The organism is Anaerolineae bacterium, assembly GCA_013178165.1.
GTDB lineage: Bacteria > Chloroflexota > Anaerolineae > Aggregatilineales > Ch27 > Ch27.
Map to the genome: position 1 here is coordinate 1 of JABLXG010000012.1, position 48624 is coordinate 48624.

Consider the following 48624-nt stretch of genomic DNA (forward strand, 5'->3'; position numbering starts at 1 on the left):
CCCTGGGGCTCATCCGGTTGTTGAAGTTCGACTTCATTCCCCAAGCACGCCGCTTCTTCAATGCTCGGCTCGACCTGGCGCTTGACCTGCTTCTGGCTCCTCCCTGACAACTTTGCAACAGCCGTGTTTCCGCCGGCTGCTCCGTTCCCGGCCAGCCGCCGGTGTGGTATGCTTGGAATGCCGGGCAGCTTCCGGATTAGCGTCAGGGAGGCAAGGGGATGGACTTTCTCAAGCGATTGTTTGGCGGCGGCGCGTCGCGCGACACCAGCGGTATGTACTTCTACATCCGCAGCCGGCGCAGCGGCGAGATCATCCGCCTGCGCCTGGACCTCAACCAGCTTTCGCCAGAATACGAGGGCGAACGCATCTCCGGCTATTACACTCACAAGACACTCGTCGGGCAGCGTAGCTTCGAGCGGCTGGAGGCCGACTTCACCTTTGACGCCAGCAAGCGCCTGCTGGAGAAATCGGTTACCGGCGGCGAATTCGTCACCCGTGAGGACTGGCTGGCCCAGCAAGAAGGAGGCCACGAGTCGTGAGTCGCCTTCCCGACCCTGAGCAGTGAGAAGCATCCGACCGATCCGCTTGCAAAGCCATGCGGCTTCGTCATATCGCCGGTATCGCCGGGCCGACTATACTGCACTGAGCGATTTGACAATCTGGCGTCCTCATGCTACATCTTAACCATCAACACCGGATAAATTAACTCACAATACTCTGTTGGTTGTTGTGCAGGGCGGCGGTTGTGCCGCTACCGAGAGTTCTTTCTTGTTGATGGGTGCCTTCCCTCCCATACCGGGCGGGATTGTTCAATATTCTTCATGGAGGATCCAATGCTTCGTCACACACGCTTCTTGTTTCTCACCATCGTGACCCTGGCCCTGCTGGCCGGGGCGGTTTCCGTCCTGGCACAGGAGGGCGGCACGCTCCAGCTTGTGCGTGATCGCGGCAAGTTGATCTGCGGTGTCAACCAGGAACTGCTCGGCTTCGGGTATCTTGACCCCAACACTAGCGAAATTGTCGGCTTCGACATCGACTTCTGTAGGGCATACGCCGCTGCTATTTTCGGTGAGGCCAGCGCCGCCACCCTGGAACTGAACGTCGTCAGCACGCAAAACCGGCTCACAGCGCTGGCCGCTGGCGAGATCGATGTGCTGGTTCGGAATACCACCTGGACGCTCACCCGTGACACGGAGAACGCCCTGGACTTTGGCCCGACCAACTTCTACGACGGTCAGACGCTGATGGTCCGCGTGGGCGAAGGCCTGGAAGATAACTGGGACGCCCTCAACGGTGTGACGATCTGCTCCACCGCTGGGACAACCACCGAGAAGAACATCACCGACGCTATGAATGCCCGCGGCCTACAGTTCGAGCTGCTGACCTTCGAGAGCACGGCTGACACCATGTCAGCTTTTGTCGATGGCCGTTGCGATGTGGAGACTTCTGACCGTTCGCAGTTGGTTGCCTTGCGTGCGGCTCAGGCCGACCCTGCTGCCTATTACATCTGGCGGGAGAATATCTCCAAAGAACCGTTGGGGCCGGTTTACCGGCAAAACGACTCGCAGTTCGCCGACATCATCAACTGGACAACCTACGGCCTGATCCAGGCAGAGGAATTCGGTATTACCTCGGCCAACCTCGATCAGTTCCTCCGCCAGGATGGTGAGAATGACGAAGCCTACACCGCCCGTGTCGGCGCGCAGATTGCCCGCTTCCTGGATGGCTCGTTGGGCATCGGCGGCAAACTGGGTTTGGCCAATGACTTTATGGCCAACGTCATCCGCGCAGTAGGTAACTACGGCGAGATTTTCGAGCGTCATCTGGGGGCGGACGGCCTGGGCATGGCGCGCGGCTACAACGCCCTGTGGAGCCAGGGCGGCCTGCAGTACGCGCCTGCCTGGCGCTAACCCATCAGTCGTCATAGAGCAGCACTTCCGGCAGGGGCAGCCCGCAACGCTGCCTCTGCCGTATTCCCCCCCTGGGCCTTCCTCTGCCGATGACCGGGGAGCTTCTTCATGACAAGGATAACAACGTATGGAGAGACGCCCGCGCACATTTGACGTGACCGTCCACCAGGTTATTCCCTTCTGGCGGGACATCCGGGTCATTCAGATCGCAGCCCAGTTTATCTTCGCGCTCGTGACGATCCTGATCATCCTGACTCTGGTCAACAACATCTTGACCGCCCTTGCCGCCATCGGCCAGCGTCCCAGCCTGGACTTCTGGCAGTCGCCAGCCGGTTTTGACTTCGCCGAGGGGCCGGGCGTCCGTGCTACCGACACGACCCTACGGGCCTTCACTGTCGGCCTGATCAACACATTGCGGGCGGTCGGCGTCGGGCTGGTCGCTGCCACCATCCTGGGTATACTGGTCGGGGTTGCCCTGCTTTCCCGCAACTGGCTGCTGCGCACCCTGACCCAGGCTTACGTGGAAATCTTCCGCAACACGCCCCTGCTGGTGCAATTGCTCTTCTTCTACCAGGGCGTCTTCCGCGCTCTACCCCAGATTCAGGAAGCAACGGTGTTGCCCGGTCCGGTCTACCTCAGCAACCGGGGATTGGTCATCCCGGCAGTTTTCACAACGGAGACTTTCCCACTGTGGTTGACCTATGTCCTGGTCGGGATGGTAGCGGGGATGGTGGTCTGGTATGTACGAGCGCGCTACCAGCGGGACACCGGCCAGCCTGGCCACCAGTGGTTGCTTGGTCTGCTGGCGGTCATCCCCTTTGCCGTAGTAGGCTGGCTGGTGATTGGCCCACCTCCATTCGGGATCAACCTGCCCCAGCCCACTCTGTTCGAACGGCCCGACGGCGTGACCGTAATTCGGCGCATTGAAGGCGGGGAGATGATCACGCCGGAATACGCCTCGCTGGTGGTCGGGCTGGTGCTCTATACAGCGGTGTTCATTGGCGAGATCGTACGGGCGGGAATCCAGGCCGTCCCTTACGGGCAGATCGAGGCCGCCCGAGCCCTGGGTCTGACTTATGGCCAGACGCTCCAGCTCGTGGTGTTGCCGCAGGCGCTGCGCGTGATCATACCGCCGCTGGGTAACCAATACCTGAACCTGGCCAAGAATTCCAGCCTGGCCACGGCCATCGCCTACGCCGATGTCTTCCAGATTTCCAAGACCCTGATGAGCCAGACCGGCCAGGTGGTGACATTATTCGCCTCGGTCATGCTTGCCTACCTGACCATGAGTCTGTCGATCTCGGCGGTCATGAACTGGATCAATGCGCGACTCAAGCTGAAGGAGCGCTAACGTGGCCGGGATAGATTACTACGTTGAAACCGCCCCCCCGCCCACGCGCAAGCCACCCGTGGTGGAGACGGGCGTGCTGGGCTGGCTGCGGGAGAACCTGTTCAGTTCATGGGGCAACAGTGTGCTCAGCATCCTGACTGCCGCTTTTCTAGTCTGGTCGCTCGCGGCGGTGCTGCGCTGGGCCATCCAGCAGGCCAACTGGGCCGTGATCACCAGCAACCTGCAACTCTTTGCTCTAGGTCGCTACCCACAGGATCAGGCCTGGCGCCCGCTGATCGGCGCGGCAGTGCTGATGTTCCTGATTGGGCTGGCCTGGCGGCTATGGGGCCGCGCCGGGTGGGTGGTGGTGGCGGTGGCGGTCGTGAGCCTGGCCCTGTTGTTCATCTTCCCGGTGGTGGCTGCCAGCTTACCGATCCCCGACGTGCATCTGCTGATCGGCGGCCCTACCACCGAGCCGCTGCCAGTCCTGGCCTATACCGCGCAGGCAGGCCAGACAGTCACCTTCACCTTGCAGCCCACCTCTTTTGAGACGCCACCGCCAAAAGGCTTCATCGATTCTGCTTCGCTGACGGTCTACGGCCTGGGGCGGCAGAACATGCGCGCAGCACAACTTCAGGCGGAGCGCGCCCGCGCCGCAGGGGAGGAACCGCCAGCGGAGATACCGCCAGATCTGGTGGCGACAGTCATCCTGCGCAACGCGGCGGGCGAGACGCTGGTCTCCCTGGCCGCCGGCCCTGCCCCGCGGTCGGCAACGCTGACCTGGACCTTTCCGGAAGGCGGCTGGTACCTGTTGGAGCTGGCAGGAGAGGGAGAAGCCGGCGCCTTCTGGCTGGACATTTCGGCTATCATGCCGCTTTCCACGGCTGGCGGGGAAATCACGGCACGTGAGGCGCTCTACGGGCTACCGCCGACGCTGGAAGGCCGCCGTGTCCGAGTGATGGATACGTCCTTGCTGGGCTTTCAGGGCTTGGCCACCCTGAGCGATTACGTCAAGCTGCACCTGGGGCCGATCAGCCTGGCCCTGCGCGACTTCGTGCTGGTCATGATCATAGTCACTGCGGCAGGCTATGGACTGGGCGCCCTGATCCGGGGGCAGTGGTGGGCCAAACGTGTTGCTTTGGCCGCCTGGACAATCTCATCGGTGCTGATCTTCATCCTGATCCTGGGCGTGGAAGGCGCGCCCTCCCTGCCGGTCGTGAGCATGGAGCGCTGGGGCGGGCTGCTACTGACGGTGACACTGACCGTGGTGGGCATTGTCGCTGCTTTCCCGATCGGCGTACTGCTGGCGCTGGGCCGTCGCAGCGAGCTACCGGTGGTACGCATCTTCTGCACGCTGGCCATCGAGCTGGTGCGTGGCGTGCCGCTGGTCACGATTCTGTTCATGGCCTCGTTGCTGGTCCCGCTGCTCGATCCCCGCCTGTCCAGCGTGGACAACGTGATCCGGGCGATGTTCGGCATCACCTTCTTCAGCGCGGCCTACCTGGCGGAGATTGTACGCGGCGGGCTGCAGGCCGTGCCTTACGGCCAGACGGAAGCGGCCAAGGCGCTGGGGATGCCCGGTTGGCAGATCATCGCCTTGATCGTGCTGCCACAGGCACTGCGGGCCGTGATCCCGGCGATCATGGGCCAGTTTGTCAGCCTGTTCAAAGATACATCGCTGGTGCTGATCATCGGCCTGCTCGACCTGCTGGGCATCGCCCGCTCGGTGATCAACCAAGCCGAATACATTGGTCTGCAGCGGGAGACACTGGTCTTCATCTCTGTGATCTATTTCGTCATGAGCTACCTGATGTCGTGGGTTAGCCGCCGCCTGGAGGCGACCGGCAGCGGAGTGGTGCGGCGCGGATAAGGCCCGCCGCCTGCCCATCAGTAAGTGGGGAGTTGAGGCAATGGTCAGCACATCACTACAGGACGACTTCCGGGACGAGCCAATCATCATCTGCCGCCAGGTCAATAAATGGTTCGGCGATTTCCATGTCCTCAAGGACATTTCCGTGGAGATTCTGCCGAAGGAAGTGGTAGTCATTATCGGGCCATCCGGCTCCGGCAAGTCTACCTTCATCCGTTGTATCAACCGTCTGGAGGAGCACCAGACCGGCCAGATCATCGTCGACGGGATGGAACTGAGCAACGACATCCGTAACATCGCCGCCATCCGCCGTGAGATCGGTATGGTCTTCCAGCAGTTCAACCTGTTCCCCCACCTGACCGTGCTGGATAACATCACCCTGGCCCAGCGCTGGAGTCGGCGGCGGCCCAAAGCGGAAGCCGAACAGCGGGCGATGCAGCTTCTGGAGCGGGTGGGCATCCCGGAGCAGGCGGCCAAGTACCCCGGCCAGCTTTCCGGCGGGCAGCAGCAGCGGGTAGCGATCGCCCGCGCCCTGGCCATGGACCCCAAGATCATGCTCTTTGACGAGCCGACCAGCGCGCTTGATCCGGAAATGATCAAAGAGGTGCTGGATGTGATGAAAGAACTGGCCCTGAGCGGAATGACCATGATCGTTGTCACCCATGAGATGGGCTTCGCCCGCGAGGTGGCTGACCGTGTCCTGTTTATGGATCAGGGGCGCATCGTGGAAGCGGGGACGCCACAGCACTTCTTTGAGAACGCGCAGCACGAACGCACCAGGCTCTTCCTGAGCCAGATCCTCTAACCGCCAGGGCGGCGCAAACGACAGGGGCGCAGCCAGTGCTCTGGCCGCGCCCCCTGGATGATTGGCCCGCTCAGAGCGTCTCCTCCAACGGCCATTTGAAGACGAGCAGCACCACCAGAATCGCCACATTGATCAGGACGCCCAGCAGCCCTTTTTCCACCAGTTGCTGCATTCCCCCATCCCAGAAAAGCACAAGGCTGGCGGTGGAGATCACCGCTGCGCCCACCAATACCGGGCGCCACCAGCCTGCCTTCACCAGGATACCTACCCCGCCCAATACAAATACCAGGGTCGCCACGATGAAGGCAACGCTGGCAAGAGCGCGCGTGGCCGGTTCTCCCAGCAAACCGGTGAACAACCACGAGTTGCCTGACCAGCCCATCTCCGGCTTGAACTCGGTCAGTCCCAGGCTCAACGTGACCGGCCACAGGTGAACCAGCCCATGCAACACCATGAAAGCGCCAAGTGCAATTCTGAGCATTCTGAATTACCTCCTTATAGAACCGAGTGACGGCGAAGTAATACGCAAGCGGCACACGCCGGGTTTCAGACCATGGCACGCTGTAGGAGATCAAACGGGGCGCAGCCAGTGCTCTGGCCGCACCCCTTCATCTTCCCCCGCTCTACTCGCCGAAGTACAGGCTGGTCCAGGCATGGCGCGGCGGCAACTCGCCAGCGGCCACCATCGCCCGCCAGTCGTCATCGGTCAGGCGGTTATCGATCGGCTGGATGAACTCGTACTGGCTGTAGACCGCGCCGCGCGTCAGGTGCAGGCCGTGCGGGCCATTCGCCACCACGTAGATCAGGTCGACTTCTCCGATCGCCTCCTCCAGCACCGTGCCGGCGGACGGGTTGCTGGCCACGTCAGCCACCAGCGCTACTGTCTCCGGCGGCTCCGGGATCCACTGCTCGACCTCATAGCGGATGTACCACAGCGTCTGCCCGAACTGCTCCTGCAGGAAGTAAAGCTCGTCGTAGGTCAGTTCCTCGCCGGCGATCTCCTTGCGGGCCATCTCGGCCAGGCGGGCGGCCAGCACGGCCAGGTTGCGCAGGGCGCCGTTCACAGCGTCGATCGGGCGGCCTGACCAGCCTTCCTGCAGGTAGCCGCGCTGATCCAGGCCCTGGCTGAGCGCCGCCGCTACAATCGCGATCCGGGCGAAGACCTCCGGATTCGGCTCCACGATGCTGGTGCTGGTCACGGGTGGCGTCCAGCCGCCCCCGCCCAGCCCGCCGTACGGCTGCTCGGCGTAGAGCAGTGTGGCATGCTTCAGTTCCGTCCAGCTGCCCAGCGTGGTGAGGATGTCCTTGTACTTCCAGGCGTCGGTCTGCATCAACGGCGGGACGAGCACTGGATCGCGGGCGAGCAGCGGTTGCAGCGCCCACAGCCAGCCGCCGTACAGATTCTCCAGCCAGGCCTCCGCCGCCATGCCGTTGACCTCACTGCGCAACGCGGCCAGATTCTCCGTATAGTTCTGGAAAGCGGTCGCGCCGGCCTGGTCGGCCAGGACATAGGCATGGTCAGAACCGAGCGCGGCGGCGACATCCAGGCCGAGCGGCAGCGCCCGCGACTGCTGCGCCGTGCCAACCTCCGGGTAGATCAACTGCTGCATGATGTAGCCATCCAGCGTGAAGCGCTGCCCGAACAGGCGAAAGCCCCGGGTGAACTCGTCCACCTGCTCGGCGGTGATGCCGATCGGCAGCGGCAGACTGTTGACCCGCGGGCCAGGCAGCGCCGCCACCCCCGCCAGGAAAGTGTCCAGGCGGGCCGGATCGGCCAGCGTGTCCAGCGGCAGCCCGGCGCCAAAGATTTGCGCCGCCAGCGGCTCATACTCAGCCGGGCTGAGATCGTCCATCGGCCCGACCATGAAGGCCAGCGTCTCGGCCATCGCCTGCCAGCGGTCGTAAGCGCCGCTGTTGAGCAGGGCGCGCAGTGCCAGCAGGCCGGTCAGGGTGTCGACCTCGCTGCGGGCCTTGAATGTGATCCGCCCCAGCCACATCATCGCCCGGAAGTACGATTCCAGCACCGGATTACCGGCATAGTAGCCACGTACCTTGTACTGGCTGAAATCCTCTTCCAGATCATCCAGAATCGGCACATCCAGCCGACCCTCCGCCGCCCGGATCAGAGCCACGATCGGCTCCGCCTCAGCGCGGATGGCTGGATTCATCACCCTGAGACGGGCTGAAGGGATGACATCTCCCTCGCTGAAAAGCGTCTCCTGGTTCAACGCGTTGACGTAGCTCGACTCGCCATCGGCCAGCAGGATCAACGGCACGGCGTAGTAGATTGCTGCACGGCGAGCATTCTCCTCCAGGGGCGTGCCGGTGGTCTGCGCCCACTGCTGCTCAGCCGCCGCATAGCCACCGCCCACAAAAGCAGCGACCTGCCCATAAAAGCCGCCCTGTTCCAGGAACATCAGCGCGTTCTGATAGGTCAGGAACAGCGCGTGCAGCAGGGCATCGGTGGTGACGAAATCGCCTTTGCCCTCTTCTTGCGGCCAGGTGCCGTCGGTGTAGACCTGATCAAACTGCGCGTAGCCGCCCGGCACAACCACAAACCCGTTCTGCGCCAGCAGGGCCAGCTGGGTGTTGCTCAGCCCGGCATCCACCACAAAACGCACCTCGCTCAGGTTCACCGGAGGGACGGGGAAATCGCCCGCGTAAACGTCCGGGAGCTGCAGGGCCAGCGGGTCTGGGCCGGTGTCATAGCGATCCGCCAGGAAAGCTTCCCAGTCCCAGCGAGCAAAGCCACCGCTCAGCACAGCAGGCCGTCCTGCCGGGACAGCGGCGGGCAGCGGCACCTGCGGCGTCGTGATCACTGGCGGGGTCAGCGGCACATTCAACACAACGGGTGGCTCCGGTACGAAAGCGTACGGCTCCACCCAGTACTCGCCGTTCGCGCCCTCAGCGACCCAGACAGCGCCCGCCATCATCGTGTTGACCTGCCACCAGTTAAGACCGGCGATACAGCGCGGGCCATCCAGCACTTCCAGCAAATCCCCCTCTTTCAGCTGCCCGACCAGGGTGGACTCCGTACCAGGCTCCTGCCGCGCATTGAGCAACGCCCCCTGTGGAGTCACCACTGCATAACGTCCAATAGTCAGGCGCGCTGGCAGCGCGCAGCTGCCTTCCTGCGCCCCAACCGGCAGGGCCGCCAGCAATATCCCCACAACCACCAGCAACGAAAGATAACGCATTCCCCTCAGCTCCTTCTACGATGACCACAAGCGACATTCGTGCATGCTTCATTGTAGCCGAATCCGCACCGGGCGATTTGACGCCTGCCCACCCTATGGCCGTCGCGATCCCGACGCAGGCACCGGCGCAACAAAAAGCGCCGCCGGAATATCCAGCGGCGCCCGGTTACCTGGCGGTTGCCATACCGCAGACGGCGATGAAACGACCTACTCCTGTTTCTCCTCCGGCTCCTGCGGGATTTCCATATCGTTGCCCTTGTCGGAGCGCTCGATCACCACGGTGACCTTGCTGACGGCCGCCGCCAGCGCGGCGACCGCGGCTAGCAGCACCGCCGGGAACGGGGCGAAGATTGCCAGTGCGCCAGCGCCGACCACGCCCAGCGTCAACGAGACTTCCAGCAGAATCTTATCATCCTGCTTGATGATCAGGCGGCGGACGTTGCCCTCACTGATCAGACGCTCAACTTCGCGGACAAGCTGGCTGCCCGCAACCGTCAACTCCTCAATGAAACCGCCTTCTTCCTTGGCCGGTGTGCCGCTGGTTTCCTCTTCCATCTCTTCGGTGGGAACCGGGTTTTCCATATCCGACATTGCTTATTCCTCCCCTGCTTTTTGATCTGCCAACGAATGGGCAGGCTCTATAGCGCTTGCTTTACATCATTGTATACGCAAGCTGTAGAGGAAGGTTGCGGCAACCCGGCCAGTCAGTCCCTCAACGAGAATCAGGCTGTGCTACAATGCCGATGGGGAAACAAACACGGAGTCTCCGCAGCGTGGAAACACAGCCAATCTCCTATGTCAACGTCCGGCGGCTACAGGCCCGCCATGATATCGACGGCCTCATCGACGCCCTGCGCCACAACGATCCGATCGTCCGCAAAGAAGCTGCCAGCGCCCTCCGCCAGCTGGGGGCCGTAAGCGCCGTCCCCGCTCTGATGGCTGCCCTGGCGCTGGAACACAACTGGCAGGTGGTGGCCAGCCTGTCGATCGCCCTGAATAGCCTGCAACAGGCCAGCACTCCCGACGACCTGGCGGCGCGGCGGGATGTAGCGGGTCTGATCGCCCTGCTGGACAGCCCCAACGATGCGGATGTTCGCGCCGCGGCCCGGCTGCTGGGCGAACTAGGCGACAGGCGCGCGGTGGAACCGCTGCTGGCGGCCTTTTCCCGCGCCACCACCCCCGATGACGTGCGTTATGTGATTGTGGAAGCGCTGCTGGCCCTCAAAAGCGCGCCGGATGTGCTGGCTCTGGCCGGGGCGTTGCGCCATCACGATTGGCAGGTACGTCGCCGGGCCGCCGCTGTGCTGGGCCAGATTGAGGCGCGCTGGGCCGTGCCGGGGCTGGCCGCCGCGCTGGAAGACGACGATCCCCGCGTGCGCCAGGTAGCAGAGGCTGCCTTGCGCCGCATCAACAGCCCGCTGGCCCGCCAGGTGCTGATCGGCGACGGGGCCACCCGCCGCCTGATTCCGGGCGCTCCTCGCCCTGCGCCGGATGAGGACGATCTGCTCACTCTCGACTGAGCAGGCCCTACCCGTCCCCCTGTGGCTCGTTGGTGCACGCCCCCAGACAGATGTAGCGGATGGTATAGGTGCCGCCCCCGCCATCGGCGTCGCGGATGGTGATCCGCCAGTCGCCGCCGCTGCCCGCCAGCGAGGCCCGGTAGCGCTCTGTCCGGTCGGCCATGCTATCGTACTCCGGCACGTAGACGCCCCACGTGGCTGACTCGATGGTCAGGATCGGGTCCCAGTCACTGAGCGCCGTCACTTCAAAGGAATCCACTGCCGCGGGCGCCAGCCCGCGCGGGGTAAATACCCAGCTGTCGCTTCCGCCAGGGGGAACCGTCCCGGTTGCCGTCGTGCCTGGCTCCAGGCGCTTACCGCTGAAGGTCAGGTAGATTCCGCCGGGCGGAGTTCCCACGAACGGCACCAGCGGCGTGGCGGTCGGGATGGGCGTGCGTGTTGGCGGACGGACAAAGCGTATCTCCGTCGCCTGCACTGGCTGCGGCGTCTGCAACACTGGCAGGCTGACAGCCACCGCACGCGGCAACGCCGCCAGCGGCAGGGCAGCCCGGTTCTCCTCGCTCAGCGGCTGGAGCGTCAGCGGACCGACTGGCTCAAAGCCGCTGGCCCCGCCCAACGTCGTGTAGACCTGCGTCCCGGCGGGCATCTCGATCCCGCCGTCAGCCGTGCTGACCTCCGCCCGTCCGCTGAGCAGGGCCAGCACCATGGCAGCGCGAGCCGGGGCGCGAATCAGCAGTGTCCCCTGCAGGCGCACCAGCACGCCGTTGATCAGATGGTCAGATGTCGCTCCCGGCGGTGTCTGCAGGATCACGGCGGGCAAAGGCCCCCCGGTGCAGTAGGGATCGGGCAGGCCGGTCAGGACGACCATGTTCTGGAAGAAGCCGTTCCCGCCGCCGATGTCAACCACCGTGGCGTCGCCATAGAGCAACACCCCCACAGCCTGATCAGGCCTGATGCCGGGTCGCGTGGCGACAGAAAGCAGGGCCATCCCCCATGAGTTGGTCGCCGACTCATAGGGAAAGGTGCGAATCTGGCTGAACAGCGTCTGCATGATGCGATCGCCTGGCGCGCTGAAGACCGGCTGGCCGGTGACCGGGCGGAGAATCACCTCAACACGCGGGCTGATGTAGCAGGCCTCACCGGGGGATAGACCGGCGCATAACGTCTGGACTTCCCGCGCCGTCGCCGCGATTACCTCCCCGCAGGAAAGCACTCGCTGCGGCGCGGGCGTCCAGGTGGGGGGCGGCGTGATCGTCGGCGTCACCGGCAGCGGCGTTGGCGTGACCGTCGGCAAAGAGGCCACCGTCGGGATGGCCGCGCTGCCACCAGTACAGCCGATTGCCACCAGCAGCACAAGCAGTCCGGGGATAAGAGCAAGCCTCCGGGGGGTCATGACGGCCTCCTGCGCAGCACAATAACGGGTGCAGATGTGTTCACCCCCAAGTGTACGTCACATCCCGGCGCTGCGAAAACCACTATACTTTGTGTAAGCATCCAGGGGGAAAAACATGAAGAAACTGGACTTCAAAAAAGACCTCAAGCACCTTTACCAGCCGGGCAGCAGGGATTTCGCCATCGTGGATGTACCGCCCATGAACTTCCTGATGATCGACGGGCAGGGCAACCCCAACACCGCCCCCGCCTACACACAGGCGCTGGAAGCGCTGTATGCTGTTGCCTACGCCCTCAAGTTCATCTGCAAACGCGAGTACAGCGTAGATTTCACGGTCGGGCCACCGGAAGGGCTGTGGTGGACAGCAGACATGGGCGCCTTTTCCCTGGCGGACAAAGACGCCTGGCTCTGGACGATGATGATCATGCAGCCGGAGCCGGTCACGGCGGCGCTGGCAGCGCGAGCAATAGAGGAGACACGCCGCAAGAAGGCGTTGCCCGCGCTGGACAGACTGCGCTTTGAGACGTACCACGAGGGGCTTTCCGTGCAGATCATGCACATCGGCCCGTACGAGGCCGAAGCGCCGACGCTGGCCCGCTTACACGATGAATATTTACCGGCTCACGGGCTGGCCCCGGCTGGCAAGCATCACGAGATCTACCTGAGCGATCCGCGCCGCACCGCCCCGGAGAAAATGCGCACCATCCTGCGCCAGCCCGTGCAGCGGATAGCAGAAGACCAGCCGGGGAATGTGGCCTAGCCGGTCAGCGCCTCGGCTTCTGTCTCCGGCTGCGGGCATTCTTCCGGCAGGACATGCCCCTTGCAACGCGCCCATTCTTCATCGGTGCGCAGGGTGATCACCCGGAACGATTCCGCGTAGGCGATCTCCAGCCCTCTGGCGCGTTCGGCAGCCCACTGCTTGATCCGTTCGGTAGGGTCCCAGCCGCCCATCTGGCTGACATGCTGTTTGAGCGCCGCGATCTTGAGGTCGATCGTCTCGGTGATATCAACGAATGTATCGGCGTGCTGCCAGGTACTGACATAGACCTTGCGCGTCTCGTGAGCGGTCAGGCCTTCGGCCTCCAGTTCGCGGAAAAGCGCCGGCATCCCTGCCGCCGGGAAGACGGCATCCAGGGCCGCGCTGCCCGCCGCGCGGTGATCGGGATGGTTGATGTAACTCTCGCCCACAAACAGCGCCGTCGGGTCCTGGGTGATCAACACCTCCGGACGGAAGCGCCGGATCTCGCGCACCAGCTCGCGGCGCAAAGCGATGGTGTTCTCCAGCAGACCATCCGGATGGCGCAGGAAGACCACTTCCTCCACGCCGACAACGCGGGCGGCAGCGGTCTGTTCCGCCTCGCGGATGGCCGCCGCTTCCTCCGGCGTGACGGCGGGGTCTTTGATGCCCACCTGACCGCTGGTGCAGAGGATATAGCGTGCCCTGGCCCCGTCCCGCACCCAGCGGGCGATCGTCCCGGCCACACTGAACTCGATGTCATCCGGATGCGCCACAATGACCAGCACACGCTCCGGGGTATACCGCCTGTTGTTGGTGCCCATTCGCCAACCTCGCCTTGCCTTCTGCTATGGATAGCCGATGTGCCCGGCGATTGTAGCACAGGCGACTCGCCCCGGCAGCGAATTCCCGGCAGTGGACAGACAAAGGGGGAAAAATGTACGGCTAAATAATTTATGAAAAATATAGGAAGATTGTAGCATAAGCTGAACCTCACTTTATTCTCGTGCTAAACTAAAAGTGATTGAGATCCGCCGCAAGCCTGATGGCGGGAGAGATGGCATCATGGGCAAAGTGCTGGTAATCGAGGACAACAGCGCGAATCGCACCCTGGTTCGCCGCATCCTGGAAGCTGAGGGCCTGGAAGTCATCGAAGCGGAAAACGCCGGAACCGGGATCGCCCTGGCCAAAGAGCTGACGCCCGACCTGATTCTGATGGATCTGAGCATGCCGGAACTGGATGGCCTGGCGGCCACCCGTACCCTGCGTCAGATTCCGGCGTTACAGGCTGTGCCGATTGTCGCCCTGACCGCCAATGTTATGCCTGAGGAACGCACCCGCGCCCTGCAGGTTTGCGACGGGTACATCCCCAAGCCTATCGATGTTGACAGGTTCCCACTTGAAGTGCAACATTACCTGCGGAGGGGTGGATGAATCCTGGCCTGCCTGTGCTTGACCAGAATCTGAGCGATGCCTGGATTCTGGTCGTAGAAGACAACGTCCCCAATTTCGTGCTCCTGGCCCGCCTGCTGGCGGCGATGGGCATCCGCAACTGCGAATGGAAGACCAGTGGCTGGCAGGTAGTGCAGTATGCGGATACCCTGCCGCGCATTGACCTGATCCTGATGGATCTGCGGCTGCCCTATGAAGATGGCTACCAGGCGCTCCTCAAACTGCGCAGCAGCCCGCGCCTGGTCAAGACGCCGATCGTCGCCATGACCGCTGAGGCCAGCGAAATACAGATGCTCAAGGCCCGGCGTGCCGGTTTTAACGGCTTTCTGGGCAAGCCGCTCGACCCCGACCGTTTCCCGGACCAGATCCGGCGCATCCTTAATGGTGAACCGGTCTGGGAGTGGCGCTAGCTGGCCGCCCCCCCCGGACCCAAGGAGTTGCCGCTATGACCGCACCGCCTTCCCCTGCATTGATCCCTGCGCTGACAACCGCGCTGGCTGCCGCCGCCCGCCGCTATGCCTTCACTCCTGCGCTGGCGTCGGGGTTGCTGGACACGCTGCTGGCCAACCTGCCGCCGCTGGATAGCACGGCGCTGGTTGACTGGGACGGCCAGCACATCACCCGCCGGGCCTGGCGCGGGGTGGAACCGCTGGCGCCCGCCGTCCTGACGGCCGCCGAACACCCCGCTCTGGCGGAAGCGCTTCAGCGTAAGGCGCCGGCGATCCTGGCTGGGGAACGCGAAAACATCGGCATCTATCCCGTACTGATCAGCGACGCGCCCAACGTCGCTCATGCCCTGCTGGTACGCCTGCCTGCCGGGCTGACCATGCCCGCCGCGGTCGATGAGGCGCTGCAGACGGCCGCCAGCGTGATCGGCCTGGCCCTCAGCCAGGACCTCCTGAAGCCGGGCGCCGCTGGCCTGCCGCTGAGCGCGTTGCCAGCAACGCCAACTCGCCAGATTCTCTGGCAGACCGAGCGGCTCTACAGCGCCAGCCAGGCCCTGCGCGACGCCGGTTCCGTTGAGGAAACGCTAGCCGTGCTGCAAAGCCTGCTGGCCGCCGACTACGCGCCATCCCACCTGGATATCTACCTGTTGGTTGAGGACACTTTCCAGCATCTCCACCACTGGCATGCTGACGGCGCTGACTGGCCGGGCGATTCCGCGCTGGCTGAGATCGATCTGGCGCAGGCCTTTGACCATCCGGCTTGCTACGTGGAAAACGCTACCAGCGCCCCCGAAACAGACGCCCTGCCTGCCGTTGAGCGCCTCTACCTGGCCGCAACCGACGGGCAGGCGCTGATCTCCCTGCCGCTTTACCTGCGCGACAAAGTCATCGGTCGCCTGCTGATGGCCCTGCCCGTGGCACGGCACTTCCTGCCGGATGAGCGCAACTATCTGGTGACACTGGCCGACCAGGCCACCATGATCATCAACAACTGGACGCTGCTACGCCAGACCCAGGGTTCGCTGGAAGAGGCCCGTATCCTCTATGAGGCCGCCAGCCGGATTGCCGATGTCAGCAGTGTGCAGGATATGCTTACTACGCTGGCCCGCGCCGCTGCCGCCTCGGAGGTCAGCGCAGCGCAGTTGTTCCTGCTGCATGGCCGAGGCTGGGACCGACCGGAAGCCGAGGTCGAGATCGCGGCGGTCTGGTCGCAGGATGGAAGCCTGCCCGACCTGAGCGGGATGCGTTTCACCGCCGCTCAGTACCCGCACTGGCCGGAACTGGCCACGCCGACCCTGCTGGCGATCGATGATATCGCAACGGATGCCCGGCTATCCGAGGAAAGCCGGCTATCGTACCTGGCGCTGGGAATCGCCGCGCTGGTGGTCGCCCCGCTGGAAATGGGCGGCACGCCAGCGGGCGCGCTGCTGTTCGGCGCGCCGCACCCCCGTCGCTATAGCCCGCGTGAACTGCGCATTTACCAGAACCTGGCGGAGATGGCGACCATCTCCCTGCAGAATCTGCGCCTGCTGCGCCAGACCCAGCATCGCGCCCGCCAGCTGCAGACTTCCGCCCAGGTCAGCCGCGACGCGATCTCCATCCTGGACGTCAACGTCCTGCTGCCCCGCATCGTCAACCTGATCCGCGATTCGTTCCAGTACGACCACGTCCAGATCTTCCTGCTGGACGACGCGCGGGAAAACGCCGTGCTCAAAGCCAGCACGGGCGAAGCCGGGCAGATTCTGCTGAGCATCAACTGGTCGCTGCCGGTCGGCTCCAACTCCGTGATCGGGCAGGTTACTGCCCGTGCGGAGCCGGTCATCGCACTGGATACGTCCGATGCCCGCGTGATCCACCGCCCCAACCCCTACCTGCCGGATACGCGCTCGGAAATGGCCCTCCCGCTGATCTCGCGGGGGCAGGTGCTCGGCGCGCTGGACGTGCAGTCGCGCCAGCCGGGCGCCTTCACTGACGAAGATGTGGCCATCCTGACCTCGCTGGCCGACCAGATCGCCATCGCTCTGGCCAACGCCCGCCTGTTCGAGCAAACCCAGCGTTACACGGAAGCGCTCTCCCGGCAGGTGCTCAGCCTGCAGAGCCTGCTGGAAGCCAGCCAGGGGCTGGCCACCCTGCTCGATGCGGACGAGATTCTCAATGCTGCGGCCCGTTACCTGGCGGCCGAATTCAAAGTCGACCATGTTGGCATCGCCACAGCTATGGAGCAGAACCCTGAACTGGGCATCGTGCGCGCCGAGTACCCTGACACCGGCACGCGGGGCATCGTCCTGCCGCTGGAAGGCACCTGGTGGACCGAAGTCTACCGTTCCACCCGCCAGCCGGTCGTTGTGCCCGATGTCCGCAGCAGCCCGTTGCTGGACGAAGCGACCCGCGGGGCGCTGCTGGGCGTCGGGATCAACGAGCTGGTGCTGGTGCCCTTCCTCACCCACGACGAGCACGTCCTGGGGTCGATCGGGCTGGACATCTACGCGGGCGGGCGGGAATTCACCACCGAGGAACTGACGCTGATCCAGCTTTTCGCTACCCAGGTCACCACCGCATACCGCAATGCCCAGCTCTTCGCCCGCACACAGCAACAGGCCGAGGATATGGCCTTCCTGTTCAACGTCACCACCCTCGCTGCAGAGACGCCCGGCCTGGAAGCCAGCATGGAAACCGTGGTCAATCAGCTACGCGGCGTGCTTCCGGCAGATGCGGTTGGCGTCTACCTGGCTTCTCCCGGCGGTGATAGCCTGCAGCGGGTAGCGGCGCACTGCAATCCCGGCTATGCCATTTCGGAGCGAATCCCGCTGACCGGCTGGATCGCCCGCCAGGCGCTCCGCGAGCGCCGGCCTTTCCTCCTGCCCGACCTGCATGACCTGGTCGATGGCCCCGGCATCATCGCCACCAACCTGCGCAGCCTGATCGCCGCGCCACTCCTGAGCGGCAACACCATGCTGGGCTTGATCGTGCTCTTCAAGGAAGAGACAGGTGTTTACCACGAAGGCAACCTGCGCTTGCTCCAGGCGCTGGCCGGGTCGATCAGCGCCGTGGTGCAGAACATCCGCCTGCTGGAAGAAGTGCAGGCGGCCAATGTGCGGCTGCGCGAACTGGACAAAGTCAAGAGCCAGTTCCTGGCCAATATGTCGCACGAACTGCGCACACCGCTCAACTCGATCATCGGCTTCAGCCGGGTGATCCTCAAGGGCATCGACGGCCCGCTGACTGACCTGCAACGCCAGGACCTGGAGACCATCCACGCCAGCGGCCAGCACCTGCTCAACCTGATCAACGACATCCTCGACCAGGCCAAGATCGAGGCTGATAAACTGGCCCTGACGATCAGCGAATTCGACCTGCGCCCGGTGATCGAAGCAGCCCGTTCGATGAGCGTTGGCCTGCTCAAGGACAAAGCCGTCCGCCTGCATGTCGAACTGGAAGACAACCTGCCCCGCGTCTGGGGTGATGAAATCCGCACCCGCCAGGTGCTGCTTAACCTGCTTTCCAACGCTGCCAAGTTCACCCACGAAGGCTCAATCACCATCTCGGCCTTCAATGTCCAGCGGGAGGATGGCCCGTACATCCAGGTCAGCGTGACCGATACCGGCATCGGCATCCCGGAAGACAAGCAGGAGACGATCTTCATCGCCTTCGAGCAGGTTGACGGCTCCCTGACCCGCGCCAGCGGCGGCACAGGGCTGGGCTTGCCGATCTCCCGCAGCCTGATCGAGATGATGGGCGGCGAGTTATGGGTGGAAAGTACGCTCAACGTTGGCTCCACCTTCAGCTTTGTTATCCCGGCCTTCCCCAAGCAGGCGGCAGCCAGCCAGCCCGCCGGGCAGACCGGCGCCACCCCGCGCCCGGAGGCTGCCCTTTTGACCGGCCCGGCAGCCGCCGCCGCGCCCGCTGAACCGGCGCCTCCGCCCCGGCCACTCGCACCGCCCCGGCGTAAGATCGTGCTGGTGGTGGACAGCGAACTGGCCATGCATCAGGCCTACCGCCGCCACCTGAATAAGCACGGCTACACCGTTGAAGCCACTGCCGCCCACGACCGAGTCGGCGACCTGCTTCAGGCCGTCCAGCCGGATATCATCCTGCTCGATGTGCGGACACCCGCCGGGGCCAACTGGTCGCTGCTGGAGCGGCTGCGCAGCAGTGCGGATAGCGCCCACATCCCGGTGATCGTCTGCACGCTGGAGCCAGATCGGGCGCGCGCGCTGGCGCTGGGCGCAGCAGCTTACGTGGCCAAGCCCTTCCTGGAAGAAACCCTGCTCGCCGCCGTGCGCCAGGTCGATACACTCCCTGCCCGCCGCAATGTACTGCTCATCGACGGCCAGCCGGAATCAGCCAGCGCCATCGCCGATCTGCTGCGAACCAAGGGCCGCTGCCTGGTGGAAATCGCCGATGATGTCGAGCGCGGCCTGGATACAATCGTCCGCCAGCAGCCCGACCTGCTCCTGCTCAACCTGACCGCGCCTGAAACTGGCTCGCGGATCGACAGCAGCGAGATTCACAGCCGCCTGCGGGCAGACCCGTTGACGCACCAGCTGCCCATCCTGATCATCGCCGGCGGGCACACCCCGGCCGCCGATGACGCCCGGCCCGATGGCCTGACCCTCATCCGGCGGAGCGACAGCTTCGACGAGGCAGAACTGCTAGCTGACATTCAGGCGTTGCTCGGCGATAATAGGGGTGGTCAACATTCCAGCAACGGAGAGACTGCCGCGTGAGTAGCAAGCACATCGAACTGGTCTGCGTGCACTGCGGGCACCGCATGGCTTACAACCGTCCCATGCCAGCGTGCCCGCAGTGCGGTGAAGATATCCTGCGCGCCGAGTACGATCTTGAACCGCTCAAGTATGGCAACTGGCTGCGCCGCCTAGACGGCCGCTGGCATGATATCTGGCGGTACCACGAACTGCTGCCGCTGCACGATACCGCCAACATTGTCACCATGGGCGAGGGCGGCACACCGCTGATCCCTGCCCCGCAGCTTGGCGCCATGCTGGGCCTGCGCCATCTTTACCTGAAAGACGAACGTCAGGGGCCGACCAACAGCTTTAAGGACCGCCAGGCGTCGGTTGCCATCAGTGTCATGCGCGAGATGGGCATCACCGAAGCTGTCGTCGCCAGCACCGGCAATGTGGCCATGGCCTACGCCGCCTATGCCGCCCGCGCCGGGATCAAGCTCTGGGTCTTCCTGACCAGCCTGGCTTCCAGCGAGAAAATGCGGGAGGTCGCCCTGTATGGCGCGGAAGTGGTCAAGGTCACCGGCACCTACGACCAGACCAAACTGGTCGCCAACCGCTTCGCCCGGCAGAAGGGCCTGTATGAAGATCGGGGGATCAAGTCCATCGCCGCGGTGGAAAGCATGAAGACGCTGGCCTTTGAGCTGGCCGAGCAACTTGATGGCCGGGCGCCGGACTGGTATATCCAGGGCGTTAGTGGGGGGATGGGGCCGATCGGGGTTGTCAAGGGCTTTGAGGAACTAAAGGCCCTGGGCCTGATCGACCGTGTGCCGGCGATCGGCATCATCCAGAGCGCCGGCTGTGCGCCGATGGTCACCGCCTGGAAGGCCGGGCAGCCCATCGCCACCCCGGTCGACGAGCCAGCAACCATTATCGCCACCCTCAGCACCGGCAATCCGGGCCGCGCTTACCAGCTCCTGTGGGAGATCATGCAGCGTTATGGCGGGGCCGCCGAGAGCGCCACCGATGAAGAAGCCTTCAACGCCATGCGCATCCTGGCCCGCACGGAAGGCATCAGCGTGGAACCGGCCACCGCCGTGACCTTCGCCGGGTTGTTCAAGCTGGCTCAGAGCGGCCAGATCCGCCCCGACGATGTGGTGGTCGTCAACTGCTCCGGCCACGCGATGCCGGTGGAAAAGCACATCCTGGGCGAACAGTGGCAGCGCGAACTGGACATCGCTTCCGCCAGCGGGCGGATCAACCTGCCAACAGAGGGCCTGCTCAGCGCACTGGAGGGGGTGCATAGCGACCTCAACCGGGTGCTGATCATCGAAGACAACCCGGATGCCGCCCGCCTGATCCAGCGCATCCTGCAAACCCGCGGCAATTTCGCCGTCGAAATCGCCCGCGATGGGGCCGAAGGACTGCGCCGCATCCAGCAGGAACACCCCGATCTGGTGATCACCGACATCATGATGCCCCGCATCGATGGCTTCCAGGTGATCGAAGCTGTCCACAACGACGAATCCCTGCGTCACATCCCGATCATCGTACTGACCGCCAAGGAACTGACCGCCTGCGAACGGGAACGCCTGAACGGTCAAATCGCCGCCTTGCTGCAAAAAGGCTCGTCCATGGACGAAAAGCTGCTTCAGAACATCCTGGCGGCGCTGAACTGAGCGCCGGGGAGCGTGCGCGATGGCCGCAGGCAAACGCCCGACTATCCTCTACATCGAAGATGACGCCGGTAGCCAGCTGCTGGTGTTGCGCACGTTGCAGCATGCCGGTTACGAGGTGTACATCGCGCCTAACGGCCTATCCGGAATCGACATGGCCCGCATCCACCAGCCGGACCTGATCCTGATGGACATCAACCTGCCCGATCTTTCCGGTCGGGAGGTCACTACCCGTCTGCGGGCGCTACCCGACTTCAAGCACACCCCGATCGTCGCGCTGACGGCCCTGTCCCATACCGGTGAACGCGAGAAGGCCATCGCCGCCGGGCTAACCGGTTACATCGCCAAGCCGCTGGATATCGACGCGCTCCCTGCCCAGATCGCCGAATACCTGGCCGGGAAACGGGATCAGGTGGATCCGCAGGCCCTGGCGGAGGCCCGCACCGCCTATTCCCAGGAAGTTGTCGAGCGGTTGGAGAGCAAGATCCGCCAGCTGGAGCGCGCCTATAGCGACCTCAAGCGGCTGGACAGGATGAAGGAAGCATTCATCCAGCTGACCTCCCACGAGTTGCGCACCCCGCTGACGGTGATCTACGGCTACGGGCGCCTGTTGCAGGAAAGCCCGGTGGTGGCCCGCCTGGCCCAGGAAGACAGCGAGTTCGCCGCTCTGGTCGATACGCTGCTGGAAGGCATCGAGCGCATGGCCGCCGTGATCAACGAAATCCTGCTGGTCAGCCGGATTGCCTCCGGGCGCATCGAACTGGTCGTCAACCCGGTGCAGGTGGGAGCGCTGATCGAGAAGGTGGTGGCCGATTACGCCCGCGCCATCGAGCAACGCCGCCAGCGGGTGATCGTGGACACCACCCAGGCCCGCGTGCGCATCTACGCCGACCGCGACCTGCTGGCGCTGGCCCTGGCTAACCTGCTCAGCAACGCGATCAAGTACACGCCCGACGGTGGCACGATCACGTTGCGGGCCATGCTGCATGGCGATCATGTCCTGATCACCGTGCAGGATACCGGCATCGGCATCGACAAGGCGGAACAGGCCCTGATCTTCGAGCGATTCTACACGGCGGGCGATACCCAGCTCCACGCCTCCAGCAAGGTAGCCTTCCGGGGCGGCGGGCTGGGGCTGGGACTGGCCATCTGCGCTGAGATCGTCAAGGCCCACGACGGGCGCATCTGGGTTGATAGCCCTGGCCGGGATGAGCAGCGCCTGCCCGGCAGTGTGTTTTCCATCGCCCTGCCCACGCGCAGCAAGCTCAGCGAGCCATACCTGGAAGAAGCCTGATCCTCTGAGGCCGGTCTACCTGCTGGCCGTCCGCCGCAGCAGCGCGTACAGGTTGGAGTCGCCGCTGCGCCCATCGGCACGGTAGATCGCGGCGACTTCCAGGTCGGTCGCGGCGATCAACGCGGCGTGCTCGGCGTCATCCACGTAGTGGCAGTAGCGTAGAGCGGAAGCACCCTGCCGCCAGTCCAGCAGGTAATCGCCCGCCTCCACCTGCCCCGCCAGGTCATCCGGCCAGGGGACGATCCGTGCCCGGAAGCGGGCGTACTCGTAAAAGCGCCAGCAGGTGAAGGCCAGTAGCCCCCCCGGCGCGACGCGCTCCGCCAGCGCCCGCAGCAGAGCCAGACGCGTAGCGCGCCCCGGTACATGATGCAGCACGCCGAACAGCGCTACCAGATCATAAATTCCTGCCTCAGGTGGGCAAGCGATGATGTCGCGCTGCTCCAGAATCGGCGCGACCCCGTGCCCGGCCAGCGCCTGTGCCGCCCGATCCAGCAGCGAAGCATCCGTATCCAGCCCGTGATAGTGCAGCGCCACACCTGCCGGCAGCCGTTCCGCCAGGAAAAGCCCCAGCCGCCCGTTACCGCAACCGACATCCAGCACGGAAAAAACGCCCGGCGCAGCCGGTACAGCCAGATGTGCCCACAGGATCAGCCAGCCGGGCCAGGGTTGGCCGCGTGTCCGGTCGAATTCCTCTCCGACCGTGCGGTAGAAGTCTCGGTTGAGCTGCGTCAGGCGGCGGATGGTGGTCTCGTCCATGGCGGTGATTGTAGCCTGTTCTGGAAAGGCGGCGGAAACACCCAGAACAGATAACAAGGGGCGATTTTCATTTGATCGCCTGTAGAGATATAATAATTAATTTAGCGAGAGCGTGAACATGACTCAATGAACCAACAATGGTGGCCAGATTGACTGGCCCCGAGTCTTCCGGTAGGTGCGGCAGGGGTGAATAGGCGCATACTACGCCGGCAAACGCTGCTCTGACTGCAAGGACTACCCCCATATGGTTCGACCATTGCCTTCCCGTTCACTGATGGTGATTCTGGTCCTGGTGTTGCTCGGTGTGCTGGCCGGGGGCGGCGTGCTGTACTACACCCAGTACCAGCACCTGCTGAATATGGCCAGACAGGAACTTCAAACCATTGCCCGGCTGAAGGTCGACCAGATTATGGCGTGGCGACAGGACCATCTGGCGGACGCCGCCGCGTTCAGCGAGACCCTCTTCAGCGAAGTCGTGCAGTATTGGATGAACAACCCTCAGGACTCGGCTATTGAGGCTCTCCTCACCCGCTTTCGTGCCCTGCAGGAGTACGACAGCTATGATGATGTGCTTCTGGTCGATGCAGCGGGTACCGTCCGCCTGAGCCTGAGCGGAGACCTGACCCCCCTCCCCGGGGAGAGCGCCCAGGCCCTGGCTACCGCCTGGCGTGAGCGGCGGCCGGCGTTGACCGACCTGCACGTCGATTCGGTGGGTTCGCCGCCCCACATTGATGTTATCGCCCCGCTGTTCGCCAGCAGAGCAACCAGTGCTGAACCGATAGGCGCGGTGATCCTCCGCAGCAACGCAGCTGATTACCTCTACCCCCTGATTCAATCCTGGCCCACGCTCAGCCAGAGCGCCGAAACCCTGCTCGTGCGGCGGGATGGCGACTCCGCGCTCTTCCTGAACGAGTTGCGCCACCGCTCCGGCACAGCGCTTACCCTGCGCATCCCCCTGACCGAGATGGACGTTCCGGCGGTCAGAGCGGTGCTGGGGGAAGAAGGCGCCTTCGAAGGGAAAGACTACCGCGGAGTCGACGTGATCGCCTACCTGCGGGCCATCCCGGGTTCATCCTGGCACATAGTCGCCAAGGTGGACAGGGCGGAAATCCTGGCCGAATGGGATACCCGTGCTGTCTTGATTCTGGGCCTGATTTTGGGGAGTGTGACGACGGCGATCATGCTGATTGGCATGATCTGGCAGCGCAACGAAAAAGCGCATTACCGCAATCTCTACCGGGCGGAAAAGGCGCGCCAGGAAAGTGAAGCCCGCTACAGGGCAGTGCTGCTGAGCATTGGCGACGCCGTGATCGTGACCGACCTCGAAGGGCGGGTGGAACTGCTCAACCCGGTTGCTGAGGCGCTCACCGGCTGGCGCCGGGACGAAGCCCAGGGCAGACCGCTGGAGGAGGTCTTCCGGATTGTCAGCGAAGAGACACGCCAGCCGGCCGCCAGCCCGGTACAGCGAGTCCTGCAGGAAGGGATCGTCGTCGGGCTGGCCAACCACACCCTGTTACTGGCCAGAGATGGCCGGGAAATCCCCATCGCCGACAGCGGCGCGCCTATCTTTGATATCGACGGCAACATCACCGGCGTGGTGCTGGTCTTCCGGGATCAAACGGAAGAGCGCGCAGCGCAAAAGGCGCTGGAGGAAAGCGAAGCATACATCAGGACCATTCTGGATAACCTCCCCATCGGCGTGGCCGTCAACTCCGCCACCCCCAACGTCACGTTTGACTACATCAACGACAACTTCGTCAGGTTGTACCGCACCACGCGGGAGGCGCTCAGCAAGCCTGACGCCTTCTGGGAAGCCGTTTACCAGGACGCCGCCTTCCGGGAAGCGATCCGGCAGCGCGTGCTGGAAGATATTGCCAGCGGCGATCCGGAACGCATGTACTGGGAAGATGTGCCGATCACCCGTGAGGGCGAAGAAACAACCTACATCAGCGCTGCCTACACCCCGATTCGCGGCACCGACCTGATGTTGTCGACAATCTGGGATACTACCGCCCGCAAACGGGCGGAGGAGGCGTTGCGCGAGAGCGAGGAGCGTTACAGAAGCCTCTTTGAGAACAACCATGCCGTGATGCTGATCATCGATCCGGCTACCGGGGCGATCATCGATGCCAACCCGGCGGCCAGCGCCTACTACGGCTGGACGCGGGATGAACTCCGCCAGATGCGAATCGACCAGATCAATACGCTCCCGCCGGACGAAATACGTGCTGAGATGCAACGCGCCAAAGCGCAGGAGCGCAACCATTTCCTGTTCAAGCATCGCCGCGCTGACGGCACGATCCGGAATGTGGAAGTCTACAGTGGGCCGATTGAGATTCACGGCCAGAAGATGCTCTATTCCATCGTTCACGACATCACCGACCGCGTGCTGGCCGAGGCTCAGGTGCGGCTCAACGAAGCGCGGCTGCAAAGCCTGGTCCATCTCTCCCAGAATGACATCGCCAGCATCCAGCAACTCCTGGAACATGCGTTGAATGAAGCTGCCCGGCTGATGGAGAGCCAGATCGGCTACCTGTGCCTTTATGACGAAGATAGCCAGACCTTCTCCCTGACCACCTGGTTCGGGGAAGCGCAGCAGGCAGCCGCTATGCCCGCAGCGCCGACCACCGGCATGCCGGATGTCACAGACCTCTGTCAGCAGGTCATCCGCCAGCGCGCGCCGGTCGTGGTCAACACGAATCCAGTATTGCTGCCGTTGGCCTCCCCGGCAGAAGGAGTCGTCCTGACCAGGCAGATGAGCGTCCCGGTCTTCAGCGGGGAGAAGATCGTCGCGGTCGCCGGGGTGGGTAATCGCGAACCGGACTATACCCCGGCCGACGCCACGCAACTTGCCCTGCTGATGGATTCGGTCTGGCGAATCGTCGAACGCAGGCAGGCGGAGGAGGCCGAGCGTGAACATCACCGGCTGACTGAGGCCCTGCGCGCCACTGCCGCAGCGCTGATCGGCACTTCCGACCTGCAAGATGTGATGGCCACCCTGTTGGAGAATATCGCGCAGGTCATCCCCCACGATGCCGCCGATATCATGCTGATCACGGAAGACCAGGCGCGGATCGTCTACTGGCGTGGCTACCCGCCGGAGATCGCCCCCGCCCTGCACAACATATGCTTCCCCGTGTCTCAGACCCGGAACCTGCAGCAGATGTCGGTTACCGGCCGGCCTGTCCTGATCGCGGACACCAGTCAATATGCTGACTGGAGGCCCGAACCGCTGACCGGCTGGATCAGGTCCCACATCGGTGCGCCCATCCACGCGCGCGGCAAACTGATCGGCTTCCTGAATCTGAATAGCCATACCCCCAACTTCTTCAACGAGAATCACGCTGACCACCTGAAGATGTTTGCCGATCTGGCATCAGTCGCCGTCGAGCGCGCCCGGCTCTTCGAACAGGTTCAGCGTTATGCAGACGAACTGGAACAACGGGTCATCGAACGCACCGCCCAGCTCAACCACGCTAAAGAGCGCACCGAGGCCATCCTCAACAGCAGCAGCGACGTGATCATCCTGTGCCGCCCGGAGGGCACCATCAGCCAGGCCAACCCGGCTTTTGAAGCGACCTTCGGATGTCAGGTGGAAGAGATGCTGAACCAGCCATTTGTTGCGCTGTTCCTGCCTGACCAGGCGCCGCAGGTGGAACAGGCCCTCGCCGCCGTCCTCGAGACCTGCCAGCCGGGGCGGTTGGAAGCCACCGCGGTATGCACCAGATCGGGCAATACCTTTGACGCCGACATCGCGCTTTCCCCCATCGTCGAACAGGGGGGACGCCTGGCGGGCATCATATGCACCCTGCGCGATATCAGCCTGCGCAAGCAACTGGAAGCGCAGCTCCGCCAGGCCATGGAACAGGCCATGAAGATGAATGAGATGAAATCGCGCTACCTGTCGATGGCTGCCCACGACCTGCGCAACCCCCTGGCCGTTATTCAGAGCGCGGTCACATTGCTGGAGCGTTACTGGGATCGCCTGTCCCAGGAGAAGAAGCAGGAAAAGTACGCCGCGATACGGGATAGCGTCAGACGTATGGTGGAGCTACTGGATGATATCCTCGTTCTCGGGCGGGCTGAATCTGGCAAGCTTACCTGCAACCCTGCCCCGGTAGACCTGGTTACCTGCTGCCAGGACATCATCACGGAAGTCAGCCAGGCAAGTGATGCGACGCACTTTATTGATTTTTCTTGCCGGGGTGCTGACGTTCTTCCATTGCTGGATGTCAAGCTGTTATGGCATATTCTCAGCAATCTCCTTTCCAACGCGATCAAGTATTCTCCCGCAGGGAGCACGATCACCTTCACTGTGGACTGTGAGCCGGACGTCGTGACATTCCGCATCCAGGATCGAGGCATCGGCATCCCGGAGGATGCCAAAGCGCATATGTTTGAATCGTTCTATCGCGCCCCCAATGTGGGCTTCACCCCCGGCACCGGTCTGGGCCTGGCGATCGTCAGGCAACTGGTCGAGTTGCATGGCGGCACCATCACCTTCGAGAGTCAGGAAGGAATCGGAACCACGTTCACTGTGAGTATTCCCCAACCAGCGAAAAGAAAAGCCTGACGGCATCAGCATGTATCTCTCACACGCTGAAAAGGGGGGATTATGAAAAAGATACTGGTCATCGATGACGACAAAAACCTGCAGTCCGATCTCCTGACCATCCTCAAGCTTGAGGGATATGAAGCGTTCGGAGCCGATAACGGGCGGGAAGGACTGCTTGCCGCAAAGCGCTATAAACCGGACCTGATTCTCTGCGATATCACCATGCCCATGTTGAACGGGTTTGATGTGATCGCCGGCTTACGGCAGGATGCACAGACTGCAGCCATCCCCGTGATCCTGCTGACTGCCCACAACAATCCGATCTTCGTCCGCCGCGGCAAGGAACTGGGGGCAGTTGATTATATCGCCAAGCCCTACGACCTGGACGAGCTGCTGGCGGCGATCAGGACTCAGCTTGGCGAATAAACACCCGGCTGGCGACACTGTATCCCCCTGCAGCGGTCAAATCTCCCGACCGCTCCTGACCACCTGACCTTCCGGCCCCCCCCGGTCTCCGCTGCTGCTCCCCCCCCTGCCAGAGTTGCCGCAGATTTTGCCGGGTTGTCATTTGCGTAAGTTGCTTATTCACAGTATAATGGATATATCTCATCTAAAATATGAGATTTCGCAGCCTTTGTTCTGCTGGCCAGGGTCAGCAAAGGGGGTGTCTGTTCCATCGTCGCAACATCGCAGCAAAGACAGTCTCTTCTCTTCAAAGACAAAGGAGCATAGTTTCATGTTTCGTAAGATCGTAGTTCTGGCGTCGGTGATCTTGTTAGTGGCTCTGGTAGCAGCGCAGGCATCGGCGCAGGGCGGCCCGCCCCTGCCTGGCGAAGTAGTGATAGCCAATCTGGGTGCGCCGCGCGGCCTGGCCTTTGACTCCAGCGGCAACCTGCTCATCGCCGACGCCGGTGAAGGTGGCACGGTAGAAGCCGTCCTGCCGGGTCCGGAAGGCGAATCGACCGTCAAGATGGGCCTCAGCGGGCGGGTGATCTCCGTCGCTGCCAACGGCACAGCGACAGACTTTGTCGCCGGCCTGCCAAGCTACAACACTGGAACCGAAACGCTCGGCGTCTACCGGGCTATTCCCCACGGGGATTCCCTGTGGGTCGTCTTCAGCGGCACCGGCGCCGGTGCGTTTGGCGCCTTCTGGACCGACTCGGTGGTTGAACTTGATGCAGCGACCCTGCGGGTCCGCCGCGTGATCAACCTGCAACCCTTTGAAATCGCCAATGATCCGGATGGCAACGGCTATGACACCAATGTCTCCGACATTGCCTGGGGGCCGGATGGCACGCTCTATATCACCGACGCCGGGGGCAATGATCTGCTGTCCTGGACGGAGGCGGATGGCCTGCAGCTGGTCGCTGTGTGGCCCGATAACCCCGTGCCCACCTCGGTTGAAGTCGCGGCGAACGGGGATCTGTACGTCGGTTTCCTGGGCGCTGGCCTGGCGCCAGGCGCGGCCAAGATCGAGCACTGGTCAGGCGGCCAGCTGGTGCACACCTACAGCGGCCTGAACGCCGTCAGCGACATCCTGCTTGATGGCGATACCCTGTACGCGGTCGAACTGGTGATCTTTGGTGAGGCCGGCCCCGGACCGGGCCGGGTTATCATGGTCGATTCATCCGGCGCCACACCTGTCGCTGAAGGGCTGCCAGCGCCGTTTGGCCTGGCCAAGGGGTCGGATGGCGCGCTGTACGTCAGCTTCGGCACCATCCCGCTCGGCCCCGGGATGACCGGCGGAGTCATCAAGTTGCCCATGTAGGTGCTCATATTTTTACGTAGCGCCGACTAGAAATGCAGGCGGATCAACCGGGGAGGGATGATCCGCCTGTATACCCATAAGATGACTACAATGATAACCAGACGCTTTGTCGCAACCGTGATACTGACTATGCTAGCTCTGATGGGCTGCTCCGGCGCAAACACCTTCCTGGCGCACCTGGCAGGTAGACCGGCCCCGGCGATGGAAGGCGATCCGGCGCATGGCGAGCAGGTATTCCGGATAGGCGTGGAAGGCGCGCCGCCCTGTTCGGCCTGTCACCAGGTGGCCGCAGGCAGCGCGGGCTTTAGCCTGGCGCCAAACCTGGCCGGGATCGCCTCCCGCGCCGCGGAGCGCATCCCCGGCATGACTGCGGCACAGTACCTTGAAGAAAGCATCCTCCATCCCGCCAGCCATGTCATCCCCGGCTATCACGTCAGCATGTTCACCGGGTACGCCGCCTATCTTTCCCCGCAGGACCTCAGCGACCTGATCGCTTACCTGATGACCCTGCGCGGGTAACGCCAGCCAGACGAATCACCCGTCTTCCCGTACCAAAGACAGAGCTGCCATCTGCCCCCCACAGGGACATGTGGCAGCCCGTGTCCTACCGCAGCGCCTGCAAGCGGGGGCGGTCTTTACGCCGCCAGCGTCCCGCCTATCCCTTCAGCCCGGTCATGACGATACCTTTGATAAAGTAACGCTGGGCAAAGAAGAACAGGATAATCACCGGGACAATCATGGCCGTGGAGGCCGCCATGAGCAGTTCCCAGCGGGTGGCCAGCACACTGCGGAAGGTGGCCAGACCGACCGCTACTGTGAACTTGTCCGGCGAATTGAGATAGATCAACGGGCCGAAGAAATCGTTCCACGATCCCAGGAAAGTGAAGATACCCACCGTAATCAGTGGCGGCTTGGCCAGCGGCAACATGATCCGCCAGAAGATCTCGAACTCGCCAGCCCCGTCGATACGGGCAGCATCGGAAAGCTCCTCCGGGATGGTGCGGAAGAACTGGCGCAGCAGGAAGATGTAGAACGATCCCCCACCAAAGAATTGCGGGACAGTCAGCGGCAGGAAGGTATCCACCCAGCCCAGGCGCGAAAACAGGATGAAGGTCGGCACGACCAGCACCACGTACGGCATGATCATCGTGCCGATGACAATAGCGAACCAGAAATCGCGGCCCGGAAAGCGCAGCCGGGCGAAGCCATAGGCGCACAGCGAGGCCGTCCCCAGCGTGGCAATCTCATTCAGGATAATGATCAGCAGGCTGTTGCGCAGGTAGAGGTGAAACGGCTTGTAGGTCAGCGCGTTGACGTAGTTGTCCCATTGCACCGGGTTAGGGATCCACTGGGGTGGGTACTGGAAAATCTGGTGCTGTTGCTTGAGCGAGCTGCTCACCAGCCAGACAAACGGCAAAAACATCACAATCGCAACCGCGATCAGGATCGCGATCGTGGCCAGCCGCCAGATAAAATCGACGCTGAGGTACTTCTCCCTGAAGTGTGCCTGCGCCGTCCGGGTGGAGATCGTTGTGCTCATGCTGTTTCCCATGTCATACATTCTCGTAGTAAACCTGACTGCCGTAGTACTTGAAAACCAGGAAGGTGAAGATGGCAATGATGCCAAACAGCACCCAGGACAGCACGGCAGCGTACCCCATATTGAGGTACTCAAAGGCGTTGCGGTAAATGTATAGCACCAGGAACAGCGTGCCGTTCTGCGGGCCGCCGTCCGTGATCAGGAAACCGGCGGTAAACACCTGGAATGAGCCGATGATGCCCATGATCAGGTTGAAGAAAATCACCGGCGACATCACCGGGATGGTGATGTAACGCAATTTCTGCCAGCGGCCAGCCCCATCGATCTCCGCAGCTTCGTAGTAGATATCCGGGATGCCCTGCAGGCCAGCCAGAAAGACGATCATGGCGCTGCCCACGCCCCACAGGCTCATGACGATCATCGCCACCAGCGCCCAGCCCGGCTCCTGTAGCCACTTGACCTTGTTCAGGCCGATCGCCCTGAGGACGACATTCAGCAGGCCGAACTCGGTATTGAAGATCCAGGCCCACAGCACGGCATTGGCTACCGCCGGCACAATACTGGGCAGGTAGTAGATCGTCCGGAAAAAAGCGATGCCGCGAATCTTGGTGTTGATCAGCAACGCCAGCAGAAAGCTCATTGTCAGCCCCAGCGGCACCGAGGCAAACGTATAAATCGAGGTGACCTTAAGCGACTGCCAGAACAAGGCGTCTTTGGCCAGATCCTCAAAATTCTTCAGCCCAACGAATTGCGGCTCCGCAATCATGTTCCAGCGGGTGAAAACCAGATACACCGCTGTCAGCGCCGGGAGGATGAAGAACAGGAAGAACCCCAGGATAAACGGCGAAATGAACAGGTAGCCGGTGATTGTCCGCCGCTGGGACAGCGTCAGGTTTTGTAACCAACCGAAACCACCTGCTGGCCTGCCTCCGGCTGTGGGTGCAGTAGAACTGGTCGCGGTCATGGTGGGTATTCCTGGCTGTAAGGCCAATAAGAGGGGGAAGAAGGGGCTAATCCTCAGGCCCGCTTCTTCCCCGTTGCTTCTTTTACACTGCCGCTAGGCGTTGATGTACTCTGCAGTCAGGATGGCGTTCGCTTCCGCAACGGCAGGCGGGATCAGCTCTGCAGCTGGGCCTTCGCCATTCATGACCCGCTCCAGCGCCGGGTAGAAGATCGACTGCGCGCGTGGGAAGCCCGCCGGAACCAGGGTCGGACTCATGTGCTTGGGGATGTACTCGGACACGAACTTGCGATAGTTGGCCGGGTGCATGCCCTCCGTGATCCACTCGTCCATGCCCTCTTCCGTCAGCATGGCAGTCTGGTTGGGGATCCACAGGCCCAGCTTGCAGAAATGGGTCTGGTAGAACGGCGTCGCCAGGAAGCGCAACCACTTCCAGGACGCTTCGACCTTCTGAGTGCCCTTCAGGATGCAGTGCAGGTGACCCTGGCCGGAGGCCTGCCCATTGGGGCTGAGCACCGGCACCGGCCCTACACCCAGCGACGGCACGACATACATGTAGGACAGCGCCCACGAGCCATCCAGCACCATAGCCAGACGCCGGGTATCGAGCATCTGCGTGGCGCTCATGCCCAGCTCGTTGAAGAACACCGCCTGCGGCATGACGTGATGGACATGAATCAGGTCGGCAAAGGCCTGGATGCCGGCCAGCGCCTCCGGGGTGTCCAGCGTCAGCAGCTGGCCATCCGAGAGCGCACCGCCGTTGACCTTGGCCAGCTGGTCGAAGGTCATCCACCAGCTCGTGTCGTAGTAGAAGCCCCACTGAACGACATTGTCGAGATCAAAGCCGGCATCGCCGGGGTGGCGGCCATTGGCATCCTTGGTCAGCAGGCGCGCGGCTTCCAGGAAGGTATCCCAGTCCCAGATCTTGTCATCATCAAAATCAGGGGGTTCGATGCCCGCTTCCTCAAAAAGGTCTTTGTTAATGAACAGGTGATTGGCCGTCCAGGTGGAGCCAATCCCGTGCCAGCGACCGTTTTCGTCGGTGCAGCGTTGCGTCTCCTGCGGCTGAACGAAGTAGTTTTCCTGGCTCAGCAGCGGATCGCTCATGACAAAGTCGGTGATGTCGGTAGTCAGGCCGTCATGCACCAGTGTCCTGAATTGCGACTGGCTGATGAAAGCAGTATCAGGCGGCGTCCCGGCGGCGACATTCGCCAGCAGCTTCTCATTGTAGTTATCTGGCGTATGCATCCAGGTGACGCGGACTTCATCCTGCTCGGCCTCAAACACCGCGATGGCGGCCCGCACCCCTTCATCTTCTGCCACGTCGCCCCACCCCATGAAGGTGATCGTGGTAGGGCCTTGTCGGTTGGGCGCCGCAAAGACCGGACCGCCCCTGAGGAATTGCGTCCCGGCCGCAGCCGACGCCGCCGAAACTCCCATCAGCTTGATGAAGTCGCGACGAGACAATCTTGTCCTGGCCATCCCTCTTCTCCTTAACTCATGCTAGGTGCGCTGAAACCGGACGGATGCGTGCCGGGCAGGGCACGCGCTCTGTGCATCACCGCGATGCACGTTTCACACCACACACCAGGGAAGTCACAAACGGGGACGCCCGGCCTGACTGCCAGCTGCCAGGCCGGAAAGCGTGCCGGTTGCTGCACGCGCCAGATTCGCCCCGGAAGGCTGCTTTGAAGCGGGACGCACTCTCCTGTGGCTGTCACTGCCGCTTTTCCCTTCACCATGGGGGCAGGCAGACGCCCCCGGAACCAACCAGGAGCCTATCCACAAACATCCTGCTCTGGCATGTAACAGTGCCGGATAGACGCCTGAACAGCCACCGACTGGGGGAAAAATCAGGGTCCTGACCGCAGAATCGCCGCCAGGGCGGACACTTATGCCCTGTCTGCACGAGCAGCAGGTATCACCCTCAATGTCAACTTCGACCTTCCCCCAATGATCATTCTAGGGAGCTTTCAATTGCTTGACTACAAGCGAATACGTATAATATCAGCACAAAACCGACTTTAGCCCCCGGAGGGGGGATATGCTGCGGCTGAGCAGGAATTGCCCCATCAGGGCGCAGAACGCTGGACTGTTCATTTCACGCGGCAATGGCAGGCACCCCACCCGCGTCATCTTCTCCCACGAATTGATCTTCATCAAGCGCGGCACGCTGGAGATGTGGGAAGATGACCATGTCTTTTCCCTCTCCGAAGGCCAGACCCTGCACCTGCAACCGCGGAAACGCCACGGCAGTGTCGGGGATATGCCGCCTAACCTGGAGTTTTACTGGATTCACTTCGAAATTACGCCGGATTTCCCCTGTCCGGAGACCGCTGACGCTGTCGTTGAGATTCCCCAGGTCAAACAGGTGGAGCGCCCGGATCGGCTGGAGTACCTCTTCCGGTACTTCCTGGACGAACAGGAAACCGGGCAGTTGCAGCAGAGCCAGGCGAACTGGCTGACCATGCTGATGCTGCTGGAAGTTGCCCGGCACACCAGCCCCGGCAAGGAGAATTCCGACTCGACCAGTCTGCTGGCCACCCGCGCCCATACCTTCGTCCGGCTCAACTACGACCAACCGATCACCGCCGGCGATGTGGCCAAAGCGTTAGGGTACAACGCCGACTACCTGGGGCGGGTTTACCGCAAAACCTACGGCTGTACGCTGACGGAAGCCATCCACCGCCGCCGGATCAAGGTCGCCTGTCGCTACCTGCTTGACACAGACATGATCGTCGAAGAGATCGCCAAGGCCTGCGGCTATACTGACACCAACTATTTCCGGCGCGTCTTCCAACGGTTGATGCACAGCACCCCGCGGGCTTACCGCAAGCAGTACGCCCACATGCACGTCAATACCCAGTAGGCGCGCCCCGGCGGCGCTTTCCCCCTATCCGGCAGCCGCCCGGCTGACCGGGCAATTCGTCTCGCCAGCCTTAAGTCGGATTAGTGCTGAAATTGTGCGCGGTTGCCCCGTAGTCATGGCTGCAATCTTGCCTGTATAGTAATCGTAGTTGCCTCTATTCGTGAAGGATGAGGTACATGGTCACCCTACCCGGTCATACGCATGTGAGTCATTTTGAGCGCCTGCACGCGCTGCCCCTGACCGCCGTGGATATCCAGGCCGGATTCTGGAAGGGCAAACAGGCCGTCAACCGCCACAATAGCCTGCCCCATGGCTTTGCCATGCTGGAGGAATCCGGAGCGCTGGACAATCTGCGCATCGCTGCTGGCATGAAATCCGGTGAGCATCGCGGGATGCGCTTTCAGGATTCAGACGTCTACAAGTGGCTGGAGGCGGCCTCTTACGAACTGGCCAAAGCCGACGATCCGGCTCTCCGCCAGCAGGTCGATGCCGCCATCGATCTCATCGCCGCCGCCCAGATGGAAGACGGGTACATCAACAGCTACTACCAGATCAAATTCAAGCCGGAAAACCGCTGGACGAACGAGGCGCATGATCATGAGCTATATTGCGCCGGGCACCTGATCGAGGCCGCCGTGGCCCATCACCGCGCCACCGGCAGCCGGCGGCTGCTGGATATCGCCTGCCGCTTTGCCGATCACATTGATACCGTGTTTGGCAAGGGCAAGCGGGAGGAAGCTCCCGGCCACCAGGGCGTGGAACTGGCCCTGATCGAGCTGTACCGCGAGACAGGTGAGATCCGCTACCTGGCTCTGGCGGAGTTCTTCATCAACGAGCGCGGCAAGAACACGATGAAAGGCTGGGCTTACTTCAGCCCCTCCTACTACCAGGATCGCGTTCCGGTGCGCGACAACGACCGCGTAGAAGGCCACGCCGTCCGCGCCATATACCTGACTTCCGGCATGGCCGATCTCTACCTGGAAACCGGCGAACAGGCGCTGCTGGATGCCCTGCATCGGCAATGGCATGACTTCACCAGCCACAAGATGTACATCACCGGCGGCGCTGGTGCCCGCCATTTCGACGAAGCTTTTGGCGAACCCTATGAACTCCCCGATGACACCGGCTACTGCGAGACCTGCGCGGCCATCGCCAGCATCATGTGGAACTGGCGCATGTTGCGGATCACCGGCCAGGCGCGTTACGCCGCACTGATCGAGCGCACCCTTTATAACGGTTTTCTGAGCGGCGTTTCGCTGGATGGCCGGACCTTCTTCTACGTCAACCCGTTGTTTGTACGGGAAGCGCATGTCCGCCAGCCGTGGTTCCAATGTGCCTGCTGCCCGCCCAACGTCATGCGCCTGATCGCTTCGCTCAACCGCTACCTGGTCACGGTCAGCGCCGGGGAGCTGCAGGTGCACCAATACGCCGGGGCCGCCATCGCCGCCGACATCCCGGAGGCAGGGCCGCTTCACCTGACAATGGAGACAGCCTATCCCTGGGATGGAGCGGTCAGGATCACGGTCGATGATGCTGGAAGCGGCGATTGGCGGCTGCGGCTGCGCATCCCGGACTGGTGCAGTGCTCCACAGGTGCAGCTAAACGGCCAGCCTGTCGAGGCCGCGCTTGAGGAAGGCTACCTGCTCCTGGCGCAGCGCTGGCAGAGCGGCGATGTAATCGCGCTGGATCTGCCAATGGTTCCACGGCTCATGCGCGCTCACCCGTACGTGTCATCCAGCCGTGGGGCGCTGGCCCTGGAGCGCGGGCCGCTGGTATATTGCCTGGAAGGGGTCGACCAGCCTGAAGCAACCAACGTGCTGCAGGCCCAGCTTGATCCCAATACGGCCTTTCAGGTGGAACCGCGTCCCGATCTGCTGGACGGCACCGTGCTGATCAGCGGGTACGGCTTCCTGCCTGACCTGAGCGCCTGGGAAAACCGGCTCTACCTGCCGCACCATGTCGCCAGCGTTCTGCCGCGCCGCCCGGTGGAACTGCACTTTGTCCCCTACCACCAGTGGGGCAACCGGGGAACCGGTCCGATGCGGGTCTGGGTGCCAATGGGCTAGCGCAGCCATAACAGGCCACCTGCCAGGGCAGCCGGGGTGTGTCATCGGCTGCCCTGGTGTTGTCCCCCCCCTAACGCTGGCAGAGCGCCTCGACGGCGTCGATCTCCTTGACCGGGCCAGGCAGCAGTTCGTGCCCATGCTCGGTGATCACCACGCCGTCTTCGATACGCACGCCGAAGCCATCATCGCGCATCATCAGGAACGGCTCGATCACCAGGACGACACCCGGTTCAAGCGGTTGCTCGCGGTCGTCCTGAAAGCGGCCATGCGGGTCATGAATGGTCAGCCCGATCGAATGGCCGCAGTTGCCATAGCTGTACTGCTCCACGCCGTAGCGCTTGAAGACGTCATAGATGGCGCGGTGAGCCTGCAGGATGGTCGCGCCTGGCCTGAGCACTTCAAAGGCCGCATGCTGAGCCTCCAGCACAATGCTGTAGATTTCCCGCTGGCGGGGGGTAAAGCGGCCGTTAGCCGGGAAAGTGCGGGTAATGTCCGCATAGTAGCCGTCATAACTGATGCAGCCGTCGATCAGCACCAGATCGCCATCCTGAATATCGCGGCTGTTGGCCATATAGTGCGGGATCAGGCTATTGGGACCGCTGGCAACCACGATGCCAGCCTCGTAGGCTTCCGCTGCCATGGAGCGATACCGTTTGCCCCGCCGCCCGACCTCGTATTCCAGCACCGCCTGGCCAAGCGATTCATTCTCGCCGGGCTTTAGAGCGCGCATGATCGCTTCAAAGATCTCGCTCTGGGCGGCAAACGCCTGCCGCAAGGCCGCGATTTCCCCCGCGTCTTTGACAAACCGCAGGTTATGGATCTGCCTGGCGATGTTCCTGACCTGCACCCAGCTGAAACGCTCCCGCAGGCGCTCAACATACGCCAGGTACGGCGACAGCGGTCGATCCAGCGGCGGCGCGCCGGGGACGTTGATCCAGAGTTCCCCGGCATCCATCAACGCCCGGCTGAGGATGGCGTCCAGGCGGGAAAGCGGATAAACCCGCTCCACACCGCTTTGCGCCTTGATGTCCTCAAACGTGGCCTGATGACCGTCCATGAACGCCTGATGCGCTTCCTGTTCCCTGACAAACAGGATTTCGCAGACACGCCGCCCCCGCGCTAGTTCCGGGCCGCCGCGCGTTTCATCGTGCTCGACCATGATCCCGCCCGGCGCCAGCAACAGGATCGCGTCGCGCCCTCTATAGCCGGTCAGGTAGCACAGGTTGCGGTCGGCGAGCACAGGGTTGGGCGCCGTCCCGGCGGAATCGATCAGAATCAGGCTGCTGGAGCTGACTGTTGAGAGCAAAGCTTGGCGACGCGCCTGGTAGATAGCAGGTTGCCCGACCATCTTTCCGGTTCCCCTCCTGGGTGATCACTGCGGCAAGAACGCTATACCCGAACTGTAGCCCAAAATGCGCCGCTGTCCACTACCCGGCGGCCAGCTGGCGGCTCATCCCCCATCTCCGCTGCCCTGCCGTGCGCCGGTGGCGTACACAGTCCGGTGACCGGGGCGCGGGCCTCATGCGGTTGCGCGCCACAGTGAACGCCTATGATGACAGGCGGGGCCTGAAACATCCTCTCGAAAGGATACAGGTGGTATGCGCAGGACATTCCTGCTGGTGGTTGTGCTCGCTCTGGCGGCAACCGCGCTGAGCGCCACGACAGTCGGGGCGCAAGGAGGCACAGGGAAATCCATCTATGTCACAGCGCGCTGGAGCGACTATTACAAGCGCATCGAAGCGGCGGGCTTTCAGCTGGGGTGCGACCTTCACCTGCTCCCTTCCAGCCACCGTAATGATCTCAGTGCTGTGGCCGACCGGATTGCCTTGCTGGATCCGGCCACAGACGCCCTGATCATCATCAACGACAGTGGCGAAGGTCACTTTGATACCCTGGCGACCAGAGTGGATCAGTTTGTCTCTGCCGGGGGCAGGGTCGTCTGGTTGTTCGTCTTCTACTATATGTCCGACAACAGCCTGAACAATGTCCTGCGCGACCGATTCGGAGTCATGGCCGATTACCGCTACCTGTTCTCAGGGCAAGTCACCCACCAGGGGCAGACACTCTCCCCCCTGTGGGACGGGCTTTTGGTAGGGCTTCCCGACGCGGTCAACCAGGGGCTGGCGAACAACATCGTCGTGCGTGACCGGAACGTGGTGCAATCGACTGTGGAAGGCCCGGAAGGCGAGATCATCACCTCCGCTCACGTGCAGAAAGGCGCAGGAGAGATCCTCTTCATCGCCACGCCATCCTTCTACGGTGGGAGCTTCGAAGCTGACAAGGGCATTTTTGCCGATGATGCGATCGGTCTGTATGACAACGCCGCGGCCCTTGACCGGGTGTGTCAGTGGCTGTCCGGCGCGGATATCGGCAGCCTGGCAGCCAGCGGGAAGTCCACGCCAGCAGATGCGCTATCCGACCCGACCCTGTTTACCACGCCGGCCTTCGCCCGGTCTGAGCACCTGGCCTGCGGCCCCAACGACACCTACTTCGTACTCACCTTTGGCGGGGCAGACGACGTGATGCCGCTGGGCGCTGCCAGTGTCACCGTGGCAGCGCTGGACAGCGATACCACACTGGACATCATCCCCCTGGATGACATCAGCCGGGGGATTGATTATCAGGGTCTGATCATCGGCATTGGCGCAGAAATTCTGGAAGCGGGACCGCTGGGGATTGCCACCAACCTGCTACGCGAGATCGAAGCCTCCGTCGAGCGTCAGAGCAGGCTGGGCATCCAGCAGTTCAGGGTGTGGTCGCCAACGCACCTCTTTGACCCGCACCTCCGATTCCTGATCTGGGCCTCGCACCCGGCGGGCGGCGGAGTCAGCATCACATCGGAATGGCACCCCCATGCTTCGGAATTCCCGGCCCAGCAGGGCGGTTCTCTACCCGCACCTCTGGTGACCTATCCATGCCGCCAGTGAAATTGCCCACCGCCCCAACGCTATTCCCGCAGCCGGGTTGCCTGACCCGGCTGCTTCTCGTCCCGTCCGGGCACCTGCTATCGCTGGCTGCCGGTCCCCCCGACGGATCCAGATCAACGATCGTACGATAACCGGCGCTGAGGCCAGCCTGATCGCGTTCATCCTCCAGGGAACGTGACAGGTCTACTGCCACTCCCCGACGAAAGCAGCGTGGGCCAGCAGATATTCATCGACCAGCGTCCGGGCGAGCGAGTAGGAGAGCACCAGCGGATGCGCCATCAACGCGTAAACCGCCTGCTGCCGGGAACGATTCAGCGTCGCTTCAACCGCGCGCCGTTCGTAGAGCTTGATACTGCGCATCAACAATTGCTGGTGCTCCGGCACGTCGCTAACCGGGATGGTCCGGATGCTGCCGTTTTCGATGACACAGGAGATTTCGACGACATCATCAGGCCGCATGAAGTCCAATGCGCCGGCGTTCGGCACATTGAGCGCCGTCCGGGCCGGTTCGCCGCTTTCAAGCGCCTGGATGATCTTGAGCGCCACTCCGGCGTATCCCTCGCCGCCTTCCATGGAGATCGTGATCGGGCCTTCTGCCGCCATATCCGCTTCTTCCATCGAAGGGCCAGCGGGGTTGGCGTAGTGCATGTAAGTTGCCGCGCGGCGGCGATCATAAGCCAGGTAAGCGCGTAAGCCTTCCTCAGGATGGCGCTCCACGTCAATTGCCCGCAGGCGATCCAGCAACTGGCGGTTGAGCCGCAGGACTTCTTCACCGCGGGTCAGTTCGTCCGCCTGGATGCTGGCCAGCGCCTTTTCGGCATAGTAGAAATAGAACAGATACTCGTTCAGGAACATCCCTAAGTGGCGAACCAGTTCAGGATCGAACATGCGTTGCGTGGTCGCGGCCAGAAAGGCGTCGTCCGCCAGCAACTCAGGCAGGATGTCGCGCCCGTCATGCAGCAGCTGTCTGGTCCACGAAAGGTGGTTCAGGCCAAAGACTTCAGCCTGTAACGAATCGGGCGAGACCCCCAGGAAGCGCGCGGCTTCGTGCTGCGCACCATTGGCGCTATCGCAGATGCCAACCGTTCGGGCAAAACCCCGATCGCGCAAGGCCTGGGTCACCAGCCCAGCGGGATTGGTGAAGTTGAAGATCCATGCGCCGGGTGCTCGTTTTTCCGCCAGCGCGGCGTAGCCGAGGATCGCCGGGATACTGCGCATGGCCATGGCGAAGCCGCCGGGGCCAGTGGTCTCCTGGCCCAGCACACCGTGCTTGAGGGCAATGCGCTCGTCATGAACGCGCCCCTGCTCCTCGCCGACGCGGATGGTGGTGATGATATAGCTCGCGCCATCCAGGGCTTCATCGGCGCTGGTGGTTGTCGTAATGCGCACCGGGCTGCCTTCACGCTGGCCAATATAGCGGCAAAGGGCGCCCAGCAGCGCCAGCTTCTCGGCATTAATGTCCATCAGGCATAGCTCGTCCATGCCGATACGGCCAGCCCAGCGCAGAGCGGAAGCCGTCAGCAGCGGCGAGCGTACCCCGGCGCCACCGATCACTGTGAGTTTCATGGATTTCTCCTGCTGTATCTGCTACGCGGCACAGGTTGCTGCCAGGCCAGGGCGGGCCTACCCGGAGTGATATGCGCTAGCCAGGCAAGATAGAGAGGCACAGGCGTAAACGTTCACGTGATTGTAGCAAAGGTCCCATACGCGTATCTACAGATGTGATCTTGTGCCGCGGCTCACCGGGGCACGTCCGCAATTTGGCATTTCCGCTGCCATTGCACTACAACAGGGCCTGTGACCGAACTTGCCGGAGGCAGACGTATGCAACCGTTGAAAGACTATGCGCATATCCGTGGCGTATGCCACAATCCCCGTCCCCAGCACGGGCAGGAACAGCTGGAACGAGAACTGGGGTATTGCCAGCGATTGCAGCTGAATTCCATCCGCTTCTGGATGAACATGGACACCTGGGAACAGCAGGGCGACAGCTACTTTGACGCGCTGGATCACTTTATGCGCATAGCGTGGCGCTACGGTTTGTCCAGTATGCCGATCCTGTGGAATGGCAACTTCATCCGCGAATGGAGCGACCCGGACGAAGCGTGGTATGCCCGCGCCGAAGTCTATGCCAGGGCGTTCATTGAGCGCTTCCGGGATGAACCTTTCATCCTGATGTGGGATGTCATCAACGAACCGTTCTGCAACGACTACATGCACCACGGCCCGGCGGAGGAATACCAGGCGCGCTTTGACAACATCCGCCGCTATGTTCGCCGGCTGTGTGAGATTGTGCGCCGATGCGATCCTGACGGCTGTATAACCGTTGGGCATGAGGCGGTGCCGCATTGCGTATCGACCAACGATCTGGTCGATGTCATCTCCTTCCACGATTACCTCCCCACCCGCCGCCAGATCGAGGGCGCTATCCTTGCTGCTAAAGCCATGGGCGCAGAATGGGGGAAGCCCATCCTGAACACCGAAACCGGTTGTGTGGGCCGCGCCAATCCCTATGAGGTGGAACTGGAACTGCTGCACAAGCACCACATTGGCTTCTACCTCTTCAACCTGATCAGCGAAGGTTTCTGGGGAGATATCCACGGGCTGGTGTACCCCGACGGCACTATCCGCGACCCATCGGTGATCGCTGCGCTGTTTGGCTTCTTCCGCAACCGCACGGAAAACCGCATTCTGGTCAACGCCAACAAAGAAGGGCATGCCTATCGCGCCGTCAAGGCGGTGGAAGAGGCGCTGCGGGTCGAGCAGACCACGCTGTTCATGCAGAAGCCCAAGACCACCGACGACATTCTTGAGGCGGCGGAATACTGCGTGAACCTGCTTGAAGCCGCGGAGATGGTGCCTATGTGGGATGCGCCCAGCGCGAGGATCGCCATCTGGCGCGCCCAGCCTGAAGAGCAGCGCGATATCCACGCCATCCGCCGTTTTGCCTATGAGATGGCCCGGCTGGTGCGCGAGAACTGCCTGTTGTGAGGCCTGGTCGGAAGAGGGCTGATCTGGTATTCCGGCGGCGGCTGGGGTACAAAGAAAGCGAGCTTCCTGCCATACCCGGGGGATAGACCTGATGACCGATCAACCGCTGTTGTTGGGACTGGATATCTCTACCACCGGGGCCAAAGCCCTGCTGATCGATCCCGCCGGACGGGTGGTCAGCAGCGCCTCCACCCCGCTGACACTCTCCACGCCGCGCCCACTGTGGTCGGAACAGAATCCTGGGGACTGGTGGCGCGGCATGGTCAGCAGCATCCGCCAGGCGCTGGCCGGGGCCGGCGCGGACGGCCGCCGGGTCGCCGCCATCGGCCTGACCGGGCAGATGCATGGGCTGGTTATGCTTGACGCCGATGGGCATGTGCTACGCCCGGCCATCCTGTGGAACGATCAGCGCACCGGCCCGCAGTGCGACGAAATCCGGCGGCGGCTGGGCCGCCAGCGCCTGATCCAGATCACAGGCAACGACGCCCTGACCGGCTTCACCGCGCCCAAAATCCTGTGGGTGCAGCAAAACGAACCGGAAGTCTACGCTCGCTGCCGGCACATCCTGCTGCCCAAGGATTACATCCGCTACCGCCTGGCGGGCGAACCAGCCATGGACTGCGCCGACGGCTCCGGTACGATCCTCTTCGACCTCAAGACGCGCACCTGGTCGCCGGAGGTGCTCTCGGCACTGGGCATCCCCGCTGAATGGCTGCCGCCAACCTACGAAGGCCCGCAGATCACCAGCCGCGTCTCTGTGGAGGCGGCGGCGGAAACCGGCCTGCTGGCCGGGACACCGATCGTTGGCGGTGGCGGCGACCAGTCCGCCCAGGCGGTCGGCGTCGGCGCAGTAGAACCGGGCATTGTGGCCGTGACGCTGGGTACGTCGGGCGTCGTCTTCGCCGCAACGGAAGCCCCGCTGGTGGAGCCGGAGGGCCGCCTGCACGCTTTCTGCCACGCCGTACCGGGGCGCTGGCACTTCATGGGTGTGATGCTCAGCGCGGCGGGCAGCCTGCAATGGCACCGCGACACCCTGGCCCCTGGCACGGCCTTCGATACGCTGGTGAGCGAAGCCGAGGGCATCCCTGCCGGCAGCGAAGGGCTGTTCTTCCTGCCCTACCTGACCGGCGAGCGCACCCCTTACCCCGACCCGCTGGCGCGTGGGGCGTGGATCGGGCTGACCGTCCGTCACACCCGCGCCCATCTGACCCGCGCCGTGCTGGAAGGTGTGGCCTTTGGCTTCAAGGACATGTTCGCGCTGATACAGGGGGCCGGGCTGGGGGAAATCCGCCAGGTGCGCATCTCCGGCGGCGGGGCCAGGAGCCGCCTGTGGCGGCAGATCATGGCCGACGTGCTGAATGCCGAGCTGGTGACAGTAAATACGACGGAGGGCGCGGCCTTCGGCGCGGCGCTGCTGGCTGGCGTCGGCGCGGGCCTGTACCCGAATGTTGACACGGCCTGCCGGGCGACCATCCAGATCACCGGGCGGGCCGCCCCCGGCGCGGACGCCGCCCTCTATCCGCCCTACTACGAACGCTACCGCGCCCTGTACCCGGCCCTGGCCGGGGAGTTCAAGGCCATCGCCGCGGTCGTCGGCGCCTGAACTGTGCCATGCCTGCTGAGGCCGGTTCCCGTGGGAGCCGGCCTTCTGTTTTCCGGGTCATCTGCTCAGGCGATGAAGCGTTCGCCAGGATCGACGATCGTGCCGCGCCGGATGACCAGCCGCCCGGTCTCGTCCAGATCGACTTCAAAATGCGGCAGGTCCGCGCGGGCCGGGCCGGAAAGCCGCTGCCCGTCCGGGGTGAAGCGGCTGCCATGGCAGGGGCAGACCAGCGCCTCCCCCTCGTGGGCGATCAGACAACCCAGGTGCGGGCAAACCGCATCGAAGGCGTAGAAGCCCAGCCGGTCACGCCCCAGCCAGGCCCGTGCCTCCCAGATCAGCACCAAGTCGCCTGGCTGGTACCCGTCAGGCCGCCCGGCAACCGGCGCCGTCCGCCGTTCTGCCGGGCGGTTCGCGAGCGGTTGAGCTTCCGGCTGTGGCGTCCGGGCGACGCGCTGGATATCCCGGGCGCTGCGTTTGAAGAAGTCGCGGCGATTCATTCCAGCGGTTGCTCCCGGTCGTAGGCATGGCAGGCATGGCAATAGTGGCTTTCCTGCTGATCCGGCTGCTGCTGGCAACCCGAACCCATCACCAGCGGCATCTCATACCGCTCCCCGCTGGCCTTGCCGGTCACGATCCAGGTGTCCCCTTCCTTCTGGACATGCCAGAAGGTCTCCCCTCGCCCGGTGTCGATCACCGTCGCGCCGAGCACCAGGTCAACGTTGGGGTTGAGGCTGGCCCGGATGTAGCCCAGGTCTTCCTCGCTGCTGATCACGGTCTCCAGTGGCGGGGAATCGAGCGTACCGTGGCATGTCCGGCACTGGATGTACTGGGCGGCGGTGCGGTTGTTGTAGAGCACGGCGTCGCCCATGATCTCCCGCCCGGTATGGCAATCGATGCAGTCCAGTTCCCACTCGCACAGCGTGAACTGGCCGATCGGCTGGTAGTACTCGTGCAGCCGCCGCGCCCGCTCGGAAAGACCCGCCGGGGCGGGCAGATCGTCGCGTTCCAGGTACGTCATGGTGCGCAGATCAAAGTTACCCCGGTTGTGGCAGTGGTTGCACTGCGTATAGGGAATGGCCAGGGTGAACTCGTGGCGGGCAGGGTGGCCCGGCTGGTCAGCAGGGATGGTCGGGTCCCCGCCGCGATACAGACCGTCATCATTGTAAAGCACGTGGCAGGCGGAGCAGCCCGTGCTGCGATAGAAATAGTCGGCCTGGATCGCTTCCGCGTGCAGGTGGCAGGTCAGGCAATCGGCGGCAAAGCGCTGCAGCGGCAGCGGATCCGCCGCTGTGGTCCTGAACGGCTCCAGGTGATCGATACCGACTACAGCGTAGTGCGCCGTATCGTCTGGCTGCAGGCCAAAGGCCCGCCGCACATAGCCGATCGCCCCGGCGTAGGTGGCCTGGATGCTGCGCGGCACGGTCACAATCTGGCGGGCGTGGCACTTGCCACAGAATTGTTCGGCGTGCTCCAGCGCGCCGGGGTTGACTACCATCCCGGTGTGAGCCTGGTCAGCGCCTGTCGCCAGGGCTACACCGCCATGACAGGACACACAGCCAAAGGCTTCCGTTGGGTGGGAGGCGCTCATGGCCTCAATGCCCCGGTGACAGGTCAGGCAACGCTCCGGCTGGCCAGTGTTGGTCGGCACGATCTCGATGATGTCCCGCGGCAACAGCACGCGCACCTGCGATAGCGACGCCAGCAGGGCCAGCAACAGCAGCAGCGCCAGCAATCGGGGCAGGCGTCGCCGGAATCGAGGCGCAGAGGGTGCGCTTTCCATATCCTTTCCTCACACAACACCAGCAACGAAAGGGCGCAGCAGCGCCGCCGCGCCCTTTCCCTGATGATACGGTCTTTCCGCCGGGGCAGCCAGGCGATCAGCAGCCGCTGGCCAGGTTGGCGCCTTCCTTCAGCCAGGTGTACAGGCGGCGCATCAGGTCGATTCCCAGCGTTTCCAGGTCGTGCTCCGGCACATCGCCAGTCGTGGAACGCATCGCCTCCAGGAAGGCGTCAGCGCTGGAGGAGTAACCGGCCAGGGCTGGCGCTGCGCCACCCTGAGCAAACGCACCATGACAGCTATCGCAGCCGCTGCTGGTATAGACCTGGATGCCCAGCAGTTTCCCTTCTTCCAGAGCAACCGTCTGGGACGCCGCTTCCAGGCCCTGCAGCCACACATAGATGTCGCGTACGTCAGATTCGCTCAACTCAGCCTCGGAGAAGGCAGGTTTGGGCGGGCGCGTCTGGCGTACCGCCGCCGTGAAGGCCGCCTGGCTGATCGTCGTCCCCGCCAGCGATGGCCCGATTCCACCGCCCGCATTCCCACCATGGCAGTTAGCGCATTGCCAGTGGACAAACAGGGCGGCCCCATGTGCAGCGTCGCCCGCCGGGTTGAGCGTCGGCTCCGGCGCGGGCGTCGGCACAAGCTCGGTCGGGCGTGGTGTGGGCGCCGCCTCAGCACACCCGGCCAGCAGGATGACCAGCCCGGCCAGGATCACCAGCAGGCGCAGGCGGCTCATCGATCGCCTCCTGTTGGGACTGGCTCCGGCGCGGCGGAGCTTTCCTCGCCGGCGGCTTCCGCGGCAGCAAGCTGGCGCTGGTAGTGATCCTCCCAGGCAGCCTGTTCGGCCATCTTGCGCTCGTACCACTTGCGATGATGCAGGTAAGCGTAGAGACCGTTGACCTTGCCGCTGAACATACTGAAGAACGCCTGGCGCTCCTCCGGCATGATCGCACCCATATAGACATGAATGATCACCCCGGCGAAGACCCCGCCCACCGCGATGAAGTGGATCGGCATCGACCACTGGATCAGCCATTGCAGGCTGGTCGGGATCAACTCGCTGTAGGTCATGATCAGGCCGGTCACGCCGATGAAGAACGTGCCGATCAGCACCAGGTAGCTGTACAGCTTCTGCCCACCGTTGTAGGCGTCCTGTGGCGGCAGTGGTCTGTCTTTCATCAGCCCGAACATCTGCAGCGGGCGGATCATCAGCCAGCGCCAGTCATCCTTGTCCATCCACATGCGGGTGGCGGCGAAGGGGATGAAGTACTTGCGGAAGCCGAACAGCACGTTGAAGACCAGTACAAACAGCCAGATTTGCCCCCAGATGGCATGCCATTTGATCAGCGGAGCCAGCCCGCCGAACATACTGCGTACCAGGTCGTTCCAGGCCTGCGGAACGAACGGATACGCCTTGCCCAGCAGGATGGCAAACCCGGTCGGCAGGAGCAGTAACCAGCTAAAGGCGTTGAACCAGTGAGTCAGGATGTTAGCCGTATGGTGCTTGACCAGGGTTTGCTGGCGCAGGGCTTCACGTTCTTCAAGCGTCAGTTTTTCGTGGCTCATAGGATTATCCCCATCTCAAGATCGCGCCATCACGCGTCTTCGTACTCGTTTTCGCCCTTCAGGAGCTGGACGATGAACGCTGCCGCCTGCCCGGCAAACGTGGCCGCGATGGCCAGCTTGACCACCGGCAGCCCGATAGTGTGCCAGAACGTCTCCGCAGGCACCGGATCGCGTGGTGCAGGATTGACCTGGACAGCGCTGGCGTCCGGCGGAGTCAGGTAGAGCGTCATTGGCTGGGTGTTGACCTCATCCGTGATCGGGCGGTAAACGGCCCGCCCGGCGATGGCTTTGCTGACGGTGCTCTCCGGATCGTTGAGGTCGCCGAACATCCGCGCCCCGCCGATGCAGGTCGCCACGCAGGCCGGCTGCTCGCCCGCCGCCAGCCGGTGGAAGCAGGCCGAGCATTTGTCCGCCTTGCCCGTCTCGACATTGCGGAAGCGGGCCTGGTAGGGGCAGGCATTGACGCACAGCCCGCAGCCGATGCAGGCTTCCTCATCGATCAAGACAAGACCGTCTTCTTCCCGCTTGAAGGTCGCCCCGGTCGGGCAGGCATCCACGCACCAGGGATCGGCGCAGTGGTGGCACTGGGCGGGAACATAGGTCTGCATCAGGTTGGGGAAGGTGCCGCGCGGGCCATCACTGTGCACCCAGATGCGCGTCTGGCCGGGCGGCGTATTCCATTCGGCGCGGCAGGCCACCAGGCAGGCCCGGCAATCGATGCAGCGGGCCGGGTCGATCACAAAGGCATAGCGCTTCTTCTCTGCCATGGCTTAGGCCCTTTCTACCGTGACAAACGTCTGCGTGAGCGCCTGGCTGCCGCTGACCGGGTCAGTGTAGGTCACGTGCAGATCGCTGGAGCTGACGCCCCGGTCATAGGCAACCTTCAGGCCGCGGCTACGGTGGCCAAAGCCCGGCGCCAGGTACACGC

The 48624-nt window shown here is 63.1% G+C and carries 38 protein-coding genes; 21 read left to right on the top strand and 17 right to left on the bottom strand.

Annotated features, from left to right (window positions below; translation table 11 throughout):
- Positions 1-218: 218 nt before the first annotated feature.
- The 5 genes from HPY64_09770 to HPY64_09790 all read left to right on the top strand — a co-directional run bounded on the left by HPY64_09770 (position 219) and on the right by HPY64_09790 (position 5915).
- A complete protein-coding gene (locus tag HPY64_09770) occupies positions 219-539 on the top strand; it encodes a hypothetical protein (protein ID NPV67418.1) in 321 nt (106 codons plus the stop codon).
- Positions 540-833: 294 nt separating this feature from the next.
- Entirely contained in the window at positions 834-1910 is a 1077-nt protein-coding gene (locus HPY64_09775; protein ID NPV67419.1) for an amino acid ABC transporter substrate-binding protein, read from the top strand.
- Positions 1911-2037: 127 nt separating this feature from the next.
- The gene (locus HPY64_09780) at positions 2038-3261 is read left to right on the top strand and encodes an ABC transporter permease subunit (GenBank protein NPV67420.1); all 1224 of its coding nucleotides are present in this window, start codon (positions 2038-2040) and stop codon (positions 3259-3261) included.
- Positions 3262-4108: 847 nt separating this feature from the next.
- Positions 4109-5110 (top strand): amino acid ABC transporter permease, encoded by a 1002-nt coding sequence (locus HPY64_09785; protein NPV67421.1) that lies wholly within the window; start codon positions 4109-4111, stop codon positions 5108-5110.
- A 40-nt stretch (positions 5111-5150) separates the two neighbouring features.
- Positions 5151-5915 (top strand): amino acid ABC transporter ATP-binding protein, encoded by a 765-nt coding sequence (locus tag HPY64_09790; protein ID NPV67422.1) that lies wholly within the window; start codon positions 5151-5153, stop codon positions 5913-5915.
- Positions 5916-5985: 70 nt separating this feature from the next.
- On the opposite strand, the gene HPY64_09795 is transcribed toward HPY64_09790, so the two are convergent.
- From HPY64_09795 to HPY64_09805, 3 genes are all read right to left on the bottom strand, one after another.
- On the bottom strand, positions 5986-6396 hold the full coding sequence (locus HPY64_09795) for a hypothetical protein (GenBank protein ID NPV67423.1): 411 nt from the start codon (positions 6394-6396) through the stop codon (positions 5986-5988).
- 142 nt (positions 6397-6538) lie between these two features.
- On the bottom strand, positions 6539-9112 hold the full coding sequence (locus HPY64_09800) for a DUF3160 domain-containing protein (protein NPV67424.1): 2574 nt from the start codon (positions 9110-9112) through the stop codon (positions 6539-6541).
- 207 nt (positions 9113-9319) lie between these two features.
- Entirely contained in the window at positions 9320-9667 is a 348-nt protein-coding gene (locus HPY64_09805) for a DUF4342 domain-containing protein (protein ID NPV67425.1), read from the bottom strand.
- Positions 9668-9885: 218 nt separating this feature from the next.
- On the opposite strand from HPY64_09805, the gene HPY64_09810 reads away from it, so the two are divergent.
- Complete coding sequence (locus HPY64_09810; GenBank protein NPV67426.1) at positions 9886-10632, top strand: HEAT repeat domain-containing protein; 747 nt, start codon at positions 9886-9888, stop codon at positions 10630-10632.
- A gap of 7 nt (positions 10633-10639) precedes the next feature.
- On the opposite strand, the gene HPY64_09815 is transcribed toward HPY64_09810, so the two are convergent.
- Positions 10640-12025 (bottom strand): hypothetical protein, encoded by a 1386-nt coding sequence (locus HPY64_09815; GenBank protein ID NPV67427.1) that lies wholly within the window; start codon positions 12023-12025, stop codon positions 10640-10642.
- 115 nt (positions 12026-12140) lie between these two features.
- Between HPY64_09815 and HPY64_09820 the strand changes: the two genes are divergently transcribed.
- Positions 12141-12785, top strand: a complete 645-nt coding sequence (locus HPY64_09820) for a hypothetical protein (protein ID NPV67428.1) — start codon at positions 12141-12143, stop codon at positions 12783-12785.
- Here the strand turns inward: HPY64_09820 and HPY64_09825 are convergent.
- The gene (locus HPY64_09825; GenBank protein NPV67429.1) at positions 12782-13585 is read right to left on the bottom strand and encodes a PIG-L family deacetylase; all 804 of its coding nucleotides are present in this window, start codon (positions 13583-13585) and stop codon (positions 12782-12784) included. The genes HPY64_09820 and HPY64_09825 overlap by 4 nt on opposite strands.
- A 238-nt stretch (positions 13586-13823) precedes the next feature.
- On the opposite strand from HPY64_09825, the gene HPY64_09830 reads away from it, so the two are divergent.
- From HPY64_09830 to HPY64_09850, 5 genes are read left to right on the top strand one after another with little or no spacing between them, the layout of a single operon-like run.
- Positions 13824-14195 carry a response regulator gene (locus HPY64_09830; GenBank protein NPV67430.1) on the top strand — a complete coding sequence of 124 codons (372 nt, stop codon included), beginning with the start codon at positions 13824-13826 and terminating at the stop codon, positions 14193-14195.
- Positions 14192-14623 (top strand): response regulator, encoded by a 432-nt coding sequence (locus tag HPY64_09835; GenBank protein NPV67431.1) that lies wholly within the window; start codon positions 14192-14194, stop codon positions 14621-14623. Before HPY64_09830 ends, HPY64_09835 begins: the two co-directional genes overlap by 4 nt.
- 35 nt (positions 14624-14658) lie before the next feature.
- Positions 14659-19386 carry a GAF domain-containing protein gene (locus tag HPY64_09840; GenBank protein NPV67432.1) on the top strand — a complete coding sequence of 1576 codons (4728 nt, stop codon included), beginning with the start codon at positions 14659-14661 and terminating at the stop codon, positions 19384-19386.
- A complete protein-coding gene (gene thrC / locus HPY64_09845) occupies positions 19383-21023 on the top strand; it encodes a threonine synthase (GenBank protein NPV67433.1) in 1641 nt (546 codons plus the stop codon). Before HPY64_09840 ends, thrC begins: the two co-directional genes overlap by 4 nt.
- 19 nt (positions 21024-21042) lie before the next feature.
- A complete protein-coding gene (locus HPY64_09850) occupies positions 21043-22314 on the top strand; it encodes a hybrid sensor histidine kinase/response regulator (protein NPV67434.1) in 1272 nt (423 codons plus the stop codon).
- A gap of 15 nt (positions 22315-22329) precedes the next feature.
- Here HPY64_09850 and HPY64_09855 read toward each other — a convergent pair whose 3' ends face one another.
- Positions 22330-23127 (bottom strand): class I SAM-dependent methyltransferase, encoded by a 798-nt coding sequence (locus tag HPY64_09855; protein ID NPV67435.1) that lies wholly within the window; start codon positions 23125-23127, stop codon positions 22330-22332.
- A gap of 187 nt (positions 23128-23314) precedes the next feature.
- On the opposite strand from HPY64_09855, the gene HPY64_09860 reads away from it, so the two are divergent.
- The 4 genes from HPY64_09860 to HPY64_09875 all read left to right on the top strand — a co-directional run bounded on the left by HPY64_09860 (position 23315) and on the right by HPY64_09875 (position 29912).
- Positions 23315-27643, top strand: coding sequence for a PAS domain S-box protein (locus HPY64_09860; GenBank protein ID NPV67436.1), 4329 nt, complete (start codon positions 23315-23317; stop codon positions 27641-27643).
- 42 nt (positions 27644-27685) lie between these two features.
- Positions 27686-28051 (top strand): response regulator, encoded by a 366-nt coding sequence (locus tag HPY64_09865; protein NPV67437.1) that lies wholly within the window; start codon positions 27686-27688, stop codon positions 28049-28051.
- 310 nt (positions 28052-28361) lie between these two features.
- Complete coding sequence (locus HPY64_09870) at positions 28362-29393, top strand: ScyD/ScyE family protein (GenBank protein NPV67438.1); 1032 nt, start codon at positions 28362-28364, stop codon at positions 29391-29393.
- Positions 29394-29483: 90 nt separating this feature from the next.
- Positions 29484-29912, top strand: coding sequence for a c-type cytochrome (locus HPY64_09875; GenBank protein NPV67439.1), 429 nt, complete (start codon positions 29484-29486; stop codon positions 29910-29912).
- Positions 29913-30048: 136 nt separating this feature from the next.
- Here HPY64_09875 and HPY64_09880 read toward each other — a convergent pair whose 3' ends face one another.
- The 3 genes from HPY64_09880 to HPY64_09890 form a co-directional block, all read right to left on the bottom strand.
- On the bottom strand, positions 30049-30816 hold the full coding sequence (locus HPY64_09880; GenBank protein ID NPV67440.1) for a carbohydrate ABC transporter permease: 768 nt from the start codon (positions 30814-30816) through the stop codon (positions 30049-30051).
- Between the two features lie 130 nt (positions 30817-30946).
- Positions 30947-31897 (bottom strand): sugar ABC transporter permease, encoded by a 951-nt coding sequence (locus HPY64_09885; protein ID NPV67441.1) that lies wholly within the window; start codon positions 31895-31897, stop codon positions 30947-30949.
- Positions 31898-31990: 93 nt separating this feature from the next.
- Positions 31991-33376, bottom strand: a complete 1386-nt coding sequence (locus HPY64_09890) for an extracellular solute-binding protein (GenBank protein ID NPV67442.1) — start codon at positions 33374-33376, stop codon at positions 31991-31993.
- 562 nt (positions 33377-33938) lie between these two features.
- Between HPY64_09890 and HPY64_09895 the strand changes: the two genes are divergently transcribed.
- Positions 33939-34763, top strand: coding sequence for a helix-turn-helix transcriptional regulator (locus HPY64_09895; protein NPV67443.1), 825 nt, complete (start codon positions 33939-33941; stop codon positions 34761-34763).
- 176 nt (positions 34764-34939) lie between these two features.
- Positions 34940-36829: a glycoside hydrolase family 127 protein gene (locus HPY64_09900; protein NPV67444.1), complete on the top strand. Its 1890-nt coding sequence runs from the start codon at positions 34940-34942 to the stop codon at positions 36827-36829.
- Between the two features lie 70 nt (positions 36830-36899).
- Here the strand turns inward: HPY64_09900 and HPY64_09905 are convergent, their stop codons facing one another.
- Positions 36900-38177 carry an aminopeptidase P family protein gene (locus HPY64_09905; GenBank protein NPV67445.1) on the bottom strand — a complete coding sequence of 426 codons (1278 nt, stop codon included), beginning with the start codon at positions 38175-38177 and terminating at the stop codon, positions 36900-36902.
- Positions 38178-38427: 250 nt separating this feature from the next.
- Here HPY64_09905 and HPY64_09910 point away from each other — a divergent pair, with 250 nt between their 5' ends.
- Positions 38428-39756 (top strand): hypothetical protein, encoded by a 1329-nt coding sequence (locus HPY64_09910; GenBank protein NPV67446.1) that lies wholly within the window; start codon positions 38428-38430, stop codon positions 39754-39756.
- Between the two features lie 183 nt (positions 39757-39939).
- Here HPY64_09910 and HPY64_09915 read toward each other — a convergent pair whose 3' ends face one another.
- Positions 39940-41322, bottom strand: coding sequence for a 6-phospho-beta-glucosidase (locus HPY64_09915; protein NPV67447.1), 1383 nt, complete (start codon positions 41320-41322; stop codon positions 39940-39942).
- Between the two features lie 258 nt (positions 41323-41580).
- Between HPY64_09915 and HPY64_09920 the strand changes: the two genes are divergently transcribed.
- Together HPY64_09920 and xylB are read left to right on the top strand one after the other, a co-directional pair.
- Positions 41581-42747, top strand: a complete 1167-nt coding sequence (locus tag HPY64_09920) for a DUF4038 domain-containing protein (protein ID NPV67448.1) — start codon at positions 41581-41583, stop codon at positions 42745-42747.
- Positions 42748-42838: 91 nt separating this feature from the next.
- Entirely contained in the window at positions 42839-44350 is a 1512-nt protein-coding gene (xylB, locus tag HPY64_09925; GenBank protein ID NPV67449.1) for a xylulokinase, read from the top strand.
- Positions 44351-44415: 65 nt separating this feature from the next.
- Here the strand turns inward: xylB and HPY64_09930 are convergent, their stop codons facing one another.
- The 6 genes from HPY64_09930 to HPY64_09955 all read right to left on the bottom strand — a co-directional run.
- Positions 44416-44847, bottom strand: coding sequence for a Rieske 2Fe-2S domain-containing protein (locus tag HPY64_09930; GenBank protein NPV67450.1), 432 nt, complete (start codon positions 44845-44847; stop codon positions 44416-44418).
- Positions 44844-46130 carry a hypothetical protein gene (locus HPY64_09935; GenBank protein ID NPV67451.1) on the bottom strand — a complete coding sequence of 429 codons (1287 nt, stop codon included), beginning with the start codon at positions 46128-46130 and terminating at the stop codon, positions 44844-44846. Before HPY64_09935 ends, HPY64_09930 begins: the two co-directional genes overlap by 4 nt.
- A 97-nt stretch (positions 46131-46227) precedes the next feature.
- Positions 46228-46866 carry a cytochrome c gene (locus HPY64_09940; GenBank protein ID NPV67452.1) on the bottom strand — a complete coding sequence of 213 codons (639 nt, stop codon included), beginning with the start codon at positions 46864-46866 and terminating at the stop codon, positions 46228-46230.
- On the bottom strand, positions 46863-47696 hold the full coding sequence (locus HPY64_09945) for a hypothetical protein (protein NPV67453.1): 834 nt from the start codon (positions 47694-47696) through the stop codon (positions 46863-46865). Before HPY64_09945 ends, HPY64_09940 begins: the two co-directional genes overlap by 4 nt.
- 29 nt (positions 47697-47725) lie before the next feature.
- Positions 47726-48463: a 4Fe-4S dicluster domain-containing protein gene (locus HPY64_09950; protein ID NPV67454.1), complete on the bottom strand. Its 738-nt coding sequence runs from the start codon at positions 48461-48463 to the stop codon at positions 47726-47728.
- Positions 48464-48466: 3 nt separating this feature from the next.
- A partial coding sequence (locus HPY64_09955) for a hypothetical protein (protein ID NPV67455.1) occupies positions 48467-48624 on the bottom strand: 158 nt, incomplete at its 5' end.

Bases quoted from the DNA above. Each gene is read 5' to 3' on its own strand.
- HPY64_09770 (NPV67418.1), top strand. From the start codon at position 219: ATGGACTTTCTCAAGCGATTGTTTGGCGGCGGCGCGTCGCGCGACACC.
- HPY64_09775 (NPV67419.1), top strand. From the start codon at position 834: ATGCTTCGTCACACACGCTTCTTGTTTCTCACCATCGTGACCCTGGCC.
- HPY64_09780 (NPV67420.1), top strand. From the start codon at position 2,038: ATGGAGAGACGCCCGCGCACATTTGACGTGACCGTCCACCAGGTTATT.
- HPY64_09785 (NPV67421.1), top strand. From the start codon at position 4,109: ATGCCGCTTTCCACGGCTGGCGGGGAAATCACGGCACGTGAGGCGCTC.
- HPY64_09790 (NPV67422.1), top strand. From the start codon at position 5,151: ATGGTCAGCACATCACTACAGGACGACTTCCGGGACGAGCCAATCATC.
- HPY64_09795 (NPV67423.1), bottom strand. From the start codon at position 6,396: ATGCTCAGAATTGCACTTGGCGCTTTCATGGTGTTGCATGGGCTGGTT.
- HPY64_09800 (NPV67424.1), bottom strand. From the start codon at position 9,112: ATGCGTTATCTTTCGTTGCTGGTGGTTGTGGGGATATTGCTGGCGGCC.
- HPY64_09805 (NPV67425.1), bottom strand. From the start codon at position 9,667: ATGGAAGAGGAAACCAGCGGCACACCGGCCAAGGAAGAAGGCGGTTTC.
- HPY64_09815 (NPV67427.1), bottom strand. From the start codon at position 12,025: ATGACCCCCCGGAGGCTTGCTCTTATCCCCGGACTGCTTGTGCTGCTG.
- HPY64_09820 (NPV67428.1), top strand. From the start codon at position 12,141: ATGAAGAAACTGGACTTCAAAAAAGACCTCAAGCACCTTTACCAGCCG.
- HPY64_09825 (NPV67429.1), bottom strand. From the start codon at position 13,585: ATGGGCACCAACAACAGGCGGTATACCCCGGAGCGTGTGCTGGTCATT.
- HPY64_09835 (NPV67431.1), top strand. From the start codon at position 14,192: ATGAATCCTGGCCTGCCTGTGCTTGACCAGAATCTGAGCGATGCCTGG.
- HPY64_09840 (NPV67432.1), top strand. From the start codon at position 14,659: ATGACCGCACCGCCTTCCCCTGCATTGATCCCTGCGCTGACAACCGCG.
- HPY64_09850 (NPV67434.1), top strand. From the start codon at position 21,043: ATGGCCGCAGGCAAACGCCCGACTATCCTCTACATCGAAGATGACGCC.
- HPY64_09860 (NPV67436.1), top strand. From the start codon at position 23,315: ATGGTTCGACCATTGCCTTCCCGTTCACTGATGGTGATTCTGGTCCTG.
- HPY64_09865 (NPV67437.1), top strand. From the start codon at position 27,686: ATGAAAAAGATACTGGTCATCGATGACGACAAAAACCTGCAGTCCGAT.
- HPY64_09870 (NPV67438.1), top strand. From the start codon at position 28,362: ATGTTTCGTAAGATCGTAGTTCTGGCGTCGGTGATCTTGTTAGTGGCT.
- HPY64_09875 (NPV67439.1), top strand. From the start codon at position 29,484: ATGATAACCAGACGCTTTGTCGCAACCGTGATACTGACTATGCTAGCT.
- HPY64_09880 (NPV67440.1), bottom strand. From the start codon at position 30,816: ATGTTTTTGCCGTTTGTCTGGCTGGTGAGCAGCTCGCTCAAGCAACAG.
- HPY64_09885 (NPV67441.1), bottom strand. From the start codon at position 31,897: ATGACCGCGACCAGTTCTACTGCACCCACAGCCGGAGGCAGGCCAGCA.
- HPY64_09890 (NPV67442.1), bottom strand. From the start codon at position 33,376: ATGGCCAGGACAAGATTGTCTCGTCGCGACTTCATCAAGCTGATGGGA.
- HPY64_09895 (NPV67443.1), top strand. From the start codon at position 33,939: ATGCTGCGGCTGAGCAGGAATTGCCCCATCAGGGCGCAGAACGCTGGA.
- HPY64_09900 (NPV67444.1), top strand. From the start codon at position 34,940: ATGGTCACCCTACCCGGTCATACGCATGTGAGTCATTTTGAGCGCCTG.
- HPY64_09905 (NPV67445.1), bottom strand. From the start codon at position 38,177: ATGGTCGGGCAACCTGCTATCTACCAGGCGCGTCGCCAAGCTTTGCTC.
- HPY64_09910 (NPV67446.1), top strand. From the start codon at position 38,428: ATGCGCAGGACATTCCTGCTGGTGGTTGTGCTCGCTCTGGCGGCAACC.
- HPY64_09915 (NPV67447.1), bottom strand. From the start codon at position 41,322: ATGAAACTCACAGTGATCGGTGGCGCCGGGGTACGCTCGCCGCTGCTG.
- HPY64_09920 (NPV67448.1), top strand. From the start codon at position 41,581: ATGCAACCGTTGAAAGACTATGCGCATATCCGTGGCGTATGCCACAAT.
- xylB (NPV67449.1), top strand. From the start codon at position 42,839: ATGACCGATCAACCGCTGTTGTTGGGACTGGATATCTCTACCACCGGG.
- HPY64_09930 (NPV67450.1), bottom strand. From the start codon at position 44,847: ATGAATCGCCGCGACTTCTTCAAACGCAGCGCCCGGGATATCCAGCGC.
- HPY64_09935 (NPV67451.1), bottom strand. From the start codon at position 46,130: ATGGAAAGCGCACCCTCTGCGCCTCGATTCCGGCGACGCCTGCCCCGA.
- HPY64_09940 (NPV67452.1), bottom strand. From the start codon at position 46,866: ATGAGCCGCCTGCGCCTGCTGGTGATCCTGGCCGGGCTGGTCATCCTG.
- HPY64_09945 (NPV67453.1), bottom strand. From the start codon at position 47,696: ATGAGCCACGAAAAACTGACGCTTGAAGAACGTGAAGCCCTGCGCCAG.
- HPY64_09950 (NPV67454.1), bottom strand. From the start codon at position 48,463: ATGGCAGAGAAGAAGCGCTATGCCTTTGTGATCGACCCGGCCCGCTGC.